The organism is Rhizobium hidalgonense, from assembly GCF_002914525.1.
Lineage (GTDB): Bacteria > Pseudomonadota > Alphaproteobacteria > Rhizobiales > Rhizobiaceae > Rhizobium > Rhizobium hidalgonense.
The window spans coordinates 1-57,177 of the sequence record NZ_LODW01000053.1 but is presented as its reverse complement, the minus strand read 5'-3'; the positions used below and the strand labels follow the sequence as shown (position 1 = coordinate 57,177).

General features: G+C 60.6%; 51 protein-coding genes and 1 pseudogene (1 of these 52 only partly in view). 26 read left to right on the top strand and 26 right to left on the bottom strand.

From position 1 onward, the window contains the following. The 4 genes from ATY29_RS14945 to ATY29_RS14930 all read right to left on the bottom strand — a co-directional run. Nucleotides 1–253, bottom strand: partial view of an amino acid ABC transporter permease gene (locus tag ATY29_RS14945; protein WP_097536781.1) — the beginning only. The gene continues 413 nt to the left of window position 1, outside the view; the window shows 253 of its 666 coding nt (coding positions 1–253); the start codon lies at nt 251–253; its stop codon lies beyond the left edge, outside the window. Between the two features lie 9 nt (nt 254–262). Then, entirely contained in the window at nt 263–925 is a 663-nt protein-coding gene (locus tag ATY29_RS14940) for an amino acid ABC transporter permease (protein ID WP_003568739.1), read from the bottom strand. 12 nt (nt 926–937) lie between these two features. Beyond that, complete coding sequence (locus ATY29_RS14935) at nt 938–1,720, bottom strand: amino acid ABC transporter ATP-binding protein (RefSeq protein WP_097536780.1); 783 nt, start codon at nt 1,718–1,720, stop codon at nt 938–940. 61 nt (nt 1,721–1,781) lie between these two features. Further along, entirely contained in the window at nt 1,782–2,612 is an 831-nt protein-coding gene (locus tag ATY29_RS14930; protein ID WP_097536779.1) for a substrate-binding periplasmic protein, read from the bottom strand. 201 nt (nt 2,613–2,813) lie between these two features. Here ATY29_RS14930 and ATY29_RS14925 point away from each other — a divergent pair, with 201 nt between their 5' ends. Together ATY29_RS14925 and ATY29_RS14920 are read left to right on the top strand one after the other, a co-directional pair. Continuing rightward, the gene (locus ATY29_RS14925; RefSeq protein ID WP_003568736.1) at nt 2,814–3,533 is read left to right on the top strand and encodes a GntR family transcriptional regulator; all 720 of its coding nucleotides are present in this window, start codon (nt 2,814–2,816) and stop codon (nt 3,531–3,533) included. Nucleotides 3,534–3,537: 4 nt separating this feature from the next. Beyond that, nucleotides 3,538–4,323, top strand: coding sequence for a pyrroline-5-carboxylate reductase (locus ATY29_RS14920; RefSeq protein ID WP_003568735.1), 786 nt, complete (start codon nt 3,538–3,540; stop codon nt 4,321–4,323). Here the strand turns inward: ATY29_RS14920 and relB are convergent. Beyond that, entirely contained in the window at nt 4,320–4,868 is a 549-nt protein-coding gene (relB, locus tag ATY29_RS14915; RefSeq protein WP_003568734.1) for a type II toxin-antitoxin system RelB family anti-toxin, read from the bottom strand. The two genes, ATY29_RS14920 and relB, sit on opposite strands and share 4 nt — an antisense overlap. A gap of 142 nt (nt 4,869–5,010) precedes the next feature. Between relB and aptA the strand changes: the two genes are divergently transcribed. Next, nucleotides 5,011–6,342: an omega-aminotransferase AptA gene (gene aptA / locus ATY29_RS14910; protein ID WP_097536778.1), complete on the top strand. Its 1,332-nt coding sequence runs from the start codon at nt 5,011–5,013 to the stop codon at nt 6,340–6,342. Nucleotides 6,343–6,411: 69 nt separating this feature from the next. On the opposite strand, the gene ATY29_RS14905 is transcribed toward aptA, so the two are convergent. The 3 genes from ATY29_RS14905 to alr all read right to left on the bottom strand — a co-directional run bounded on the left by ATY29_RS14905 (nt 6,412) and on the right by alr (nt 9,935). Next, entirely contained in the window at nt 6,412–7,413 is a 1,002-nt protein-coding gene (locus ATY29_RS14905) for a helix-turn-helix transcriptional regulator (protein WP_425299328.1), read from the bottom strand. Nucleotides 7,414–7,513: 100 nt separating this feature from the next. Continuing rightward, nucleotides 7,514–8,770, bottom strand: coding sequence for a D-amino acid dehydrogenase (locus ATY29_RS14900; RefSeq protein WP_025418604.1), 1,257 nt, complete (start codon nt 8,768–8,770; stop codon nt 7,514–7,516). Nucleotides 8,771–8,801: 31 nt separating this feature from the next. Next, the gene (gene alr / locus ATY29_RS14895; protein ID WP_097536803.1) at nt 8,802–9,935 is read right to left on the bottom strand and encodes an alanine racemase; all 1,134 of its coding nucleotides are present in this window, start codon (nt 9,933–9,935) and stop codon (nt 8,802–8,804) included. A 124-nt stretch (nt 9,936–10,059) separates the two neighbouring features. On the opposite strand from alr, the gene ATY29_RS14890 reads away from it, so the two are divergent. Next, nucleotides 10,060–10,524, top strand: coding sequence for an Lrp/AsnC family transcriptional regulator (locus ATY29_RS14890; protein WP_003568729.1), 465 nt, complete (start codon nt 10,060–10,062; stop codon nt 10,522–10,524). A 15-nt stretch (nt 10,525–10,539) separates the two neighbouring features. Here ATY29_RS14890 and ATY29_RS14885 read toward each other — a convergent pair whose 3' ends face one another. Together ATY29_RS14885 and ATY29_RS14880 are read right to left on the bottom strand one after the other, a co-directional pair. Further along, a complete protein-coding gene (locus ATY29_RS14885) occupies nt 10,540–11,262 on the bottom strand; it encodes a helix-turn-helix transcriptional regulator (RefSeq protein ID WP_097536776.1) in 723 nt (240 codons plus the stop codon). 191 nt (nt 11,263–11,453) lie between these two features. Further along, nucleotides 11,454–12,107 carry an acyl-homoserine-lactone synthase gene (locus ATY29_RS14880; protein WP_097536775.1) on the bottom strand — a complete coding sequence of 218 codons (654 nt, stop codon included), beginning with the start codon at nt 12,105–12,107 and terminating at the stop codon, nt 11,454–11,456. Nucleotides 12,108–12,285: 178 nt separating this feature from the next. Here ATY29_RS14880 and ATY29_RS14875 point away from each other — a divergent pair, with 178 nt between their 5' ends. The 10 genes from ATY29_RS14875 to ATY29_RS14830 all read left to right on the top strand — a co-directional run bounded on the left by ATY29_RS14875 (nt 12,286) and on the right by ATY29_RS14830 (nt 23,674). Next, complete coding sequence (locus ATY29_RS14875) at nt 12,286–12,630, top strand: helix-turn-helix domain-containing protein (RefSeq protein ID WP_025418600.1); 345 nt, start codon at nt 12,286–12,288, stop codon at nt 12,628–12,630. A gap of 264 nt (nt 12,631–12,894) precedes the next feature. Next, nucleotides 12,895–14,328 (top strand): glycoside hydrolase family 15 protein, encoded by a 1,434-nt coding sequence (locus tag ATY29_RS14870; protein ID WP_097536774.1) that lies wholly within the window; start codon nt 12,895–12,897, stop codon nt 14,326–14,328. Nucleotides 14,329–14,423: 95 nt separating this feature from the next. Then, complete coding sequence (locus ATY29_RS14865) at nt 14,424–16,295, top strand: GMC oxidoreductase (protein ID WP_097536773.1); 1,872 nt, start codon at nt 14,424–14,426, stop codon at nt 16,293–16,295. Nucleotides 16,296–16,394: 99 nt separating this feature from the next. Continuing rightward, nucleotides 16,395–17,513: a ferritin-like domain-containing protein gene (locus ATY29_RS14860; RefSeq protein ID WP_097536772.1), complete on the top strand. Its 1,119-nt coding sequence runs from the start codon at nt 16,395–16,397 to the stop codon at nt 17,511–17,513. Further along, nucleotides 17,510–18,001 (top strand): hypothetical protein, encoded by a 492-nt coding sequence (locus ATY29_RS14855; RefSeq protein ID WP_003568717.1) that lies wholly within the window; start codon nt 17,510–17,512, stop codon nt 17,999–18,001. Before ATY29_RS14860 ends, ATY29_RS14855 begins: the two co-directional genes overlap by 4 nt. A 39-nt stretch (nt 18,002–18,040) precedes the next feature. Beyond that, a complete protein-coding gene (iolE, locus tag ATY29_RS14850) occupies nt 18,041–18,979 on the top strand; it encodes a myo-inosose-2 dehydratase (protein ID WP_003568715.1) in 939 nt (312 codons plus the stop codon). A gap of 126 nt (nt 18,980–19,105) precedes the next feature. Continuing rightward, nucleotides 19,106–20,134, top strand: coding sequence for a sugar phosphate isomerase/epimerase family protein (locus ATY29_RS14845; RefSeq protein WP_193550356.1), 1,029 nt, complete (start codon nt 19,106–19,108; stop codon nt 20,132–20,134). A 117-nt stretch (nt 20,135–20,251) separates the two neighbouring features. After that, complete coding sequence (locus ATY29_RS14840; RefSeq protein WP_097536770.1) at nt 20,252–21,076, top strand: MBL fold metallo-hydrolase; 825 nt, start codon at nt 20,252–20,254, stop codon at nt 21,074–21,076. 30 nt (nt 21,077–21,106) lie between these two features. Continuing rightward, on the top strand, nt 21,107–22,762 hold the full coding sequence (locus tag ATY29_RS14835) for an alpha-keto acid decarboxylase family protein (RefSeq protein WP_003568710.1): 1,656 nt from the start codon (nt 21,107–21,109) through the stop codon (nt 22,760–22,762). 393 nt (nt 22,763–23,155) lie between these two features. Beyond that, nucleotides 23,156–23,674: a hypothetical protein gene (locus tag ATY29_RS14830; protein ID WP_003568708.1), complete on the top strand. Its 519-nt coding sequence runs from the start codon at nt 23,156–23,158 to the stop codon at nt 23,672–23,674. A 76-nt stretch (nt 23,675–23,750) separates the two neighbouring features. Here ATY29_RS14830 and ATY29_RS14825 read toward each other — a convergent pair whose 3' ends face one another. Then, nucleotides 23,751–25,421: a sensor histidine kinase gene (locus ATY29_RS14825; RefSeq protein WP_097536769.1), complete on the bottom strand. Its 1,671-nt coding sequence runs from the start codon at nt 25,419–25,421 to the stop codon at nt 23,751–23,753. 199 nt (nt 25,422–25,620) lie between these two features. Between ATY29_RS14825 and ATY29_RS14820 the strand changes: the two genes are divergently transcribed. Continuing rightward, a complete protein-coding gene (locus ATY29_RS14820) occupies nt 25,621–26,925 on the top strand; it encodes a GGDEF domain-containing protein (protein ID WP_097536768.1) in 1,305 nt (434 codons plus the stop codon). 422 nt (nt 26,926–27,347) lie between these two features. Here the strand turns inward: ATY29_RS14820 and ATY29_RS14810 are convergent, their stop codons facing one another. From ATY29_RS14810 to ATY29_RS14775, 8 genes are all read right to left on the bottom strand, one after another. Continuing rightward, nucleotides 27,348–28,382, bottom strand: coding sequence for an L-idonate 5-dehydrogenase (locus ATY29_RS14810; protein ID WP_097536766.1), 1,035 nt, complete (start codon nt 28,380–28,382; stop codon nt 27,348–27,350). Between the two features lie 10 nt (nt 28,383–28,392). Beyond that, nucleotides 28,393–29,799, bottom strand: coding sequence for a TRAP transporter large permease (locus ATY29_RS14805; RefSeq protein WP_097536765.1), 1,407 nt, complete (start codon nt 29,797–29,799; stop codon nt 28,393–28,395). 4 nt (nt 29,800–29,803) lie between these two features. Then, nucleotides 29,804–30,376, bottom strand: coding sequence for a TRAP transporter small permease (locus ATY29_RS14800; protein WP_003568700.1), 573 nt, complete (start codon nt 30,374–30,376; stop codon nt 29,804–29,806). 295 nt (nt 30,377–30,671) lie between these two features. Then, on the bottom strand, nt 30,672–31,646 hold the full coding sequence (locus tag ATY29_RS14795; RefSeq protein WP_003568699.1) for a sialic acid TRAP transporter substrate-binding protein SiaP: 975 nt from the start codon (nt 31,644–31,646) through the stop codon (nt 30,672–30,674). 23 nt (nt 31,647–31,669) lie between these two features. Beyond that, nucleotides 31,670–32,428, bottom strand: a complete 759-nt coding sequence (locus ATY29_RS14790; RefSeq protein WP_097536764.1) for a FadR/GntR family transcriptional regulator — start codon at nt 32,426–32,428, stop codon at nt 31,670–31,672. A gap of 162 nt (nt 32,429–32,590) precedes the next feature. Continuing rightward, the gene (locus tag ATY29_RS14785) at nt 32,591–33,367 is read right to left on the bottom strand and encodes a molybdopterin-binding protein (RefSeq protein WP_003568696.1); all 777 of its coding nucleotides are present in this window, start codon (nt 33,365–33,367) and stop codon (nt 32,591–32,593) included. Further along, nucleotides 33,364–34,206: a cytochrome b/b6 domain-containing protein gene (locus ATY29_RS14780; protein ID WP_003568694.1), complete on the bottom strand. Its 843-nt coding sequence runs from the start codon at nt 34,204–34,206 to the stop codon at nt 33,364–33,366. The genes ATY29_RS14785 and ATY29_RS14780 overlap by 4 nt, the downstream gene beginning before the upstream one ends. Before the next feature lie 88 nt (nt 34,207–34,294). After that, nucleotides 34,295–34,558, bottom strand: a complete 264-nt coding sequence (locus tag ATY29_RS14775) for a pentapeptide MXKDX repeat protein (RefSeq protein ID WP_003568693.1) — start codon at nt 34,556–34,558, stop codon at nt 34,295–34,297. Nucleotides 34,559–34,744: 186 nt separating this feature from the next. On the opposite strand from ATY29_RS14775, the gene ATY29_RS14770 reads away from it, so the two are divergent. Both ATY29_RS14770 and ATY29_RS14765 read left to right on the top strand, forming a co-directional pair. Continuing rightward, nucleotides 34,745–35,293 (top strand): sigma-70 family RNA polymerase sigma factor, encoded by a 549-nt coding sequence (locus ATY29_RS14770; protein WP_003568692.1) that lies wholly within the window; start codon nt 34,745–34,747, stop codon nt 35,291–35,293. Continuing rightward, nucleotides 35,290–35,934 (top strand): NrsF family protein, encoded by a 645-nt coding sequence (locus ATY29_RS14765; protein WP_003568691.1) that lies wholly within the window; start codon nt 35,290–35,292, stop codon nt 35,932–35,934. The genes ATY29_RS14770 and ATY29_RS14765 overlap by 4 nt, the downstream gene beginning before the upstream one ends. A gap of 89 nt (nt 35,935–36,023) precedes the next feature. Here the strand turns inward: ATY29_RS14765 and ATY29_RS14760 are convergent, their stop codons facing one another. Then, nucleotides 36,024–37,901, bottom strand: coding sequence for a HAMP domain-containing methyl-accepting chemotaxis protein (locus ATY29_RS14760; RefSeq protein WP_003568690.1), 1,878 nt, complete (start codon nt 37,899–37,901; stop codon nt 36,024–36,026). A 405-nt stretch (nt 37,902–38,306) separates the two neighbouring features. Here ATY29_RS14760 and ATY29_RS14755 point away from each other — a divergent pair, with 405 nt between their 5' ends. Further along, a complete protein-coding gene (locus ATY29_RS14755) occupies nt 38,307–39,017 on the top strand; it encodes a 4'-phosphopantetheinyl transferase family protein (protein WP_097536763.1) in 711 nt (236 codons plus the stop codon). Here the strand turns inward: ATY29_RS14755 and ATY29_RS14750 are convergent. Genes ATY29_RS14750 through ATY29_RS14740 form a run of 3 tightly spaced genes read right to left on the bottom strand, consistent with a single transcriptional unit; the run spans nt 38,990 to nt 44,573 of the window. Further along, on the bottom strand, nt 38,990–40,348 hold the full coding sequence (locus ATY29_RS14750) for a lysine N(6)-hydroxylase/L-ornithine N(5)-oxygenase family protein (RefSeq protein WP_097536762.1): 1,359 nt from the start codon (nt 40,346–40,348) through the stop codon (nt 38,990–38,992). The two genes, ATY29_RS14755 and ATY29_RS14750, sit on opposite strands and share 28 nt — an antisense overlap. Then, complete coding sequence (locus ATY29_RS14745) at nt 40,345–44,337, bottom strand: non-ribosomal peptide synthetase (RefSeq protein WP_097536761.1); 3,993 nt, start codon at nt 44,335–44,337, stop codon at nt 40,345–40,347. Before ATY29_RS14745 ends, ATY29_RS14750 begins: the two co-directional genes overlap by 4 nt. 17 nt (nt 44,338–44,354) lie before the next feature. Continuing rightward, a complete protein-coding gene (locus tag ATY29_RS14740; RefSeq protein ID WP_003568684.1) occupies nt 44,355–44,573 on the bottom strand; it encodes an MbtH family protein in 219 nt (72 codons plus the stop codon). 194 nt (nt 44,574–44,767) lie between these two features. On the opposite strand from ATY29_RS14740, the gene ATY29_RS14735 reads away from it, so the two are divergent. Genes ATY29_RS14735 through ATY29_RS14725 form a run of 3 tightly spaced genes read left to right on the top strand, consistent with a single transcriptional unit; the run spans nt 44,768 to nt 48,373 of the window. Beyond that, nucleotides 44,768–45,757: a GNAT family N-acetyltransferase gene (locus tag ATY29_RS14735; protein ID WP_193550357.1), complete on the top strand. Its 990-nt coding sequence runs from the start codon at nt 44,768–44,770 to the stop codon at nt 45,755–45,757. After that, on the top strand, nt 45,754–47,175 hold the full coding sequence (locus ATY29_RS14730) for an MATE family efflux transporter (RefSeq protein WP_097536759.1): 1,422 nt from the start codon (nt 45,754–45,756) through the stop codon (nt 47,173–47,175). The genes ATY29_RS14735 and ATY29_RS14730 overlap by 4 nt, the downstream gene beginning before the upstream one ends. Before the next feature lie 10 nt (nt 47,176–47,185). Further along, complete coding sequence (locus ATY29_RS14725; protein WP_097536758.1) at nt 47,186–48,373, top strand: PLP-dependent transferase; 1,188 nt, start codon at nt 47,186–47,188, stop codon at nt 48,371–48,373. On the opposite strand, the gene ATY29_RS14720 is transcribed toward ATY29_RS14725, so the two are convergent. Next, nucleotides 48,264–48,920, bottom strand: coding sequence for a sigma-70 family RNA polymerase sigma factor (locus ATY29_RS14720; RefSeq protein WP_097536757.1), 657 nt, complete (start codon nt 48,918–48,920; stop codon nt 48,264–48,266). The genes ATY29_RS14725 and ATY29_RS14720 overlap by 110 nt on opposite strands. Before the next feature lie 165 nt (nt 48,921–49,085). Between ATY29_RS14720 and ATY29_RS14715 the strand changes: the two genes are divergently transcribed. From ATY29_RS14715 to fhuB, 3 genes are read left to right on the top strand one after another with little or no spacing between them, the layout of a single operon-like run. Further along, on the top strand, nt 49,086–49,577 hold the full coding sequence (locus ATY29_RS14715; protein ID WP_003568675.1) for a GNAT family N-acetyltransferase: 492 nt from the start codon (nt 49,086–49,088) through the stop codon (nt 49,575–49,577). Between the two features lie 32 nt (nt 49,578–49,609). Beyond that, the gene (locus ATY29_RS14710; RefSeq protein ID WP_097536756.1) at nt 49,610–50,440 is read left to right on the top strand and encodes an iron-siderophore ABC transporter substrate-binding protein; all 831 of its coding nucleotides are present in this window, start codon (nt 49,610–49,612) and stop codon (nt 50,438–50,440) included. Then, entirely contained in the window at nt 50,440–52,404 is a 1,965-nt protein-coding gene (gene fhuB, locus ATY29_RS14705) for a Fe(3+)-hydroxamate ABC transporter permease FhuB (protein ID WP_097536755.1), read from the top strand. Before ATY29_RS14710 ends, fhuB begins: the two co-directional genes overlap by 1 nt. A 378-nt stretch (nt 52,405–52,782) precedes the next feature. On the opposite strand, the gene ATY29_RS14700 is transcribed toward fhuB, so the two are convergent. Next, nucleotides 52,783–54,954: a TonB-dependent siderophore receptor gene (locus ATY29_RS14700; protein ID WP_097536754.1), complete on the bottom strand. Its 2,172-nt coding sequence runs from the start codon at nt 54,952–54,954 to the stop codon at nt 52,783–52,785. A 418-nt stretch (nt 54,955–55,372) separates the two neighbouring features. Then, nucleotides 55,373–55,597, bottom strand: coding sequence for a type 2 periplasmic-binding domain-containing protein (locus tag ATY29_RS14695; protein WP_244597405.1), 225 nt, complete (start codon nt 55,595–55,597; stop codon nt 55,373–55,375). 108 nt (nt 55,598–55,705) lie between these two features. Between ATY29_RS14695 and ATY29_RS14690 the strand changes: the two genes are divergently transcribed. Next, nucleotides 55,706–56,314, top strand: a complete 609-nt coding sequence (locus ATY29_RS14690; RefSeq protein WP_003568669.1) for a J domain-containing protein — start codon at nt 55,706–55,708, stop codon at nt 56,312–56,314. 359 nt (nt 56,315–56,673) lie between these two features. Beyond that, nucleotides 56,674–57,101: pseudogene (locus ATY29_RS14685) on the top strand (VOC family protein). The last annotated feature ends 76 nt before the right edge of the window (nt 57,102–57,177 follow it).

The following is a 57,177-nucleotide window of genomic DNA, read 5'->3' as shown; positions in this document are numbered from 1 at the left end:
CGACGCCGAGCAGCAGCGGCAGGCAGAAGAATATCCAGAACAGCTGGATCAGGACCGGCGTGCCGCGGAAGAATTCGACATAGGCGCCGGAGACCGCGCGAAGCGCCGGATTGCCAGACGCGCGGGCGAGACCGACGAGGAAGCCGAGAGAGCATCCGAGCACGATGCAGATGACCGTAAGCTTGATCGTCATCCACAGACCGAGCAGCAGTGCATGCTCGAAGCGCAGCAGGATCGAGAAGTCGAGTGTCATTCTGGCCTCCTAGCTGACGAGGATCTGGCGGCGGCGTTCGAGCAGGCCGACGATCTGGGTTATCGGGAAGGACACGGCAAAATAGATGAGCGCCACGACGGTGAAGGTCTCGATCGGGCGGTAGGTCTCTGTCGCCAGCGTCTTGCCCTGGTACATCAGGTCCTGGATCGCCACGATCGCAACCAGCGCGCTCTGCTGGAAGATGACGATGCCGTTGGTTAGTAGCACCGGGATCGAAGCGCGGAACGCCGTCGGAAACACGATATAGAGCACCCGCTGCAGCGGATTGAGACCGAGTGCGATGCCGGCGTCGAGCTGCTCGCGCGGAACCGCCTGGATGGATGCTCTGTAGGCTTCGGCATTGAACGCCATCAGATTGAGCCCGAGCGCCATGATGCCCATCGTCATCGGGTCGAGAAAGACGTCGAACAGCATCGGCACGCAGTAGAATATCCAGACGATCTGGACGATCGCCGGCGTGCAGCGGAAGAATTCGACGAACAGCATGAACGGCAGCCGCACAATCTTGATCGGGCTCATGATGAGGAGGGCCAATCCGAAGCCCAGGATGATGCCGATGACGTTCGCAGCCGCCGTCAGCTGCAGAGAAACCCACAGCCCCTGGAGAAGCGGAGCGATAGAGACTGAATTGAAGTCGAACGTGTAGTTCACGGAATGCCCTCCCTACTGCTTGATGTGGAAGACCCGGTCGATGAATTCCTTGGTGCGCTCCTCGCGCGGGGCGCCGAGCACCTGCTCGGGAGGGCCGTCCTCGACGACCACGCCGCCGGCGCAGAAGATGACGCGCGACGCGATGTTCTTGGCGAACCACATGTCGTGGGTGACGATCATCATCGGCATGTCCTGGGCGGCGAGCTGCAGAATGACCTGCTCCACCTCACTGACGAGCTCCGGATCCAGAGCCGAGGTGACTTCGTCGAACATCATCAGCTTCGGATCGAGCATCAGCGCGCGGGCGATGGCGACGCGCTGCTTCTGGCCGCCGGAAAGCTGAGCCGGATAGGCCTTGGCCTTGGCGCCGAGCCCGAAGCGCTCGAGTAGCGCCTGAGCGCGATCCGTCGCCTTCGCCTTGGCTTCTCCACGCACCTTGCAGGGGGCGAGGATCAGGTTCTGGGTGACATTCAGATGCGGAAACAGGGTGTAGTGCTGAAAGACCATGCCGATCGACCGGCGGACATGGGTGTCGATCTGAGTTTTCCCCGCTGCACCAACGAAAGAAATATAGGGCTTGCCATCGAAACTGACCGAGCCGCTGTCGACCTGCTCCAGCCCCATCATCACCCTGAGCAGCGTGCTTTTGCCGCCGCCGCTGGGTCCGATGACGACGACGCGTTCGCCGGGTTTCATTTCAATGTCGATGCCTTTCAGCACCTGGATTGCTCCATTGCCATAGCTTTTGTGGAGCGCCTGCATTTTCACGAGGGGAAGGCTGAAGGACGTGGTCATGCCAATCTCCGATGATCGAAGCTGGGAGGGCCGGCGCGATCCCCGCACCGGCCCGGCGAGGTTACTTTGCGCCCTTGAGCACTTCGTCGACCGCCTTGCGGATCAGCTCGTCGACGTGACCGGTCGCGACCTTCTCTTCGAGGAAGATGTCGACCACTTCGACGTCGGCGGCCGAAAGCTGATGCGGCAGGCCGAAGGCGACGCCCTGCTTGGCGAGCGCCGGCGTCGGGTTGAGCGCCACCGCCCAGTCCGGGTTCGATTGGGTGAAGAGCTGGTTGGTGTCGGAAGCGTCAACCAGGATGTCGGCGCGCTTCGAGGTGACGGCCAGCCGGGTCTCGTCATTGCCAGGCAGCCGCATGATCGTGGCGTTCTTCACGACCGCGGAAATGGCCTTGTCCTGCGCCGTGCCGGACATGACGGCGAGCGTCACGCCTGCCTTGTCGATATCGGCAACCGAAGCGGCACCGGCCGCAATTTTCGGATTGTTTTTGTTATAGGCGAGCGAGATCTGGTACTCCATCGCCGGAACCGAGAACTGCACCGCCATGGCGCGCGCCGGCGTGCGGTTGAGCGCAAGCGACACGTCCCATTTACCGGCTTGCAGGCCGGCGACGATATTGTCCCAGGTCGTATCGACGAATTCGGGCTTCACCTTCAGGACTTCGGCAAATTCCTTGCAGAGATCGGCAAAGAAGCCGGAATATTCGCCCGTCGCCGGGTCGCGCATGACATAGGGCGGCGCGACGGCCGCGCCGCAGCGTAAGGTACCCGCCTTCTGCACGCCCTGCCAATATCCCTCTGTGGTCTGAGCCTGTGCGGCGGTTGCGGAAAGAGCCCCCATCAGGGCGAGCGCAGGCAGCGCCCGCAAGGCGGACGTTATCAAAGAAAGCATCGGGCATTCCTCTTTTGTTGTGCGCGGAAAGCGCGCGGTTCCACTCGTCGGCTCTAACCGTTTCTGTTATTTTTATGTCGGCTGCGTGTCGACTGGACAAAATATGTCAACAGCGTGTCGACAAAGTCAAGCGGAAAAATTACATTGCCGACACGCTGTTTTTCTGGCCCAATGGACTGGCGTCGACAGAAAGGGACTTAAGTGTCTGAAGAATCGGAAGTGAAACGCATCCGCGGCACCGGCTGGAAGAACGTCTATGAAACGCTCCGCAACGAGATCCTGTCGCTCGCTTTACCGCCCGGTCAGTTGCTCGACGAGATGACGCTCGCCGAACGCTTCGACATGTCGCGATCGCCGGTGCGCGAAGCCTTGATCCGGCTCGGCGCCGACGAGCTGGTGGTGACGCTTTCCAACCGCAGCACGATCGTCGCGCCGATCGAAGTGGCGACTTTTCCCAAATATGTCGAGGCGCTCGATATTGCGCAGCGCATGAATACCCGGCTTGCCGCAGCGCTGCGGACGGAGACCGACCTGAAGATCATCGCCAAGCGGCTGAAGTCGTTCGAGGCGGCGGTTAGAACCGGCAATCATCTCGCCATGTCGGAGGCCAACAAGGAATTCCACATGGCGATCGCTCATGCTGGAAAGAACCAGTATCTGGCCTCCTTCTACGACAAGCTGCTGTCGCAGGGTCAGCGCATGCTCCACCTGCATTTCGAGTATCTGGAGCGAACCCATGAGGGCTATCTGCTGACCGACGAGCATGCGCTCATGCTCAATGCCATCAGGGACAAGAATGTGGATCTGGCCGACGAACTCGCTCACGCCCATACGCGCCAGTTCCAGGACAATTTCATCAATTTCATGCGCGAGAACTATACGACGGATGTCGCGCTGGGACGGCTGCGAGCCGCGGAGTGATCACATGAACGCCAACAGCATCGGATTCGTCGGCACCGGCGCCATCACCGAAGCTATGGTTCGCGGGCTTCTGGCCGAACCGGCCTATGCCAGCGACATTCACGTTTCTCCGCGAAGCGCCCACATCGCCGAGACACTTGCGGCCGAGTTCGCCTCCGTGAGAATTGCTCGCGACAATCAGGAGGTCGTCCAGCGCAGCGAGATGGTGTTTCTGGCGATACGGCCGCAGATCGCCGAGGAGGTGGTGCGGGAGCTTTCATTCAGGAACGGCCAGATGGTCGTCAGCCTCGTTGCGGCGACCGAGCGCCGGGCCCTGCTGGAGTGGATCGGCGCCGATATCAATCTCGTGCAGGCCATCCCCCTGCCCTTTGTCGCAGACCGGCAGGGCGTGACCGCGGTCTATCCGGCGGATACTGCTGTCGCCGCACTGTTCGACACACTCGGAACGGCCGTGCAATGCCAGTCGAGGAAGGAATATGATCTTCTCGCAGCTGCAAGCGCTGTCATGTCTACCTATTTCGGCGTCATGGAGTCGGTTGCCGGCTGGCTGGAAAAAAGCGGGCTTGAAAGGGCGAAGGGACAGGCCTACATCGCCCCGCTCTTCGCTGGCCTTGCACAGAAGGCGAGCAGCGCGGGCGCCGCCGAGCCATTCAGCGCGTTGAGCCGCGAATTCGCCACCAAGGGCGGACTGAACGAGCAGGTCCTTTCGGACTTCGACAAGAAGGGCGGCATTGCCGCGCTGACCGCCGCCCTCGACCTTGTTCTCGCCCGCATCGAGGGCAAGGACTAAAACGTCGGCGGCGTGCAGGCGCTGATGACTTCGCAAGGCACCGGCCCGACGCAGCGGAACCGATGCGGTCGCCGGCTTTCGAAATAATAAGCGTCACCCGGCCCGAGGATGCGCCGCTCGTCGTCGACGGTCACCTCAAGCCTTCCCGAGAGCACGATTCCGCCCTCCTCTCCCTCGTGAACAAGCGGAATCTTTCCGGTGTCGGCGCCCGGCTGGTAACACTCCTTGAGCATTTGCAGGCTGCGCCCGAACAGGTTTTCTCCGACCTGCTTGTAGGAAATGGCGCCCTTGCCGATCTCCACCAGTTCTTCCGCCGCATAGAAGGCCTTCCTTGGGCGCTCTGGCTCAAAGGCGAAGAACTCCGCCAGCCCGATCGGGATGCCGTCGAGAATGCGCTTCAACGCCCCGACCGAGGGGTTGGAGGCATTCGATTCGATCAGTGAAATCGTCGAATTGGGCACGCCGGTACGCTTGGCCAGTTCACGCTGGGAAAGCTTATGGGCGATGCGGAGATGGCGAAGGCGGCTGCCGATATCGACTGACATGGTTTGGTCCGTTTGTGTTGTCCAGAATATCCAAAATTCTATATTCTGATTTGTTTAGATTCAATAGTTTGCAGCAGCAAAGAAAAGGACTTGTTTGACAAAGGGAAATTGCCATTCTCGGCGCCAACCACAGGAGGCCAGCATGGACCAGATCAGCAAAACGAACGCGCCCGTACTCGAAAATTTCTGGATGCCGTTCACCGCGAACCGGCAGTTCAAGGCGACGCCGCGGCTCCTGGCCGCCGCAGACGGCATGTATTACACCGATGTCGACGGAAACCAGGTGCTGGACGGCACCGCCGGCCTCTGGTGCTGCAATGCCGGCCATGGCCGCAAGAAGATCGCCCGGGCCGTCGAGCGGCAGCTTTCGACCCTCGACTATGCTCCGACCTTCCAGATGGGCCATCCGATCGCCTTCGATTTCGCCGCCAAGCTGGCCGCGAACGCGCCAGGCGGCACTGATTCCAAGCTCGACCGGGTCTTCTTCACCGGCTCGGGTTCTGAATCGGTCGATACGGCGCTGAAGATCGCCATCGCCTATCAGCGCGCGATCGGCCAGGGCACCCGCACGCGCATCATCGGCCGCGAGAAGGGATATCACGGCGTCGGCTTCGGCGGCATTTCCGTCGGCGGTCTCGTCAACAACCGGCGGGTCTTCCCGCAGATACCGGCCGATCATATGCGCCATACGCTCGACGTCGAGCGCAATGCCTTTTCGAAGGGCCTGCCGGCCCACGGCGTGGAATTGGCCGACGATCTGGAACGGCTGGTGCAGTTGCACGGTCCCGAAACCATTGCAGCCGTCATCGTCGAACCGATGTCGGGATCGGCAGGCGTGGTCCTGCCGCCGAAGGGCTATCTGGAAAAGCTGCGCGCAACCGCCGACAAGCACGGCATCCTGCTGATCTTCGACGAGGTCATCACCGGCTTCGGCCGCCTCGGCACGCCTTTCGCGGTCGATTATTTCGGCGTCGTGCCCGACCTCGTCACCACGGCAAAGGGCCTGACCAACGGCGCGATCCCAATGGGCGCGGTCTTTGCCAGCCGCAAGGTCTATGACGGCCTGATGGTCGGCCCGGAAAACGCGATCGAGCTTTTCCACGGCTATACCTATTCCGGGCATCCGGTCGCCTGCGCCGCCGGCCTTGCCACCCTCGAAATCTACGAGGAAGAAGGGCTGCTGACCCGCGCAGCCGAGCTTGCCGAATACTGGCAAGAGGGCCTCCATTCGCTGAAGGGCCTGCCTCACGTCGTCGACATCCGCAATCTCGGCCTGGTCGGCGCGATAGAACTGGCGCCCCGAGCGGCGGCCGGAACCCGCGCCTACGACATCTTCGTCGACTGCTTCAACAAGGGACTGCTGATCCGCGTGACCGGCGACATCATCGCGCTCTCGCCGCCGCTCATCATCGAGAAGAGCCAGATCGACACGATCGTCTCGACGATCGGCGATGCTCTGAAGCGCGCGGCATAGACCTGCATTCGGCGCGTATCGTCGGCGATTTGAATCACCGACGGAACCACCCGGCCGCCGGCATGGCGTTCAGCGCTTCAAGGCCTGTGACGGCAGTTGACCGAAACGCTTCCGGTACTCGGCTGAAAATCGCCCGAGATGGGTAAATCCCCATCTGAGCGCGATGTCGGCGACGGCTTGGCGCGTGCCGGATTCGCGCAAATCGCGATGGGCGGCAAGCATCCGGAGTTCATGCAGGTAGGCGATCGGCGTGGTATTCCTGAACTGCCGGAAACCCTGTTGCAAGGTTCGGACGCTGACCTTGGCTGCGGTCGCAATGTCGCTCAGCGAAATCGGCTCGGCCATGTGTTCCCGCATGAAGTCGATCGCCCATTTCACGTGGCGAGGAGCCGGCGCCGAAGCGGGGGCCGCAAGTGCCTCCGAATAGCGATGGGGACATGTTTCCAGAAGCAGGTAGATCATCGCGTCGCAAAGCGCGTTCAGAGCGAGAGGCGACTGCTGCAGCGGCCCATCGCCGCTAAGCCCGCGATAGAGATTCACCGCGAGTTGCTCCAACACAAGCCCCGAACCGGTCGTCAGATCGATCGTCGGATGGAAATCGGTGTCACCGCCGATCGTCCGCTCGAACATATGCCCCAGCTGTCTGTTGATCCTCGCCTGGTCGACGAACAGGCCGAGATGCCGGCGCCGGCCGAACAGGCGGGCACCGGATGCGCGCCCTGCCCCGAGAATGGTGCCGCAGCCCGGAACCGAATGGAACTGCTCCTTGCCCGCATCGAAGACGGCGTTCCCCTCCAGCGGCAGGAATATGATCAGCTTGCCATTGGGTGCCTCCCGCCTGATCGAGATCGTGCCATCGTAGGCGCAGTCGGCGATGGCCAGCTCTTCGGTCGAGACGAAATTGCAGCGGTAGGCGATCGGCGCGTCGGCTTGCGCCGCGGCCTTGATCGGGGAATTCGGCGTCGACCATATTTCCGAGAGTGCGTCCGGATCGCTGCCGCTGAAGGCCGTCTCCCAAAACAACGGGCGTTTCCTCGCGGGATCGTGGAGGGAGCTGCCATTGGCGGGCATTTGGGAAAGACCGGACATTCATGACCTCGAAAACAACACCCATCGGCGATAAGCGATTGTCGCAAAACATTTTTTGCATTTTGCGTCGTCTGACGAGGTTTCAGCGGTATCGATTGATTGCGAGATCCCGCGCGTCGATTTCAGGCGTGCGACCACCGACCAGATCGCTGATCAACCGCGCCGAACCGGTGCTCATCGTCCAGCCGAGCGTGCCGTGGCCGGTGTTGAGGAAGAGGCCGGTGATCTTCGTCGGACCGATCACCGGCGTACCGTCCGGCGTCATCGGGCGCAGGCCGGACCAGAAGGACGCCTTAGAAACGTCGCCGCCGGGGAAGAGATCGGTGACCGAATGTTCCAGCGTGCTGCGGCGGGCGAACCCCAGATCGTTGGTATAGCCCGAGATTTCAGCCATGCCGCCGACGCGGATGCGGTCGCCGAGCCGGGTGATTGCGATCTTGTAGGTTTCGTCCATGACGGTCGATTCCGGTGCGCGCGACGCATCAGTGATCGGGATGGTGAGCGAATAGCCCTTTACAGGATAGACCGGCAATTTGATCCCGAACGGCCTGAGCAGCAGCGGCGAATAGCTGCCGAGCGCAACAACCACAGCCTCCGCGCTCATCCGCTCGCGCTCGCGATCGGTGATGACGCCGCGCACGCGGCCGGCCTCGACATCCAGCGCCTTGATCGTCGTGCCATAGGCGAAGCGGACGCCGAGCGCCTCGGCTTTGGCGGCCAGCGCATTGGTGAACTTGAAGCAGTCGCCGGTTTCGTCCTTCGGCGTCAGCAAACCGCCGACGATCTTGTCGCGCACGTGCTTCAATGCCGGCTCGAAGCGGATGCAGCCGTCCCGATCCAGCACCTCATAGGGAATACCGTCGGCCGCCAGCGCCTTGACGTCCTTGGCAGAGGCCTCGAGCTGCTGCTGCGTGCGGAACAGCTGCAGCGTTCCCTGCATGCGTTCGTCATAGGCGATGCCGGTCTCGGCGCGAAGATCGGCCAGCGCGATGCGGCTGTAATCGGCAAGACGCAGCATGCGGCTCTTGTTGATCGCATAACGCTCGGAGGTGCAGTTCGACAACATCCTCGTCATCCAGGAGAGCATAGCCATGTCGAGCTTCGGGCGGAGGATGAGCGGCGCATGTTTCATGAACAGCCACTTCATCGCCTTGGCAGGGATGCCGGGCGCTGCCCATGGCGAGCAATAGCCGAAGGAGACTTCGCCCGCATTGGCAAAGCTCGTTTCCAGCGCCGGGCCTTTCTGCCGGTCGACGACCGTGACCTCATGACCTGATTTGGCCAACTGATAGGCGGATGTGACGCCGACGATACCGGCCCCCAGAACAATGACTTTCATGATCTTCCCAATGATGGAGCCGCGGGGCTTCTCAGCGATATTGCCTGTCGTAACGATCGCCCAGACCGGTTAGGATTTCGTAAGATATGGTGCCGGCATCGCGGGCGATGTCCTCGAGCGTCTGGCTGGGGCCGAGCACTTCGACCAGACTACCCAGCGTCAGGGCGCCTTCGGGTAGCGCCGACACGTCGACGGTCACGCTGTCCATCGAGACGCGGCCGACGATCGGCAGCCGGGTGCCGTTGAAATAGACGGCGCCACGGTCGCCGAGCGATCTGGGCAGACCGTCGGCATAGCCTGCGGCGATCGTCGCGAGACGCATTTCTCGCTGCGTGACATACGCGCCGCCATAGCCGACTTTCGTGCCTGCCGGCACGGTGCGGGTCTGCACGACGGCGACGGTGAGGCTGACGACCGGCTCCATCGGGTTGTTCGCGCCGGCGTTCGGCGCACCGCCGTAAAGCGCGATGCCGGGGCGGGCAAGCACGCCGTGATAGGCGTCGCCGAGAAAGACCGCTCCGGAATTGGCGAAGGACAGGTCGAAGCCCGGGAACTCGTCGGCGATGCAGGACATTTCGGCACATTGCTCGCCGTTCTGGTCGCTCTCCATATCGTCGGCCGAGGCCAGATGGCTCATGATGAACAGTATTTCGACATTGCTGCCGTCGCCAAGCGCTGCCGCCAGTTCGGCTCGTTCTTCCCGGGGAAAGCCGAGCCGCGACATGCCGGTGTCGAATTGCAGGACGGCAGGCAGGCAGCGCTTCAGCATGCGCGCCGTCGCCGACCACTGCCGCCACTGGGCCAGCGAGTTGAGAACCGGGACGATGCCCCTCTCGGCGCAGGCGATCTCATTGCCCGGCTGCAAGCCGTTCAGCACGAAAATCTGGGCGTCGTTCGCAAGGGTCGGCCGCAGCCTGACGGCCTCGACGAACTGGGCGACGAAGAAATGCCGGCAGCCTTCACCGTAGAGCGTTGAGGCGACCCGCTCGGCGCCGAGGCCGTAGGCGTCTGCCTTGACGACGGCCCCCGCGCGGACCGGCGTCAGCATCGATACGAGCTTGCGGTAGTTGCGGCCGAGCGCGGCAAGATCGATTCTCAGATAGCCGGTGGCGCCCTGCGCGGTCGTGATGGTGCGTGTCCGGGAAACCAAAATATCGCTGTCCATATCCATCCCTCGATCTCGAGAAAGTTTATGAAACAACGAGCGAAATTGCCTATCATTCAGCAGCTAATTATTGCATGATTTACCTAATATCCGCACAATAATTGAAGATTTAGAATGATCCATCATGACCGCTCTCGATACGATCGATCGCAATATACTGAGGCTGCTGCGCCTCGATGCGCGCATGAGCAATGCCAAGCTCGCCGCCGAGATCGGCCTGTCGCCCTCCGCCTGCCTCAGGCGCATCAAGATCATGGAAAAATCGGGAGTGATCCGCGGCTATACGGCGCTGGTGGACGCCGGCAATGCGGACGAGATGATCGCCGTGATCATCAACATCACGCTCGAGCGACAGACGGAGGACCATCTCGATCGCTTCGAAGCGGCGGTCCGCCGGCATCCCGAGCTCCGCGAATGTTTTCTGATGACGGGCGGTTCCGACTATCTCCTGCGCGTGGAGGTGGCCAGTCCGGGCGAGTTCGAGCGCATCCACAAGGAAATATTATCGACCCTGCCGGGCGTCCTCAGGATTCATTCCAGCTTCTCGATCCGCAATGTTCTGGCGACGCGCACCCGAGGCAGGCGGTGAAACGCGACCACAAACTTATATCAACTCCAGCGCCGTCGCCTTGGCGACCGCTTCACTCGTCGTGGCGACGGTCAGCTTGCGGCGCGCCGAGGCGAGATAGAGCTGCACCGCGCTCACCGAAATGCACAACCGGGCGCAAATCTGCTTTGCCAGGAGGCCATTGGCGGTCATCTGCAAACACTGCAGCTCGCGCCGCGACAATTGCGGAAAATCCGCAATCTCCCTCAGTCCCGACAGAACCATGGCCCGGTCATGAAGATGATGGGCGAGAAACTGCAGGTCGCGCATGCTGTCCATGCGGAACTGTCGCCAGTAGGAATCCGGGTGAGTGGATGTGACCGTAAACAGCGAGCGCTCGCCTTGAGGTCCTCGTACCGGCAGTGTAACGCCCTGTCGGCCGATGCCGAAGGCCATCGCCTCCTTGAAGAAGCCGCATGCCCGGCCTGAATCCCATTTTGATGCGGACCATTCCACCGGCAGAAAGCCGCACCGGCCGAGCCGCACGACGGGGTCGATGCTGAAGTAATCCCGGGCAATATATTGTTTCACCCATTCGGGCGGATAGGTCAGCATCAGCAAGGGATTGTTGGCTGCCGTTGCCGAACGGGTCACATGCAGAACCATATGCGATATCGCATAAATATGGCGGACTTCATCCAGTGTTGTTTCCAGTTCCTGCAATGTCGGCGATGCGGAGATCCGGTCCAGACAGTCGAAAAAACGAGAACTGCTCAGCATGAGATGGACTCGCGGTTGCACGGTTCATTTACTGCTCTCATTGGTATCATTTAGCGACTGCTGATAATAGCCTGTTCCGGGCATGACGTGAAAAAAACGTTAAGGCTCGGCGCGGCATAGCCGACCGCCGAGGGATAACCGCTTTCATGCTCAGACTGCCGGGATGGTGGTCAGGCGGGCTGCTGCTGCGTTCACCGCATGCCGCCATCTCCTTCGCCGATGACCGTTGCCGCGGCAGAGGGGGACGCCTTCTCCAGAAGTCGGGACAGGTTGGCCTGAAGCGTCCTGCTGTTGTCTGCCGTCACGTCCCATAAACCGACATACAGATTGCCGATCTCGGGCCTCGATCGGGCGAGCGGCGTCGGTCTCCAGCCGATCCGGCGATAGACGCCGATCATCGCGGCGTCATAAACGCCGACGACGCTTTCGATACCGGTGTCGAGCGCCAGGTCGCAAAGCCCCGAGAGCAGTTCGGTCGCGACCGTGCGCGACGAATATTGATCGGCGTCTTGGACAAGCGGATGAAGGCAAAAGCGGGTACATTCCCAGCATGTCGGGCTATCGACGTCGATCGGCTGATCAAAGAAATTCCGGAACTCGCTTTTAAGCATCGTCGCCCCCGTGGTCGGCAGCAGGCGCAGCGAGCCCGTCAGTGTGCCGGAAGGCCGTTGCGTGACGAGGTAGACGGGGTCTTCCGTCTCGTCGTACCGGTCCCTTTCGCACTGGTCCCTGACATCGACCTGCCATCCCAGCCGATCGCGAAAAACAGTGGCGCGTGCTCGAAACATCTCGTCGAAAGCCCGTCGATCGGTCTCGAGCATGTCTTTGGTGAGTATCCGCAACATATCCGTTCCTCCTGACGCGCTGACGTTTCAACAGGAGGCCGATCCCCAGCAATCTGGATATTTCACTAGGTTGACTGGTGCTTGGCTTTGCCATCCCTTGCATAAGAAGTTTCTGATATTCGGCGATCGAAAGCTCTTGGTAATTGCCAATTTGAACGCAACGACGGGAGGATTCTTGATGACCCACGACATGGCACGCGGCAAACGCATTCGAGAGGCGATATCCCGCGGCAAGTTCCGGAAAGTTCACGCCCTGGCGGCCGAACTGGACGTGTCCGTCGCCGCCGTCTCACGCTGGCAGAATGGCGGTCATACCTCGCTGGAAAGCGCCTGCGCGCTCGCCGACCTGCTGGATGTCTCCCTCGACTGGCTGCTGCTCGGGCGAGGTACGATGGACTGGCATCGGAACAGCGCGATCTCCGCCGCGGAATTGCAAATGGTACTGGCGTTGCGCAACCGGTCTGCGGCAACACGGTCCAATCTCGTCGGGCTGGTCGAAGCCATCCCGCCGGAGCACCCGTAACGCCAGGCGCAATTCTCTGAGATTTTTTGACCTGAGATAAACACGTTTAGATTGATAAAAAGCAGATAGTCGACGATCTTTCTAGTTAAACGTTCAGCGACAGCGAAGGCAGGGCGCGGCGGGTGGCCAGCCACCTTACCCCTCGTCGCCGCAGAGCTTGTGTTCACTCTCAACGCCCATTCGGCCGCAATATTTCTCCCATCCAGGCCCGGAATATTTCTCGATCTGGTCCCGGCAAGTCTCAATCTATCTTGGAGTCAGTCAATGACCGTTGCGCTTTGGAGTCAGTCAATGTCGGGTGCGAACCCGACCCATATCGGCGCCAATGCGCCGACAGTCAAACCGCGGCCTGCCTTCGCGCAGACCGATCTGGTCGCATTGTCGCGCTATTTTTCTCTTCTGATGATGCGCAACATCACCAGCGATGGCTATGTCATTGAGAATCCGGCATCGCCCGGCGTCTTCTCCGCCCCCGGCTGCGTCATCGCTGCACCCTCCTATCCAGCGAACACGCCAGGTGTCGACCAGGACTATGTTTTCAACTGGGTCCGCGACGGGGCGATTACGGCCATCGAGATCGCGCTTGCCGGCTTGCTGCCGGTTCCGGGCGGGGTTTTGCCGAGCCTGGTCGACTATGTGAACTTCGCCGCGCTCTGCCAGGCGAATGCGAAGAATTCCCCGACCGTCACACTTGGCCACGCCTGCTTCACCATAAGCGGCGAGGTTCGTCCGTGGTCGGAGCAGAATGACGGGCCGGCCATTCAGTCGATTGCGATCATGACCTTGTTCGATCAGCTGGATGACGCCACGCAGACGATCGCCAAACAATTGGTCGAGACCAACCTCTCTTACCTTCTCGACGTTTACCAGAACAAGACCACAAATCTCTGGGAGGAATATGAAGGCTATTCGTTTTTTGCAAGAGCCGTACAGCTGCGCTTTTTCCGGGAAATTTCCACGAACACGATCGGTATTGCGGTGCCTGCCGGGGTGGCCGATGCCATATCCTGGCTGGAAAGCCAACTGGCCACCCACTGGAACGGGCAGCTCTATGTTAGCATTCTGGATGCCGCCGCGGAGCAAGCCGGTTATGACGCGAACATCGATATCGTCTCCTCGGTCTGCTATGGCGGGATCGAAGCGGCCGATACCAAGCTTCTGGCAACGGCGGCCATCCTGCGGCGCCAGTGGGCCGATCCTTCGTCTTCGAACTATTTCCCGGTCAATGGCGCCGACGCGGCCAAGGGGCTCGGACCGCTCTTCGGGCGCTATCCAGGCGATCACTACGATGGCGATGTGGCGGCTCCGGTGGTCGGCGGGCATCCCTGGGCTCTGTGCACCGCCAACTTCGCCGAGTTTCAATATCGGCTTGCCAATGCCATCGATGCCAGCGGCGCCATCCCCCTCGATCAGTTCTCCGAACCCTTCTTCGCGGAACTGGGACTTGGCGCATCCAACAGCACCGCCGAAGCGTCGGCTGCCCTGCGGGCTTCATCTGACGTCATGCTGCGCGCCATCGTCTATCACAGCGATCACTACGAGCTGAGCGAACAGTTCGATGGTACCGTCGGCTACGAGAAAAGCGTCCGGAATCTGACCTGGAGCTATGCCGCCTTTCTCTCCGCAGTCAGAGCCCGCTCTGCCGCCGCCCCGGCCGCAAAGCCCAAACCCCGAAGCTCCCGCAGCCGGAGATCATGACGATTTCAGGCTGTCCGGCCTGAAAATCTCGATTGAGTTCAGAACGCATGTTGCGCAAAACCTGATGCGGCTCCCGGGAATAATGGAGGACCAAAGTGCTTTTTCCCCTCGAATCGGCGATAAGAGCCGATGCCAAGACGGTCGCAGAGTCTGATGACTACGATATCGTGATCGTCGGCAGCGGCGTTTCCGGAGCAATCATTGCCAAGCAGGCTGCGGAAGCGGGCAAGCGGGTCCTTATCCTGGAAGCCGGAACCGGTGCCAATAGCACTCTGGCGGGCTATGACCATCTGCTGACGACTTTTTATTCGGCAGCCTCCAAGGACAACCAGTCGCCCTTTCCGCTGAATGCGAACGCGGCAATACCCCGCAGCCCGCAGCTTCGCAAGCTGCAGGCTGGGGAAACCGATAGCTCGAACTATATCGTTCAATCCGGCCCTTATGTCAGCGATACGACATATACCCGAATTTTCGGCGGAACGACCATGCACTGGGAGGCGAAAACGCCCCGTCTGCTTCGCTCGGATTTCAAGACGCGCACGCTTTTCGGCCAGGGGCTGGACTGGCCGCTCAGCTTTGAGGAAGTCGAAGAGGATTACCGCCTGGCGGAGCGGGAAATCGGCGTATCGGCGAATGTCGAAGATCAGCAGTATCTCGGGCAGACCTTCCCAGAAGACTATGTCTTTCCCATGCGCGGCCTGCCGCTTTCCTATCTGGATCAGCAGGTCAACAAGGGCATCGAGGGTACCAGCGTCGAACTTTACGACAAGACGTATCCCCTGAAGGTCAGGCCCTATCCGCAAGGTCGCAATAGCATACCGAACCCGGCCTATGACGGTGGGAAGGGCTACCGTCCAATCGGCGCAGTCGATACGCATCAGGTCGAAGAGGGCGGTCGCTGCCAGGGCAACACCAACTGCGTACCGCTCTGTCCCGTGCAAGCGCGCTACCACTCCGGCAAAACGCTTGCCAAGGCGTTCGCGGTAAGCGGAGAAAGGGGCGAGCGGCTTGTCGAACTTTTGCCGCAGGCGGTCGCGTCGAAGGTCAACATCGATCCGGATAGCGGGAAAGTCCGCTCTCTCGAGGTCAAGATTTACAAAGACCCGGCCTCACCGGCCCACGAGACCATCACCGTGAAGGGCAAGATTTTCGTGCTTGCGGCAGGCGCGATCGAAACGGCGCGTCTAATGCTGGCCTCCGGCCTGCGCAGCACCAGCGGTCTTGTCGGACGCAATCTGATGGACCACGCCTATCTGCTGAACTGGGCGCTGATGCCGGAAATCTGCGGCACGATGCGCGGAACCAGTTCAACGGGCGGTATCGTCGACCTGCGGGACGGCCCTTTCCGGGAAAGGCAAGCCGCCTTCGCCATCGATATCCATAATGACGGCTGGGGTTGGGCCACCGGTGCACCGACCTCCGACCTTCTCAAACTGGTGGATGATCGCAACCTCTACGGGGCCGATCTTCGGCGCGGCATGATCGACCAGATTTCGCGGCAGTTGCTGCTGGCATTCATGATCGAGGTCATGCCCGTCGAAAGCAACCGCATCGCGGTGGATCCGCAATATACCGATGCTTTGGGCAACATGCGGCCCATCCTATCCTTCACGGTTCCGGAATATACCATGAAGGGTGCGGCCTATGGCCGCCAGTTTGCACGCACCGTCTTTACCCGCCTGGGCGCGCAGGATCATACCCAGTACGATCCCAGCGATTTCGGCTATGTGGCCTATGAGGGACAAGGCTATGCGATCCGCGGCGGCAATCATCTGGCCGGCACCCATATCATGGGAACGACGAAGAGCAATTCCGTCGTGGACAAGAACCAGCGCAGTTGGGACCACGAAAATCTCTATCTCGTGGGCGGCGGCAGCATGCCGACGATCGGCACGGCCAATGTCACCTTGACGCTAGCCGCCATGTGCTTCCGAAGCGGTCGCAACATTCTGAAGTCTCTGCATTGAACGAAGGCCGGCCTCCACCGCGCTAACGAACCGCTGGGTTCGATGCAAGCCACACGAAGCCGGCCGGTGCACCCAACTTATCTTTCATGGAGCATGAGCATGGATTCCTACAGTATCAAGACGCTCGATGAGCTGAAAGAGTTTCTCTACCGGGCGATGCAGCTCGAACATGCGACGATTCCGCCGTATCTGACGGCGCTTTACTCGATCAAGCCCGGCGTCAACCAGGATGCAACCCAGGTTCTGCGCGTGATCGTCGTGGAAGAAATGCTGCATCTGACGATCGCGGCCAATATTCTCAATGCCATCGGCGGCAAGCCGGATCTTGTCAGGCCGGACTTCGTAGCCAGCTATCCCGCCGCCCTGCCGGACGGTGAGACCGATTTCAAGGTCGACATCCAGGCTTTCGGCCGTGAGGCGCTGGCGACTTTCCTCAAAATCGAGCGGCCGGCCCAGCGTCCTGAACATCTCGTCGGCAAGGGCCTCATATACCGCAAAACTCCACCTGATATCACCGCGCTTGCCAGCCACCCGAGGCATGAGGACCTCCATTTCTACAGTATCGGCGAGTTCTACTCGGCCATCGCGGAGGGCATCAAATACCTGGAAACCGAAGCGCGTGAGGCGGGCACAACCATCTTTACCGGCGACAGGTCGCGCCAGATCACCTCGGAATATTATTACTCCGGCGGCGGCGAGCTGTTTCCCGTGACCGATCTGAAAAGCGCCATGGAAGCCATCGAGCTCATCATCGAACAGGGCGAGGGCGACGGTGGCGGTATCTATGACGATGACGACCACGAACTGGCCCATTACTATCGTTTCGAGGAACTGGTCAAGGGCCGCTACTACCAGAAGGGCGACCAGCCCGGGCACCCCACGGGTCCGCACTTGCAGGTCGATTGGGAGGGCGCCTATCCCATAAAAGAGAACCTCAAAGTGGGGGACATATTCGAAGGTTCGGAACTGCGTGAGGCGGCGATCGCCTTCAACACCCGCTATGGTGAATTTCTCCAGCTTTTGACGCGTGCCTATAACGGCCAGCCCAACCTGCTGCTGGAGGCCGTTCCGATGATGTTCGAATTTCGCAACATGATCCTCGAACTCATCCGCAATCCGCTGCCGAAATATCCCGGTAAGAACGGCAGCCCCACCTATGAGATCCCCGGCGGCATCAAACAGCCAGCCGCCACCCGGCAGGCGGAGGTGAACGCATGACCAGCCGTTTCGAGCCATTTCTGGGTCTTTCCGCCGAATTGACGGCCTTCTCCCACTTCGATCTTCTGGGAACCGGCCTGGCGGAAAGCTATCTCGCCACGCTCGACAAGGTGGTCGGCGGCGAGATCACCGACGCGCTGCTGGCGGCTTTCACCGCCCTGCCACCGCCGGAAAGTGAGGCCCGTATCCAGGCAGTGCGCACAACCATTCTGGGCAATGAATTGCTGGGAGACGTGGCCCGCGCGCTGATCAAGCTCTGGTATTCCGGCACATGGTTCGAGCTGTCCTCCGCCTGGACGGAGCGCTTTGGCCCCAGGCCTGCGAATATCACCTTCGTCGTTTCGCCCGATGCCTATATCGAGGGTCTGCTCTGGAAGGCGATCGGAGCCCACCCTGCAGGCGCCAAGGGGCAAGGTTTCGGCTCCTGGGCCTTTCCGCCGAAGATTCCGGCTTTTTCTTCGGCTCTCGATTTCCAAAACCTGACCTGACGTCACCTCCGCTCGTCTCCAAAGAACTGGATCATTGCCATGACGACATATCTGCATCGACTGACGCCCGCCAAGGTCTGGCTCGGTGTCATCCCCACGCTCTGGTGGAATGACGATTTTATCAACATCGACATCGGCATCCCCTACGAGCAGGCACTGAGTGAAATGGCGCTCGCCGGCTATGTCGGATGCGGCGTCGGCCATAAATATCCGACGGATCCGAAAATCTTGCGGCCTGCCCTCGAACTCAGGGGATTACGGATTTCCGAGCCTTGGGTGAGCACTTACTTCACCATCAAGGCGATGAATCGTCATACGCTTGAAAGCGTCGATGCTCAACTCGACTTCCTCGAAGCGATGGAAGGTGGCAGCGACGATCCGCGCAGGGCCGATCTCGTCGTCGCTGAATTTGGTGGAGCGGTCAATCCGCTTCCGGTCGCCCTGTTTCCGAATTGCCCCGAATTTTCCGAGGACCAGTGGAAACAACTGATCGAAGGCCTGCACGCGGCAGGAGAGAAAGCCAGGGCCCGTAACCGCCGGCTCTGCTATCACCCGCATCTCGGAACGGGGGTGATGAAGACGGAAGCGATCCACCGGCTCATGGACGAGACGGATCCTCGCCTGGTCAACATGCTTCTCGACACCGCGCACCAGGCGGCTGCCGGTGTCAATCCGCTGTCGCTGGCCAGAAAATACGGCCATCGCATCAAGCATGTTCACCTGAAAGACATTCGTGCCGAGGTGGTCACGAGAATTCACAACCGCGAATTGTCCTTCCAGCAAGGGATCGAGGCGGGGATCTTCACCGTGCCGGGTGACGGCTCCATAGAGACCTTTCCGGAAATTCTCGATGCGTTGGCCGAGGCGGATTTCGCCGGATGGATCTGCGTCGAGGCAGAGCAGGACCCGGCCAAGGCCAATCCGCTGCAATACGCGAAAATGGGCCGCGAATATCTGCGCAAGCTGCTTGGATGGTAGCCCGGCGCGGACCGTTTGTTTCAGCCCAATGACACTGTGAAGGAGGCGGGACGACCTCGCCTCATCACAATGCCGGGCGAGACATCATCCTGAACCACGCATTACTGAATAGCCACAGCTGGAGCGATGACGATGGAAGAGGCACGCGGGCGAGATATATATTTCAGCTTCTTTATGTTTACAGCCGATCTGAGGCCGGATGACGCGGGCTACACCCAGGTTCTCGTCAGACATCTGAAAGCTCTTACCGAGATCGGCTACACCGGCTTCGATGTGCATATCGCCCCAGGACCGGCCCATGTCGGTCATCATGGTGAGATCGAAAGCTATATCAGCCTTAAGAGGGCGTTCGATCAGGCCGGCTTCCGGGATGTGAAGTTCACAACCAATGTGGGGACCACGCGAACCTTCGATCCGACCTCGCCCTACGAAGAACAGCGCAAGCAGGCTTTGTCCTATCTCAAATCCCGCGTCGACATCACCTCGGTGCTGGGCGGAGATAATACGATCATGTCGGGGCCGTTCCTGTACCCCTATGGCATTTTTCCGCTGACGGATGACGGTGAAGAGATCTGGAGCGACGCGCTCCAGGATTGGATGAAGCCACGATATGCGGCGGCAGCCCCCATCTTCCGGGAATTGGCGCAATATTCTGCCGAGAAGAGGGTGAAGCTCGCCATCGAACCCGTCAAGAATTGGGAAACGCCCGGGCCGACCATGGTCTCGGAAGCGCTGGATTTTCTCGAAAGCGCCGACATTCCGGTCTGTGGCGTCACGATCGATACAGCCCAGGTCGTGATGGAAAGCCAGGGGCCGGCAACCTTCAGGAAAAATGTTGCCCGCGCCGCACAGCAGAGCCGGCTGAATTACGTTCATATCTCAGCGCCGGACCGGGGCGCTGTTAAAGACAGCTGGATTCCCTGGGAGATCATGCTGGACGAAATCGAGCCGGTCTATTCCGGCCCTTATCTCGTCGAAGTCTTTAACGCGATTCCCCCCTTCGAGAGCTCGATGAGAATGACGCGCAGACGCTTCTGGCGGCCCGGCGAGGACGCGCCGGAGGCGGGCGTCGACAGCGCCTACGACGTTGCGCGCGCCGCCCTGAGGACATTGGAGGAAAAGATCGCGTCCCACAGGCGTCGATCTCATCCGTGATGGCGGTCTGGCGCGCACATGTTGGAAACAGCCCGGGAATGCTGGGGAACCACGTCTCCGCCATGCCCGGGTGAACGTCAAACCTCAGTAAACGACCTTTCACTCAGGGAGATACCTATGGTGGCGCAATTGCCGGATCCCATTAAAATCGTCAGGCGAGCAGGCGATATCCGTATTCATACTTTCATTTCAGCTTTCACGGATGATAATATCGCCAATGCAACGCACATCATCGAAAGCAGGAACAAGCTTGTTCTTGTCGATGGGCAATTCCTCGTTCCCTATGCGCTGCAATTCAGGGCGTATGCCGACAGTATCGGCAAGGAAATCGACCGGATTTACCTGTCGCACAGGCACCCCGACCATTGGTTCGGCATGGGAGCCGCATTCAGTGACATCCCGATTCATGCATTGCCGGAAACGAAGGAATTCCTGAGGCAGCATGGCCAGGATTCCCTGAATGACCATTGGAAACTGGGCAACCTCGCTCCGCAGAGCTTGGTAATTCCCGAAAATACCGTCCGCGCCGGCCACGAGATCATCGACGGAGTCAAATACGTATTTGATGAAGTCGTTGATACGGAGATCGATTTTCTCCTCACCATAGGTCTTCCGGACGTGGGCGTTTTTATTGCGCAAGACCTGATCTACAGCGGCACGCACCTCTATCTGACGAAATATATGGAGCATTGGATCCGGATTTTGCAGGGCATGCTGCTGTCTGACTATGAGGTGTTCCTTCCCGGCCACGGCTTTCCGGCTGACAAAAACGAGATTGCCAAAAATATAGAGTATTTGTCCGTCGCCATGGAGGCCGTCGGCAACGGACTCACCAATGATGCTTTCAAGCGCTTCCTGCTGGAAAGATTTCCGGAGCGAAAATGCCCCGGAATATTCGACATATACATACCGCGCTTATTCGATAACGCGAGCGAGTTCTAATTTTCTCGTCAACAGGGGAGCCGCTGGAACATGGGCGATACATACACGGTTGGGCAATATCTGGTCGACAGACTTCGCGAACTGGGCCTGGGACACCTGTTTTCCGTGGCGGGCGATTATTCGATCGAATGGGTAAACAGCTATGTCGAGAAAAGCGGTATTCAGGTCATCGAAGAGGTGAATGAACTGAATGCCGGTTATGCGGCCGACGGCTATGCAAGATTGAAAGGAATTGGGGCGCTGTGCGTCACCTATTCCGCAGGCTCGCTTTGCGCAACAAATGCGATCGCCGGATCTTACGTCGAGAAAGTGCCGGTCGTTCTGATCAACGGTGCGCCAAGCATCCAGAAAACGCTGACATTCGAACAAACCGGCTACAGTTCGCATCACTTCATCAGCGGACGGGAAACGGATCGTCAGGTGTTCGAATACATAACCGCCGCTACCGTCCGCATCGACAGCCCTCATCTTGCGCCAATGCTCATAGATTATGCGCTGACGCAGTGCATCACGGAGAGGCGTCCGGTCTATATCGAGTTGCTGGAGGATATGGTCGACCTGGAATGCACGCGTCCGTCGACTGCATTGAAAGCGGCGCCTGACATATCCGACCAGGACAGCCTCAATCAGTCGATCGCACAAATCAGCGAAAGATTGCAGAATGCCACCAAACCGCTGATCTGGATCGGTGTCGAGATCGACCGGTTTGGCCTTCACGACCAGGCGGAGCGGCTCATTCGGGACCTCAAAATTCCCTACGTGACCGAGCTTTTGAGCAAGGCCATCCTGTCGGAAGACGATGTCCAATTTGCCGGGGTGTTCGATGGCAAATCATCGTCACCCTATGTCCAGTCTTTGGTCAAAGACTCCGACTTCGTATTGGCGCTGGGCGTCTGGTTGACTGATATCAATGACTTGGGCTGGCCCATTGATCTCGCTAAAACCGCATTTGCCTCCTGGGATACAGTGAAATACAGCACGATCTTCAACGCACAGGTTTCGCTGGCGGATCTCGTCAACGGCTTGATTGACAGTAGGCTCACGTGCAAAGCCCAAAGTCTTCCGGCGAAACCGGTCCGGCAAGCGCCGGTCGTGGCGCCGGCAGGCGAAATCACCTATCAGGGCTTCTATGATTTCATTCAGCAGCAGATTGACGGAAATACCATCGTTGGTGCCGACGCCAGTTTGAATTATTTCGGGAGCCTGCTTCTTGAAGTGGGTTCTCGCCGCGGTTTCATCGTCCAATCATCCTATTCGGCGATCGGTTATATCGGCCCGGCCGCGACCGGGGTTTCTCTGGCGAAGCAAGATAAACAGAGGCTGCTGGTCTTTGCGGGGGATGGCGGGTTTCAGATGACCGCTCAATGCCTCTCGACACAAACCCGTTTCAATCTCAACCCGATCATCTTCGTGATGGACAACGGCATCTATGGCGTGGAGCAATGGCTTGCCGATGCATCGGTCTTCCATGGCAACAAGCCCTTCTATAATTCCTGCATCCTGCACCGATGGAATTACAGCAAGCTGGCAGAGGTCTTTGGCTGCCGGGGCTGGAAAGTTGACACCTATGGCGAACTGGAGGATGCCATAAGCGGCGCCAAAGACAACCTGAACAGTCCGTCCATCATCCAGGTCGTCGTGCCTCAGCGATCGATCCCCAACAATGCGAACTGGAAAGCAAGCTAGAGCGGTTGAGCTGTTAACGAAGCCGCAGAACCGTTCTATCCAACATCTGCCGCTAAAGGTCGATCCGCAATGCTCTGGCGACGCGGACGAGGGAAAGGCGGTGAATCGCACCGGGCTTGTCGAAATGCACAACGCACCACCCTCTTCTTATTACTTAACGGTTTCAGCGCGAGAGAATAGCGGCCACCTTGCCTTTCCCGCTACGCGTGCTCTCGACAGCCGGCATGACCCAATTTATCGTATGCCATAGCAGGTGACACGATTGACGCCGCAGTTCGGCAAGGGCACCGACCTTTACCACAAACGTGGCACGCCCATTCAACGGCAGGAGGCTTGTCGGAACAATCTGTCGCGTTCATCGGTTCGGGAGAGTGTTTAACCGGGGAGGCTTTCATGCGTGCTGCTCTGATTGCTGCTATATTCTCGCTGTCCTGCCTGCCTCACACTGCAAAGGCGTCGGAGGCGGGATTTTTACGATCCCTGGCCGGCGATTGGCGCGGGACCGGCATGGTCCTCACCAAGATCGGCGGCACAAACTTCAATGTCTCCTGCACCCTCAAATCAGACGCGAGTGACTCTGCGGTCTCGATGAACGGGAAATGTCGTGGCCTTGCGGTTTTCACGAGAGCTTTCTCGGCCAATGTCAAGGCATTGGGACAACGATACACCGGTAACTACATCGGGCCATCCGGACAGCCGTCCAAACTGGTCGGCAGCAGGCAGGGCGACGCGCTCAATCTTCGCGTGACCTGGGCTCGCGTGATCAATGGCGACCGAAACGCGACGTTGATGATCGAGAAACTCGGACGGGACAGGCTTCGCCTGCAGACGGTCGATCAAGACCCGACTTCAGGCAAATCCGTAGTGACGAGCCGCATCGATTTGCAGCGTCCCCTTGCAGCGGAAAAGTAGGGAGGTCCGCCGGAGCGCGCATCGCCGTCCCGGCTGGTTTAAACCCCACGCTTACAGGCACGTCTGCTCGAAGCCACTATATCCCCATCGGGAGTTCGTCTTCCGTCTTCGCTGCAGGTTTGCCGGTTAAGAAGACAAGTTCGAAGACGAGGCCCTCCGGCCGATAGTCCGATCTCGATTGCGCCTGTGCCTTGGAAGAAAATGCCCGCTCTATCAGGACGGAGCCGAAGCCTCTTTTCGTCGGCGTAGGCACCGGCGGCCCACCGGCTTCCGTCCAGACGAGAAACACGCGCCCGTCATCGTGCTTCCACTCGATGGTGACGGTACCCTGCTCGCTTCCGAGGCTTCCGTACTTCGTCGCATTGGTCGCCAGCTCGTGGAGCACGAGGGAAAGCGGCAGGGCGATATCGGCAGGAAGAACCACGTCGGGGCCATCAAGACGAATGCGTTCCTCCGAGGCGATGTGCGCCCGCAAGGCGGCGGAGATGATCTCCCGGATGGGCGCGGCCGACCCCTCCCGTGACAAGATGAGATCATATGTGCCGGCAAGCGCCGTGAGCCTTTCGGCAAAGGCGTTGTAGCTTTCCGGATTGGAACGCGAGAAGGTCTGCCGGGCGATCGCCTGAACGAGGGCGAAGCCATTCTTGACCCGGTGCGCCATTTCGCGGACGAGCAGGGTCCGCTCCTCCTCCGCCTGCTCGTTCCGGCGTCTGCGCTCATCGAGTTCGTCGAGCAGTCGATCGAAGGTCGCGCCGACGACTTCCAACTCGTCCGCTCCCTTCATGCCGGTTCTGGCTGTCGTCTGGCCGCTGCGCCACTTCTCCATCACATCGGCGATCCGCCAGATCGGCACGAGGATGAAACGGTTGCCGATGAAGATCGCCGCAGCAAATGAAAACAGCGCGCCGCCGATGATCGCGAGCGTGTTCATCAGCGTTGCCCGGTTGATCGGCGCGAAGGCCTCCGATTTCGAGAAGCCGGCGCTGACATAGAGAGGGCTGGACGGCAGGACGATCGGGCGATAGCCGAGGACGTGCGCTGTTCCGTCCCGGCTCGTGACCTCGACGACGTCGGGCTGTTCGGCATGGATCAGGCGCTGGTATTCTTCGGGTATCACAGTGCCGACGAGCTGTTCGGCAAGTGGTACGTGCGCGACGATGGTTCCCTTTCCATCGGCGATCGTTACCGCATTGCCGGGCGCGACGCCGCGTTCGGTGATGCGGTTCTGCAGCCAGTCCATCCGGATGCCGCTGACGATGACGGCCTGGAGAATATCGCCCTCCTTCAACGGCATTGCGAGTGGCAGCACGTGCTTGTCGGAAAGGCGGCTTTGCGTGTAGGTGCCGACGGTGAAGTCCTTGGTCTTCAATATCTGCTGGAAATAGTCGCGGTCGGAAAACACCACGCCCTCGGGAAACACCGTGCTGCCGCAGACCGGCCGCCCGTTGAGCCCAACGACGAAGATGGTGCTGATGTTCGGAATGCTTTCGGCAACCGATTTGAGTGCCTCATTGCAGGCATTGACATCGAGATGCCGGACGGAGGGCATGGCGGAGACGGATACGAGAAGGCCATGCAGGCCCTCGACAATCCTTTCGACCTCGGATGATGCCTGGCGCGCCGCCTGTGCTGCGGATGCGCGCACTTCTTCGTTACGCTGATGGCGGAGCGCGACTTCGTTATAGGCGAGCATCGCCACCACCGGCGCCAGCGCCGCGACCGCAACTGCAACCAGCTTGAGTCTCATCCCGTACCCCCTCGCAAAAGGGTTGGTAGCATGTCCGGGACGGCCTCGCCCAGACTATGTCCGCGATCTTGCCCGCAAATTTCCGAATGTGCGAATTCGGACATGCGAACGGCCCACGAGAACCGGAAGCTAACCACGCCAACGCGGCCTCTCTCCCCAAACCTTGCCGAGCTTTCGATTGCGGCTAGATTATCCAGGGATGACAGATGGCAAAAGCGCTTCCCCTGAAAATTCTTCAGCCGGGCTCCTCCCGCCCCGGCCGCTGACGGGCGCGATGGCGGGTGAGGTCGAGCGTCTTTTGTCGGGCCGAACCCGCGATATCCGCCTTACGGGCGAACTGCACCGCCGGTTTGAGGAACGGTCATGGCGGCAGACCGCAAAAATCATCCGTTCCTGGATGATATGGGTGGCATTCGTCGATGTGTTGACGCTAGCGCTGAACGCGCTTCTGCTTCCCCGTCAGGTCGCGCTGGCAATGGTCGCCCCCGCCTGCCTTTTGCCGCCAGCGGCAATTTTGACGGCGATCATCTGGAGCAAGCCGCGCGCCGCAACGCTTCAGCACGTGTCGCTGCTGGCAGGAATGTGCCTTATTCTTCTGTCGGTGGCACTTGTCGGCGTCTTTGCCGGCGGCGAATTTTACGAGCGGCATTTGAGCATCATGCTGTTCGTCGCCACGAGCGCGATCACCATCTTCAGCGTGCCGCTGGCGTGGACGGTTGCCATCGCCTGTTATGCGCTTTGTCTCTATTTCGTCCTCCAATGGCACAACCCGATCCTGGATGCCGGCAGCGTCGTCGCCGCGACCCTGTTCTTTTCCTGCGGGATCATCGCCATCGTGGTTGCCAGGCGCACGATGAACATCCTGGCGCAGAAGACATTCCTCCTGGACTGCCGAGACCAGCGCCGGGTTGCGGAACTGGCCGATGCGAACGCCCGGTTGGAGCGGCTGGCCAGAACCGATCCGCTGACGGGGATTGCCAACCGCCGCTGGATGATGGAAACGCTCGAAGGCCTGTGGCGCAACGGCCGTGAAAGCGGCGTCGTCGCCATGCTGATGTGCGATATCGATCACTTCAAGGCGCTGAACGATAAGCTCGGTCATGGCGAGGGCGACCGCTGCCTCGTCAAGGTTGCCGGTATCATCCAGAGCTGCGTACGCGCCGATCGCGACCTCGTCTCGCGCCATGGCGGCGAGGAATTCTTGATCGTGCTTCCGGATGTCGACGAAGACGACGCCATCGCGGTGGCAAAGCGCATACGCGAGAGCGTGGAAGCCGCCGCCCTTCCCAATCCTTCCTCCGGTGTTGGCCCGTCAGTAACGCTGAGCGTCGGCGTCGCCCTGAAATCGGCACTCGACACCGACATTTCACTGGCCAATCTCCAGCACGAGGCCGACATGGCGCTCTATCGTGCCAAGGAAGCGGGCCGCAACCAGGTCTGCGTCTTTCACCGGCCGAACCAGGCAGCGCCGTCCGCCGCGGAGCAGATCGCCGCCCGACGCTAGAACGAGATACCCGTCGATCGCGGGAATTCCAGATCTGCCACCCGGCGGATCGACATCATCAGATCACCAGGATCGCAACCATGGCGACCGCCAAGGCGAGGCCGGCGGCGTTGAGTACGAAGATCAGATATTCTGCCGGCTTTTGCCGGGGTTGACCGGGCTCCACGTTTCCGAAGACGGCCGTCAGCCCGCCTGCGATCCAGCTCGCCAGCGTCAGAGCACCGAGAAGAAGGGCCCACTGCGTTGCTGCATCAATGTCCTGCTCCCATGCTGATGCACATCCGGCGAGGAAGTCCTGTGCGGGTTTACCGGTAACATGCCAAGTCCTCTTTTGTTTCCGTCCGTGTCGCGTTCTGACGTGAACAACCCTTGGCCTGCAGGCCCGTGGGCCTGGTCGATAGGCCGGGACGGAATGAGCCCTTCTAAAACGTAAGCTGCACCTTACAGGCGGCCATGCGGTTGCCGGCGAGTGCGAAGGCGGCGTTGGCGTCCTCCAGCGGCAGGCTATGGCTGATGATCGGCCGCACGTCGATCGTGCGGCTGGAGATCAGCTCGACGGCGGTGGCGAATTCCTCATGGAAGCGCTGCGTACCGTGGATATGAAGTTCCTTGCCGACGATGGCGTTGAGGGGGATCGGGATCTCTCCCGTGACGCCGACCTGCACAATCGTGCCGCGGGGCCGGATGGCGGCAATTGCGCTGCGGATGGCAGGTGCTGCGGCTGAGCATTCGAAAACGAGATTGAAATAACCTTTTCCTGCCTCGAATTCCGCAAGTGCGGCGGCCCCTTGAGAAACCTTGATCGCGCGGCTGGCGCCCATCGCCATCGCCCTCTCAAGCGCTGCGTCCGCGAGATCGGTCACCACGATTTCGGCTGCACCATGATAAGCAGCAACGGCAACCATTAGCGCCCCGATCGGGCCGGCGCCGGTGATGAGGACGCGTTTGCCCGTGATATCGCCGGCGCGCGATGCAGCATGCAGGCAGACGGATAAGGGCTCGCTGCAAGCCGCCTCCGTGGCCGTCGTCGCAGGTCCGACTTCGAAGCACTGGCTGGCCGGCACCACCAGCCATTCCCGGAACATGCCCTGCTCATGCGGCAGGCGCATTGCGCTGCCCATGAAGCGCATGTCGAGGCAGTGGATCGGCAGCCCCTTCGCGCAATATTCGCATTGGCCGCAGGGCTGGCTCGGATTGACCGCCACCAGCACGCCGGCCTTGAGGTCGACGCCCTCGCCTGCCTGGCTCACGCTTCCCGAGGCTTCGTGGCCGGGGATGATCGGCTCGCGAACCCGGACCGGCCCGAAGCCGCCGTCCTGGTAATAATGCAGGTCGGAGCCGCAGATGCCCGCGGCGGCCATTTTGAGTAGCACCTCGCCTGGACCGGGCACCGGAACGGTGTCGGTCTCGATCCTGAGATCGCCCTTTTGGTAAAGCCGGGCCAGACGTGTGTGCATCCTATCCCTCCTATCTCAGCAGCCCGAGCTGCTGCGGCAGCCAGAGCGATACGGCGGGAATGAAGGTGATCAGGATCAGCGCCAGGAAAAGCGGCACCAGCCAGGGCAGGATCGCCATGGTGGTGCGTTCGACCGACAGTTTCGCGACCCTCGACAGCACGAAAAGCACCATACCGAGCGGCGGATGCAACAGTCCGATCATCAGGTTCAGCGTCATGATCAGACCGAACTGAACTGGATCGATGTCGAACTTGGCGACGATCGGCAGCAGGATCGGCACGAGGATGGTGATCGCCGCGATCGTATCCAGGAAGCAGCCGACGAAGAGCATCAAGAGGTTCACCAGGATCAGGAAAACCCATTTGTTGTCGGTGACCGAAAGGATCGCATCCGACAACAGCTGGGCGGCCTGACTCACCGTCAAGAGCCATGCAAAGACCGAGGCTGCGGTGACGATGAAGAGCACCGACGCCGTCGTCTCGATCGTATCGAAGCTTGCCTTGGCGAGCGTTGAGAGCGTCATCGTCCGGTAGCGCACCAGGCCGAGGAACAGTGACCAGAGCACGGCGGCGACGGCGGCCTCCGTCGGCGTAAACCAGCCCATCGTCATGCCGCCGATCAGGATGACCGGGGTCATCAGCGCCATGACGGCGGAAAAGCCGAAATACCAGTCGAGCGCCAGAAGCACCAGAAGGGCGATGCCGGCCGCAACGTTCATCGACATGCCGGTCTGCATCATCAGATAGATCGCCGCAGGCACCATCAGGACAACGACGATTTCCATGCCCGCCGACAGGAGCTGCCTGATATCGAAGGGCGCGTCGGAGCCCCAGCGCTTCTTGTAGGCGAAGGCGGCGACGGTGATCATCATCAACAGCGTCATGACGATGCCGGGCAGGATGCCGGCCATGAAAAGCGCTCCGATCGAAACATTCGCCATCATGCCGTAGATCACGAAGGGCAGCGACGGCGGGAAGATCGGCCCGAGCGTGGCCGAGGCCGCCGTCACGCCGACGGCAGCCTCGACGGGATAGCCGTGATCCTTCATCGCCTTGATTTCGATCGTGCCGATGCCGGCCGCATCGGCAAGTGCGGTGCCGGACATGCCGGAGAAGATGACGGAACCGATGATGTTAACTTGCGCCAGCCCGCCCTTCATCCAGCCGACGAGGGCCACCGCAAAGGAATAGATGCGGCCCGTCACACCGGCCGAGTTCATCAGGTTGCCCGCCAGGATGAAGAAGGGCACCGCGAGCAGCGGAAAGCTTTCGACGCCGGCGATCATGCGCTGGGCGACGATGATGTCGGGCGCGATGCCGAAAAGCACGATATAAAGCACGGATGCGACGGCCATCGAGATGGCAACAGGCACGCCGATCAGCATCAGCACCAGAAACGAACCAAGAAGCAGCAGCATCGTGTCAACCCTCGACAGTCTGGAATTCTTCAGGGCGCTCCAGAACGGAGTAGCCGCGGCGCATATTGGCGATGAAGACGATAACCGCGCGGATCAGCATCAGCACGAAGGCGACGAGCACGGAGTAAAAGACGATGTTGCGCGGCAATTCGACGGTGACCATCTGCTCGTCGGCGACGATATCGACGTAGCGCCACATCAGGTGGCAGCCATAGGCGAAAAAGCCGATGCGGACGATATCGACGAAGGTTGCGAGCACGCGCGCAAGCCCTGCCGGCATATAGTGATAGAACACATCGACCTGAATATGCCGTGACATGCGCACGCACATGGCGGAACCGAGAAAGACCACGCCGATCAGGCAGTTGATCGCGATTTCCTCGGTCCATGCATAGCTGTCGTTCAGCACATAGCGGGTGAAAAACTGCAGGAAGACGCAGCCCGCCATCAGCCAGAAGACGATCAGCGTGATCCAGTCCTCGATGGCGTAGTCCGATACGTTTGCGGTCGGCGCATGGCCTTCGAATTCGTGACCGATCTCCTCGGCCGTGATTGGCGTGTGAATTTCTTGCGACATGATCGGCCTTGTTTCGGGTGGAGAAGGAGGCGCGCGGCGCTGAGCGGCGCGACCTTCAGTTCGACAAATCTCGTTCTTTGCTCGGCGGCGCTGCCCCTCAATCCGGCTGCCGCGACCTTCTCCCCGTAAAACGGGGCGAAGCGGATGTGCCGCGATCTCTTCGTTCCTCACTCACGCCTCGCTAGGGAACGTCCCCTCTCCCCGTCAGAACGCAAAGAGGGTTAATTGGAGGGGCAGCCATCGGCGCAAACGGGGCAGTCGTGGCGTGCGCCGAGCGAAGGTCGTGAGCGAGCTCCTACTGGATCGCGCGGATGGCTTCCCAATCGGCCTTCTCGTACCCAAAGTCCTCGAACTTGACCTTTTCCATCACGGTCTTTTCGAAGTCAGCCTTATCAACCTCGGCAACGTTCAGGCCCTTCTCCTTGAAGGTGGCAACCAGGCTGGCCTCCTTGCCGGCGATCGTCTTGCTCGTGCGCTCGGCGGCCTCCTGCATGACCTCACCGAAGATCTTCTTGTCTTCGTCGGACAGGCTCGCCCACCGGGTCTTCGAAATCACCGTGTTGAGATGATCGACGATGTGGCCGGTCAGGATGATGTTCTTCTGGACTTCGTAGAACTTCTTCGCCTCGATCGTCGTCAGCGGGTTTTCCTGCGCCTCGACCGTGCCGTTCTGCAAAGCGAGATAGACTTCGGCAAAGGCGATCGGCGTGGTGTTGGCGCCGCAGGCGCGCGGCATAGCGAGATAGGCCGGGACGTCGGGCACGCGGATCTTCAGGCCCTGCATATCGGCACATTTGGCAATCGGCTTGTTCGATGTGGTATGGCGCGTGCCGTAATAGCTGACGGCGGCGATATGATTGCCGGTCTTGTCTTCGTAACCTTTGGCAAGGCGCTTGAAGACATCGCTCTTGGTATAGGCGATCAGATGATCGGGACTGCGGAAGATGTAAGGAAAATAAGTCACGCCGATCGGCTTGTAGTCGCGTGCGGCAAAACTCGATCCCGAGATGATGATGTCCACGGTGCCGAGCTTGAGACCCTGATTGATGTCGGCTTCCTTGCCGAGCTGCGAGGCGGGATAGACCTCGATCTTGTAACGCCCGTCGGTGCGCTTGGCGATCTCTTCCGCGGCCCAGACGGAATCCGTGTGGAAGGGCTCCGAGGTTTCATAGACATGCGCCCATTTCAATACGGTCTGGGCATGCGCGACGGCGGTCGTCGCCATCATCGCGGTCGCGGCGCAAAGTATCGTTGCCAGTCTGCTCTTCATCGCTCTCTCCTCCCGAGCTCGGGTTAAGTCTTGGTCGTTCCTTTCGCAGGCCCCTTGTTGCGGCCGTGCTCCTCCTCTCCCGAGAACTCCTCCCCGAAGCTCTCGGAAAACCTCTTCTGCGATAGGGTGAGATGGGCGCGCATGGCAGCCTTGGCGCCTGCCCCATCGCCGGCGGCAATCGCATCGCGAATGGTCCGATGCTCGTCGACGGCGCGACGCCATGTTCCCGGCCCCTCGAAGTGGCTCGCGAGCTTGGCGAAATAAGGGGTCATGCGCATGTCGAACATTTCGCCGGTCACCCGGATCAGGGTCGCATTGCCGACGATCGCGGCAATGCCGGTGTGGAAGGCGCGATCGGCGGCAAGCACCGTACTCGCATCGTTGACGCCGCCGCTCATCCGCATCAGCGCCTCATCGAGCAGCGCGATGCCTTCCGGCCGGGCGCAGCCTGCTGCTTCTTCGGCAATGGCGCATTCGATGATGGCGCGGGCCTGCAGCAGCTCGAAAGGCCCCTCCACCGGCTCGCGCTCGGCCCCGGCCACAGTCGCGGCATGCTGGCGCACCACATAGATGCCGGATCCCATGCGGATGTTGACGAGGCCTTCAACCTCCAGCACGATCAGCGCTTCGCGCACCGTCGGGCGCGACACCGACAATTGTTCCGCCAGGTCGCGCTCGGCCGGCAGCCGTTGGCCAACGGCAAGCTCGCCGCTGACGATCATCAAACGGATCTGGTCCGCCACCTGCCTGTAGAGGCGGCGTGATTCAACAGGCGAAAACATTGGGCCTCCCGCGGCTTCTCCTCAAGCACGCATCTGGTCAACTGGCCTGACCAATTAGCGTACAGGTATCATCGCCGAGGTTGTGCGTCAATCCGCCGCATAAAACTTAAACAGGAGAGGCTGAGTCAATCGGTCCGTGGTGTGCACCGGCCTGCCCGCGACCTATATGCCGGCATACCATTCATAACCGCGATCTTCCCAGAAGCCGCCGCTGCCGCCGTAAAGCCGGCCTAGATCGGCGACGGCTTCCATGCGAGTCAGATATTTCGCCTGCTTGTAACCGAGCTGCCGCTCGACCCGAAGCCTCAGCGGCGCTCCATGCGCCACTTCCAGATCGCGCCCGTTCATCGAATATGCCAGGATGGTCTGCGGATGAAAGGCATCGACCAGATCGAGACTCTCATAGTACCAGCCGGTACCGTCAAGCGTCTTTTCGTATTCGTCGGCGCAGTGGAACACGATATAACGCGCCTCGGGCTTCAGCCCGACCGATTGCAACAGGGCGCCGAGGGGCAAGCCCGTCCATTTCCCGATCGCGCTCCAGCCTTCGACGCAGTCGTGGCGGGTGATCTGGGTGCGCGACGGCATCGCCTTCAGCTGCGCGAGCGAGAGCTGAGTGGGGTTTTCCACAAGTCCGCCGACATCTAGTCTCCAGGTCGAGAACTGCTCGCTCATCCAGTCGAGATATTGCGGATTGTCAGGCATGCTGGTGCCGTTCGAGCGAAAGATCGGCGACAGATCGGCCTCGCTGAATTCGCGGGCGAGCGAATCGTCGCCGAGCAGCAAGCGCTGCGTCTTCATGCTGAAGCCCTCGGCGATCTTCAGGACCGATTGCGTCCGCTCACTTTCGACCAATGCGTCGCAGCCGCTCAATCCGAGTGCGGAGGCGGTCAGGGTCGAGCCGATCAGGAAACGGCGGCGGGTGATCAGGCGGCTCATTGTCCGTCTCCCTGTTCGATGGCGTAGTAGCCGGTGATCATCGAGCGCAGATTGTTGAAGACACCCGACAGGATCACCATGGCGACATGCACCACGACGAAGGCGACGAGCGAAAAGGCGGTGAGGAAATGCAGAGTGCGGGCCGATTGCCGTCCACCGAATATATCGAGCAGCCAGGGCGCCACGGCATTGAAGCCGGGCGACATGGTGAGCCCCGTGGCAATCATCAACGGCAGCAACAGGAAGATCACCGCGAGATAGGTCAGTTTCTGCAGGGTGTTGTAATGGCGCGCCTCGGCTCCCTTGGGAAAACGCAGCCTGGCATGGTTGGCGACCTCATGGCCGAGATGAGCGAGCGTCAGTTCCTTGCCGGCGGGGGCGAGATCCCGGCGGAAATGCCGGCTGATCAGCCCGTAGGCGAGATAGACAAGACCGTTGAGGACGAAGAGCCAGGCAAAGAAGAAATGCCAGCGCCGGCCGGCCGACAGGTCTTGATAGCTTGGGAGGGTGAGCCAGCTTGGAAAACCCCTGGCTGCCGCTTCGCCATTGACATTCGAGAGCCCGAATACACCTGTCGTATCCAAGGTGAACGAACCGACATGCGTCACCCCCTTCGCCTGATTGCCGTCGTCGACGGCTTCCATCGAGATGAAGGACGGATCGTTGTCGGCGCCATACTGGCCCCAATAGAGCGCCGGATGAGCATTGAATATCTGCAGGCCGCTCATCAGCAGCACAGTGAGGCAAAGCACGTTCAGCCAATGCGATAGGCGAACGGCAAGGCTGTGGCGGTAGATGAGCGTGCGGCCGGTTTTCGTGCCGGTATCGATCGTCGCCATGTTGGTTCTCCAGATCGATGAAAGTTTCAGGAGGAAAAGACGCGGCCGCTGCGAAAAAAGTTTCAGCGGCCGCGCAGATGCGGCCCTCTTACTTCATCGCATCGCAGGCCTTCATCATGTCGGTCTTCTTCATTGCATCCTTTTCCATGCCGGCCTTGTGCATGCAGTCCTTCTTCGTGCCCGCCATCTTCATGGCGTCCTTCGACATGGCGTCCTTCGACATGGTGTCCTTCTGCATCGTGTCCTTCTTCATCGTGTCGGACTTCATGGCGTCCTCGGCCGACACCGCACCGGCGAGCGAAAGGCCGGCGACGAAGATGCAGGCTGCAAGGCTGGAAACAAGTTTGGTCATGGAACTCTCCTGGAATGGGATTGTCGTGTCCGCCGACTGTTTGCCGATGGCTCACATCAGCCCATTCGAGCAAACGCCAGGATGCGTTACAGCCTCACGCGCATGTGATAGGACTGTGATGCCGATATTGTTTTTGATCCTCTCTGTAACCGATTGGCTGTTTTTCCGAATGAACTCTCCGACAGCATGACAACCGCCCGTTCGGAAGAAGCCCTGAAAGCCTTGATGCTTCTCTCCCTTGACGGGGACGAGGCGGCCTATCGGCGTTTGCTGACGACTTTGCGCGCGCTGCTGGTCGGTTATTACAGCCGCCGGATGGCTGCGGCGACGAAGGCGGATATGGAAGACCTGGTGCAGGAGACATTGCTGGCACTGCATTCTCGCCGATCCACCTATGACCGAGAGCGACCTTTCACCGCCTGGTTCTTCTCGATCGCCCGCTACAAGCTGATCGACCATCATCGCGGCCACGGTGGACGCAGGCTGGCCGAGACCGAGCTTGGCGAGGAGATCGAAGACGACTTCAGCGAGGACACGCTGACGGCCCGCATGGATGTCGAGCGGTTGCTCGATGGCTTATCACCGAGACAGCAGGAACTGATCCGGCAGGTAAAACTCGAGGGCCAGTCGGTCGCCGACACCGCAACCCGCACCGGCCAGTCCGAATCGGCGGTGAAAGTCGGCATCCACCGGGCGCTCAAGGCGCTCGGAGAGAGATTGCGAGGCGCATCGTGACAAAGACGGACGACATCATCGAAAGCCTGGTAGGCGACCTGAAGCCGGTGCCGCGCAATGCGCTGTGGCGCCGCTTCGCGCTTGGCCTAGTGCCGGCACTCGGGCTCGCGCTGCTGCTGATGCTGGCCATTCTCGGCCTCAGGGTCGATATGCCCGATGTGCTGATGCTGCCGGTCTTCTGGATCAAATCGGCCTATAATGCACTGATTGCCGTGGCGGCTCTCCTCGCCGTCTTTCGGCTTTCCCGCCCCGACGGTTCCGAGGGACGCTTCTTCGGTTTGCTCGCCCTAGTCTTTGCCGCCATGACGGCGATCGCAGCCATCCAACTCATGATGGCTCCCGCCGGGTCTTCCCGGGTGCTGATCCTCGGCTCGTCGGCGCTTCATTGCCCGTTGCTGATCTTCGGCTTCGCCATGCCGGTCTATGCCGGCGTCGTCTGGGCACTGCGTCGCGCCGCACCCTCCGATCTCCGGCTAACCGGCTTCGTCGCCGGCATTGCCGCCGGCGCTGCCGGCGCCTGGGTCTATTCCTGGTTCTGCACCGAAAACGGCATGCCCTTCGTGCTGATCTGGTATTCCCTCGGCATCCTGCTCACCGGCGCCCTCGGCGTCCTCACCGGTCCTCGCTTGCTCCGCTGGTAGAACCTTTCTCAGCCGAGACACTTCGCGATTTAAAGAGATCAATTTTGGGCGCTGACATCAGACCCCTTCCTCCTGACCTCAGTCGCGCGTCACCTTTGCATCACCCGGCGCGGAGCGACCAACCGGATCGGCATGTTGCCTTCGAAGGACCTGCCGCCGCGCTGCGTGTCTGCCGCGCCTCTGTCGCCGTCCAATTGAAACTGATTAACCAGATCCCGCAGACGGCCTGCCTCGGACGACAACGATGCGGCGGCAGCCGTCGACTGCTCGACCATTGCCGCATTTTGCTGGGTCGTCTGGTCCATTTGATTGACGGCGGTATTGATCTCGGCAAGTCCAGTTGACTGCTCGCGCGCCGAAGTGGCAATCGCATCCATGAGCTGGTTGATCTGTACGACGTACTCGCCGATCGACTTGAGCGACGTTCCGGTTTCGAGAACCAGTTTCACGCCATTTTGCACTTCGGTTGACGACTTTTGAATAAAGCCCTTGATTTCCTTGGCTGCTTGAGCGGCGCGCTGGGCAAGCTCACGGACTTCCTGTGCGACCACGGCAAAACCTTTCCCCGCCTCACCCGCACGGGCAGCCTCAACGCCGGCGTTCAGCGCCAAGAGATTTGTCTGAAAGGCGATTTCATCGATTGCACCAATGATGTTCGAAATCTGTTCTGAACTGTCCTCGATGCGTCGCATGGCTTGTTCAGCCTCCGAGACGACGGTTGCCGACCGCTGAGCGCTGATATTGGCTTCCACCGCCACATGGCGCGCCTCATCGGTGCGTTTGCTGGCCATCGTCACATTCGACGTGATCTCGTCCAAGGCTGCGGCCGTCTCCTCAAGAGAAGCTGCCTGTTGCTCGGTACGCTTGGAAAGGTCCTGTGCGGCAGATGCAATTTCACCGGTACCATTGTCTATGCTGTGTACGGTCTGCAGCACCGCGCCGATCGTCGCGCCCAATTGCCGGAGCGAAGCGTTGAAGTCTTCGCGCAAGGTTTCGTACTCGGCTGCAAATTGCTCCGAGAGCTGGAAGGATATATCGCCTGCCGCAAGCCGCCGGAGGCCTCCGCCCAATGTCGTGGTTGCGAAGCGCAATTGTTCAGCCTCGCGTTCGGCGCGCTGCTGGGCGGCAGCGCGCGCCGCCTCACTCTCACTGCGGGAGTCGGCGGCCTCCTTCTCAAGCCTGACGACATTAAGGGCGTTTTGACGAAAGATTTCGACGGCGCCGGCCATTTCACCGACTTCGTCGGCGCGGCCGGCATAGGGAATATCACTGTCGAGGTCGCCATCCGACAAACGCTTCATGGCGGATGCGGTTCGTCGGATCGGGTTGGCGATTCCTGATATTGCAAACACGATGCCCGCCACGGCAACGAGCACGGCGATTGCTGCAATTGCTGCCGTCAGAATGAAAGCGGAATCGGCAGAGACACCACTTGCGGTTACGAAACCTTCGGCCTGGCTGAGAATGAAAGCAACCAGATCCCCCACCGCCTTGTTCATCAGCGCAGCCTGTGGCTCCATATTTTCCTTGAAGAAACGAACTGCTTCCGGCGTCTTCCCGCTGGTTTCGAGGGCGATCATGTGATCCGCCAGTTCGCGATATTTGCTGAGCTCGGGTTTGATCTGATTGATCAGTTCGCGCCCACGCGCCGTGCGGACGCCGTTTTCATATTCGGCGACAACCTTGTCGAGCGCAGCGCCGGCAGCGTCGATCTCTTGCTTTCCAACCTTCTGCTCCTCCGCCGTGTCTTCCAGAAGATACTGAGCATAGGTTAGTTTCAGGTCGAGGAAGTTGTCCTTGATCTCGCGAGCCGTCACCAGCCGCTGCATCCAGAAGGTCCCGATCTGTTCGGCATTGGCCCTCAGTGTCGACATCGTGGTCAGCGAGACATAGGATAGTCCAACCATGAACAGGCTGATGATTGTCAGCTTTAAGATCAGGGCCTGCTTGATACTCGGGCGCTTCATGCGGGTCTCCTCGAAGGTTTGCTGGGACGACCGGCTTGCCGGTTGATGCAAAATCTCACACCGGATTCGATAATTTAGTATTAACTAAACCGGGCCCCCGGTGTCGTTTTTGGGAAACTTTTGCGCCGACACAAACTTCCGCGATTAGTCCGAATGCAGCACGACTCAAAGTTCCTGGAAACCGCGGAAAAAAGCAGCCATGGCGAGTGAAAATCTCTCCTCGCTCAGATCTCGAGACACGAAAATGGCTCGGCCGAGATTGGTGCCGCGCCGATCGTCGGCTGCGGACGGGAGCTAAAAGGGGACCTGAAAATTAATTTCTGTGGCGCCCGCCAGGGAGCCGTCCACCACGTCGGCAAGCAGCTGCGCGCTTGCCAAGCGGCCTCGGGAACACATACTGGACCCATGCAGCGATCAGAAAGCCCACCTGCCGGCATCGAAATCTCCCTCTGGCAGTATTCCGGGAGCGAATGCGACTGGAGCCGCTGGTTGCAGTCGCTTTCACAAGATGAACGGGACCGGGCGGCGACCTATCGGTTTGAACGAGATCGGGCCTCGTTCATTGCCGGCCGCTATCTGTTGCGGCAACTGTTGAGCGACTATGTCGCGACAGCGCCAAGCAAGGTCGTATTGTCTCCGGACCAGTACGGCAAGCTGAGGCTTGCGGGTCGTGACACGCCGCAATTCAGCCTCGCCAATGCCGACGGGCTTGTGACGGTCGCTGTCGCGTCGGGATGTGATCACCTCGGAATAGATTGCGAACCGGTCGACATCGAGATCGAAGAGGCGGCGGTGGCGAGCTATTGCAGCGTAGACGAACGGCGCCGGCTTGCAGAATTGCCTGACCACGAACGTGCGCGGGCGGCTGTCGCACTCTGGACGCTCAAGGAGAGCCATTTGAAGGCACTTGGCGTGGGCTTGCGCGACGATCCCAGCAATATCGCCTTTTCCTGGAAGGATGGCATCCCTGTCATGGTCGGCGGCGATCGACGATGGCATCACCGCCTGATCGAAAGTGGCAGCCAGCACATAGTCGCCCTGGCTGCCTGCTCGGCAGTCGGACTGCCCAGCATTTCTACACATCTATTTCAGGACGATAGCAGGCCATCCGAATAACCGGTGCGAAGCTGATGCGGCATTGCAGAAGCGGTCTCGGTCGCCCAGGCCAGTTGCGCATTGTCCGGTTCCGCATCGAAATGCTGCCGGCCGAGCAGCGTATTGACGATCGTCGCGCTGCGCCAGGCCATCAGGCTGAGCTGAGAGTCGGCGATCCCATGCGAGTATCGACCTGCATTCTGCGCCAGCAGCCGATTTGCCCTGGGACCCGTCCATTGCATCGTGTAGTCGTCGTTGAGGATGGGATAGCCGTTTCTGTCGAGCGTGATCCGTTCACCCAGCGAGCCGAGAGCGTCCGGCAATCGGAACCGGTAACCGGTTGCCAGAACCACCGCATCGGCGTGAAGTACCTCGATGCCCCCGTCGAATTGATTCCTGACGATGAGCCGATATGCACTGCCATTCCGCTCCATCTGGATCACGTCACGATTCGGCGCCAGAGATGCATTGAGCATCCTCGGCTCGAGATAACGCAAGGCATAGAGGCGACGGTAGATCGAGTGGATAGTCGAAATCGACAGTCCGTCGCTGGTCAGGATCGAGTTCTTCAAAGCTGCCTGCTTCTGCTCGCCGCCGAGCTTCAGATAGGCCTGCACATATTCCGGCGAGAAGACCTGGTTTGAAAACGGCGTGTCGTTGATCGGTTCGAAATTATGACGCCTGCTGATCCAGGTCAGCTCCGTCATCGAACCGGGATCCCCAAGCAGCGCCTCGACGACCTCGCCACCGCTCTGGCCGCCGCCGACCACGACGATGCGGCCGGCTCCGAGATCGGCGAGACGCGACTTCGCCTCACTGTTGTGAAAGCAATCCGCACCCAGAAACGGTTTTGCCCAGTCTGGCACGAAGGGTGAAGATCCCGTACCGACCACCAGGTTGCGTGCTTCTTCCTGGCCGTTGTCGAAGCGCAGGACGAAGCGGTCGTCGCGGTGCTCGACGTCGCGAATGTCAGTTCCAAAACGCAGACCGTCCACGCCCTTGGCGACCCAGGCGAGATAACGTGCAAACTCCTGCCGGGGAACGGCGTCATAATTGGCGTTGAGGAATGCATAGAGCCTCTTATGAGCAACCAGATAGGAGACGAACGACCAGCGGCTTGTGGGCAGGACGGGGGTGACGAGGTCTTTCAGAAAGGACGATTGCAGCTCGACGCCGGGCATCATCATGCCCGGATGCCAGTCGAAGGCGTCGCGCCGCTCGAAGAAGCGGCTGCGGACCTCGGGCACCGATTCCAGCAGGGAGGCAAGGCTCAGATTGGAGGGACCGATGCCGATGCCGGCAAGATCAAGCGGCTCGTTGAGGGCGTCCCTGCGGGTAAAAGCGACGGTCATGCGTTATCCTTCTCTGTTTCCTTGAGGCGCAGGGCAAGCCTTGAGTGGAAGGCGGGGGAGCCGATCATGTGCAGGTGGTTGGTGCCGGTGATGATCTCGGCCGCATGCGCGCGCGGCGACAAGCGGCGCCAATCGATCAGGTTGAGGCCGCGGTTGAGGCTGTCGTCGGCCGCCCAGGGATAAATCGGCACGTCGTGAGGGACGAGCCGGTGCTTGCGGAAGATCAGGGCATTGTCGACCAGCACCCAGAACGTATGTTCGCGGCTGCTGATGTCAGGCCCATCGGTCGGAAGCGGGTCCTTCTCGTCGCCGACAAAACGCAGGAACTGCTCATAAGTATCGGCGTCCATCGTCGACAGCAGCCGGTCCCATTCCGGGCGCATCACCGTTTTCTGCAGCCATGCCTGCACGTCCCGATGCAGCGCGTCGCGTTCGCCCGGCCGGAAGCGCGGCCTGGCGCCGATCGCGAATTCCGATCCGAGGTCGCAAACATCGACCATCGCCATCATCCTGACGTCGACCTCATTGGCAAGCGTGCGAGCGGCCTCGTAGGCCAGGAGCCCGCCCCAGGACCAGCCGAGGAAAGTGCAGGGCGCGCCGCTGCTCTGCTTCCTGATATAGTCGACATAGCTCTCGATGATCTCTTCGACCGGCGCGCCGACTTCCTTATTTTCGGATAGCGAGTGGCAAATGAAACCGGTCGCCGGCTGATCGGCGCCGAGATAATCGACGAGCTTCACATATTCGCGGGTGCTGACGAGAAGGCCGGGGAAGCAATAGAGCCGCGGCTTGGCACCGGAAGCGCGCAGCACGATCACCTCGGAGAGATCCCGCTCCTCCCCCTGCTCCATTACACCCGCAAAGGCGCGAATGGTGGGGTTGTTGAAGATATCGGCGACGGTGAGCGGGATTTTCGGCCTGCGTTGGCGCAGCAGGGAAAGAATGCGGATCGCGCCCAGCGAATTGCCGCCGATCGTGAAGAAATTATCCTCGACGCTGATCGCCTCCAGCTTGAGAACCTGGCGCCAGACATCCAGCACCTCTTCTTCGAGCGCGGTCGCCGGCTCGACGATCTCGCGCTTGACCGGCTGCGGCGCGGGCAGCGCGAAGCGGTCGAGCTTGCTGTTCGGATTGGTCGGCATCTTTTCCAGTTCGACCACAGCCGCCGGCACCATATAGGAGGGCAGGCTGCGTTCGAGGCCGGACCGAACCGTCTCGACGTCGAGCCTTTCGTCCTTTTTCGGAACGACATAGGCAACCAGCGCATTTTCGCCACCACCGTCGTCGTCGCGCAGCACGACCAGGGCTTCGCCGACGCCGGGCTGCTGGAGCAGCACCGCTTCGATCTCGCCGAGTTCAATGCGGTAGCCGCGCAGCTTCACCTGATGGTCGACGCGACCGACGAATTCGACGGTTCCGTCCTCGCACCAGCGCGTCAGGTCGCCGGAGCGATAAAGCCGGCCGCCTTCTTTCGAGAACGGATCGGGGATGAAGCGGTCCGCCGTCGTATCTGGCTTGCCGAGATAGCCGCGAGCTACGCCCTCGCCGCCGATATAAAGCTCGCCGGTCACGCCGATCGGGCACGGATTGAGGTCGGGATCGAGCACATAGACGCGCCTCAGTCCGACGGCGCGGCCAAGCGGAGCATAGACGCCCTGGAATTTCGTGCCCGCCCTCACCTTCCAGACCATCGGCGTCATGATGGTTTCTGTCGGACCGTAGCCGTTGATCAGCCATTCCGATTTCAGCGCCCGCGACAGAAGATCGAAGGTCGATTGCGCCAGCCCCTCGCCGCCGAACGAATAAAGTCGCATCGGCGGCGCGGCATCGGTAATGTCTGCCCATTCCGCCAGCTGCTGCAGATAAGTTGTCGGAATACTTGCATTGTTGGCGCCATGCTTGCGCATTGCCGTCAATGTCTCCTCCGGCGTCCACAGCGGCTGGTCGGGCAGAATGATGCTGCCGCCTTCCATCAGCGGGTTCATCCACCGCTCGTGACCACCGTCCGAACTGAAGGGCAGGAACGGCAGTTCGCGGGACTCCGAACTCATGCCGTAGACACGCGAGGTATTCTGCAGATGGTGCGTCAGCGGACCGTGCTCGACGGCGACACCCTTCGGCAATCCGGTCGATCCCGAGGTGTACATGACATAGGCGAGCTGATCCTTATGCGTGGGAACATAGAGCGGCGTATCCGGCTCGCCGTCGAGATCGAGCTTGTCGAGTTCGAGGATAATGGTGTCGAGCTCGTCCGGCAGCCGATGGCGCAGCCAGCTGTGGGTCAAGACGATCTTGACGCCGCCATCGCGCAGGATGTGATGGTTGCGCACCGGCGGATGATCGGGCTCGACCGGAATATAGGCGCCGCCGGCCTTCAGCGTCGCGAGGATGCCGACAATCGCCTCCGGTGAGCGCTTGATGAAGATGGCGACCGTGACCTCGGCACGCACGCCGAGCTGCCGCAGCCGATGGCCGAGGCGGTTGGTGCTCGCCTCCAGCCAGCTATGGCTCCACTCCTCTTCGCCGTAGACGATCGCCGTCTTCTCTGGCGTCCGGCGCGAATGGGCTGAGATCAGTTCATGCACCGGCCGGTCGTCGTTGACGACATCATCCTCGTAGGGGGCGGACAACCAGTCGAGCTCGTCGCTACCCATGAGTTCGATGTCCTTGATCCTGAGATCCGGCTGCGCGACGATCTGCTCGAGCACCAGGCAGAAATGCCTGGCGACACGGGCGATCAAGGCGCCGTCGTAGAGATCCTCAGCATAGTCGATCAGCCCAAATGCGCCGCCCTCCAAACGCGCCTCGACCACCAGGGAAAGCTCGCTGTCGGCACGCGCGCCGGACGGTTCCAGGTTCGTCGCATCTCTCGCGACCGGATAGGGTTCGCGGTATTCGAACATTGCCTTGACCACCGCTTCCTGGGCGGCCGCCTCGTCGACCACCAGCTCCTGGGTGATGCGCTCCAGCGGCACGAGGCGGGCAAGCCCCTCCTCCGTCACCGAAGCGATCGCCGCGACGACGTCGTCGAGGGAATGCCGGGAGGCGAGCGGCAGGACGAGAGGAAGCACCTGTTCGGCGCGGCCGCGGCTGGCGAAATGTTCCGTTTGTGGCCGCGCGACCAGAAGGCCGGTCAGCAAAGCATAGTTGCCGCTATAGCGCGCCAGCAGCGCGCAGAAGGCGGCGTGAAACACGCGCTCGACCTGAAATCCCTTTTCGCCCGCATGCCGTTCGAGATTGCGCCACAGCTCGGGCTCGATCGCAAACCGATGCTCAGCGCGCGCCACGCCTGCAAGCCCGCCGCTGTTGAAGCGGGTGGGGAAGGTCGAAGCCGTGTAGTCGAGACCGATCGTGTTCTTCCAATAGGAGAGCGCATCTCGCGCCTCATCCGTCTCCAGCCATTCTTCCTCCCTCGTCCCGGCTGAAATTTCCGCCGGCTGTATGCCGCTGGCCGGCGCGCCGTCGAGAATGCGCGCCAGCGAGCCGGCAAGAACGGATTTTTCGCGGTCGTCTGAGATAATCGGATGCAGCACGATCGTCAGCAGCGACTGTCTGTCGGCAAGCGGGATGATCTGGATGCGCGCACCCGGGCCTTCCAGGAGGTCGAAGCGCTTGTCGCGGAAGGCTTTTCGCGTGGCCAAGGCTTCAGCCTCGGAAAGAGCAACGCCCTCTTTGCAGGGGATTTCGACCGGCACCGCGTTCGATGCGCCGCGATATTGCTCGATGCGCCCGCCCGCCAGCCGGCGGAAGCGGGTGGCGAGCGACGGATTCTCAGCGACCAGCGCCCGGCAGGCGCCGGCAATCGTCTCGACGTCGAGCGCTGCACTCAACCGCAGCCCGATGACCTGATCGGGAAAGACTGTGTAATTGCCGATCTGCTCTAGCGACCAGATGCGCTTCTGCGCGATCGTCAACGGAAAGCTTTCGAAGACGGTATCCTCAGCATCGGTCGGGCGGGCATCGGCGAAATTGGTGATCTGCTTGTTCATCTTGCCATCCAGACCTTTCAGAGACGCGCGTCGCCGGCCATGGCCGAGCGCAGGGAAAGCGGGCGCGGGTCGGCCCAGACGTCGCGGATATGGGCGAGGCACTCCTGGCGCGAACCGGTAAAACCGGCGGGCTGCCAGCTCAGCGGAATCCGCTTGTCCTGCGGCCAGACCGAGTAATGATGCTCGGTGTCGATGACGACGATCCAGAGATCGTCGCGGGGCTCAAGATTGTCCATTCGAAGCTCCTGCAGAGATTGATGTCATGCGCAAATGACGGATCTCATCAGCCGGAGTTTAGAAAATTGCTGAGAATTTTTTTCTTCTCTTACCCCTAAATTCAGCTGGTGATGGATCGTCATTCTACCAAATCGGCACAAGAGCACGCTTCATGCTCACAGCATCAAAAGCCCTGCCGATCAAGGAGAACATCATGGATTTCGACGCCGCCAAACAAAGGCGGGTTCTGCAGGCGCGCAGCTATGTCAGGCTAGCCCCCAATATTGTCCATCTCAACACCGTGCACGGGAATCACCAAGTCGCCCTCGAAGTCGAAGCCGGCATCGCCTCGCTAACCTTCTACGAGGGGAATCCTGTGCAATCGGCGGAGCTTCTGATGGCAGCCGCCGAAGCGGTGACGGCGCAGGACCGCTCGATCAAATCGGTCATTTTCGAAGGGCATCAGGCAAGCCTTCCCCGGCACATTTCAGGCATCGACGGAAGGCTCGATTCCGCGATCCTCTGGCAGTGGCCCTCATTGTGGCTGCCGCAGCTTTCCTATCCGCTGCCGCCGGTGCAGGAGATGACTGCGGGCCGCTACCATCCGCGCCGGCCGGCAAAACCGAAAGGCACGGTCTACCAACGCTTCATCCCCTGGCTGGAACGGGAGATCACCTTCAGGGTCGCCGACCACGAGACCGATCTTGCCGCCTTTCATCGCTGGATGAACGACGACCAGGTCAACACGATCTGGGAAGATGCGGGCTCAATCGACAAGCACCGCGAGATCCTGCAGGAGCGGATCGCCGATCCGCATGTGCTGCCGCTGATCGGCAGTTTCGCCGAGATTCCCTTCGGCTATTTCGAGGTCTACTGGGCCAAGGAGGACCGGCTCGGCCCCTTCTACGACGCCGACGATTACGATCGCGGCTGGCATGTCGCGATCGGCGAGCCCGCCTATCGCGGCAAGAAATGGATCAGCGCATGGCTCCCCTCGCTGATGCATTTCATCTTCCTCGACGATCCGCGCACCAGGCGCATCGTCGGTGAGCCGCGTGCCAGTCACGAGCAGCAGATCCGCAATCTCGACCGCTCGGGCTTTGCCAAGGTCAAGCATTTCGATTTTCCGCATAAGCGGGCGCTGCTGGTGATGTTGACCCGCGAGCGTTTCTTCGGCGACCATCTCTGGGTGCCGGCATCATGAACGACATGAGCGAGATGAACGGCAGCCCTCAGAAACGGCGGCGCCTTGCACCGGAAGACCTCGCCAGTCCCCAGCTTTTCAGGCTGCTGCTGCGGCTTGGACTGCCTGCCATGTTCGGCCTGTCGATCAATGCCGCGCATCACACGATCAACATGATCTTCGTCGGCATGATCGGTGAAGACCAGATCGCCGCGATCATGATCGTCCTGCCGATCCTCATGCTGATCGCCGCCTTCGGCGAAGGCATCGGCGTCGGTGTGGCGACGGAAGTCGGGCGGGCGCTCGGCGCTGGCAATCGATCGCGGGCGAGCACGCTCGCCTCGATCAGCCTTGCGGCCGGCGTCGTCTTCGGCGCAGCCAGTGCGGTCGCAATCGTCGCATTTCCATCTTTCCTGCTGTTTGGCGCCACGCCCGCGATCGAGCCGCTCGCGCAGCATTACCTCCTCATCATCGTGGTCTCGATCCCGCTGACGATGGCGCAGATCATTCTCGATTTCCTGGCGATCGCCGAGGGCAATGCCCGCTTCAGCATGTGGACGCTGGTCGCCTGCTTCGCGCTGAACATCATCCTCGACCCGATCATGATCTTCGGCTTCGGCCTCGGACTGCAGGGCGTGGCAATCGCCACCATCCTCTCCCAGCTCGTGGCGCTCTCAATCTACGGCGCCTATCATGCCAGGCGGCTCGGGACGGTCCGGCTGACGTTCGGCTGGCGGTTCGGCGACATCAGGCATCTCAAGCCGGTCCTTGCCGTGGGCGCGCCGACGACGCTGACGAGCCTCGCAACGGCGGGTGCAATCGCCATGATACTGTCGGTCGCCGGCACCTATTACGGTGAAGACGGCATTGCCGGGATCGGGATCGCCTTGCGGCTGCTTGCGGTCGGCGCACTGCCCGTCATCGGCATTTCGCTCGGAGCCCAGTCCATCCTGAGCTTCGCCTGGGGCCGCGGGGATATATCGCGGGTGCTGTCTGCGGCCCGCATGCTCTCCGCCGTCACGAGCGCGGTCGGCGGCGCCTTTGGACTGACGGCGATCGTCTTTTCCGAACATCTTGCCTCGTTCTTCACCGACGATGCATCCGTGATTTCGATCGCAGGACAGGCGATCGTCGCGACCCATCTTCCCTTCCTGCTGTTCGGCCTCAGGCAAACCGTTCTGATCCTCTTCCAGGCGCAGGGCAGACCGAAAGCCGCCGTTGCCGTGGGCCTGGCGCAGAATGGTTATCTGCTGTTTCCGCTGCTTGCGCTCTTGCCGCCCTTCTTCGGTTTTTCGGGCCTGCTCGGAGCAATGTTCCTCGCCTCTGCCCTGACCGGCCTGCTGTCGGCCGTCTGCCTGATGAGGACACTCAGCGCACTCCGGCAGCGCTCTGCCGACCATGTTGCTTCCATCCGTCCCTATCCCAGCTTTTGTCCATGAGAGGATGACCATGAACAAGTCGATCAACCCGCACGACCTTGGCGCCCATGCGATCGCCGACGATCTCTTTACACCTGTCGATCCGGCGGCATTCAACGCCGTCTCACCGCCGATCTTCCAGACGTCGCTCTTCACCTATGACAGTTACGAGGCGATGGAGGATGTCTTCGCCGGCCGCTCGCGCAACTACATCTATTCGCGCGGCGACAATCCGACCGTTCGCGAATTCGAACTGCTGATCGCCCGCCTCGAGGGCGCGGAGGACGGACGCGCCTTCTCCAGCGGAACGGCCGCCATCACCTCGACCATCCTCAGCCTCGTGGAAGCAGGCGACCGGGTCGTGGCGGTCCGCCACCTCTATAATGACGTCTATCGCCTTTTGGTGAAGCTGCTGGGCCGGCTTGGCGTCACGGTGGATTTCGTCGATCCCTCCGACCATGACGAGGTGCGCAAGGCGCTGCCGGGCGCCAAGCTGCTCTATCTCGAAAACCCTTCCTCCTTCGTCTTCGAGCTTCAGGACATCGTGGCGCTGTCGGCCATGGCGAAGGAGGCCGTTGTTACCACCGTCATCGACAATTCATGGGCGACGCCGCTCTTTCAGAAGCCGATCCAGCACGGCGTCGACATCGTCATTCACGCCGCCTCGAAATATCTTGGCGGCCACAGCGATACGGTCGCCGGCGTCGTCGTCGGCTCGAAGGAGGCGATGGCCAGGATTAATGCAACCTCCTACCCCTATGTCGGCGCCAAGCTTTCGCCCTTCGAGGCCTGGCTCCTGCTGCGCGGCATGCGCACGCTGCGCGTCCGGCTCAAGGAGCACGAGCGCAGCGGACTTCTGCTCGCCGACCGACTGAAACAGCATGCCGCCATCGCCCGCGTCCGCCACCCGGCCTTTCAGGATCACCCAGGCCGGGCGACGCTGTCGGGTTATGCCGGGCTCTTCGCCTTCGACCTCACGCCCGATATCGATGTCGCGCGCTTCGTCAACGCGCTTCGCGAGATCCGCCTCGGCGTCAGCTGGGGCGGACCGGAAACCCTCGTGGTCCCCGCCAAGGTCGCGCTGCAGATCCCCGACCGGATGACCACATTCATCCGGTTCGGCGTGAGCGAGCAGACGGTTCGTTTCGCCGTTGGGCTGGAAGAACCGGAACTGCTTTGGAGCGACCTGCAACAGGCGCTGCACGCCGCGCGGCGGTAAGATCCTGCCGATGTTCATGATCGGGGCGGTCGGGCTCGGTGATTGCCGAGTGGCAATGCTGCTCCGCCGCCTTGATCATGAAGTTGACGAGGGTCCTCGATACGCCGAGTTCGGCGGCAATATCCTTCTGCGGCACGCCGTTGAGGCGGTGGCGGATGAAGGCATCATTGGTCCGCTTCGGGAGCGCTTCCAGCGAGGCGAGCACATTGCGCAGGGTCTCGGCAGCGAGAAGCTGGTCGAGCACGGTGGGGATGGGAGCAGTGATCTCTTGAACTTGGTCTATCGACCTATAGTTGTTCATCTGCTGGCGCCGCCGGCGGCTCTCGTCGAGTGCGAGATTATAAACCATGCGAAAGGCATAACCGATCGGGCAACGAATGTCGTCGGTTTTGACCCCATAGGCTTTGATGACTCCGTCTTGAAAGATGTCCTCGGAATATGATCTTGATTTGACAACGCTTTCAATCGTCTTGAGGAGTTTCTCCTTATTCTCGATCATAGCGTTGACCACGGCATTACCGTTCACATCACGATGCGATGGTCGCATTGTCCTGTACCCTTTTTACAAATGGAAAATCAGGCTCTGTCGTTGCTGGTCGGTTCGGTTCTGGCGCTCCTTTTTTGAGCGGAAGTGCACGATTTGATTGCAGTGTCTATTTTAAGGTGATAATAGGAGTCAAGTTTAAATCGACCGGCTGAAGGCGAGAAAAGAATGGGAAGAACAGTTGAGATCCTGACAGGCAAGGCGGAGCTCTGCCGCTCGATCTTGGGGGCGTTGCCCGACTGGTTTTCAGAACCGGAGGTCATCGAAGCGAGTGCCGCTACGGTCGAAGATCTGCCGTTGTTCGGCTATATCGAAGCGGACGTCGTGACAGCGTTGATGGCCTTGAAACCGCACCTGCCCGGGGCCGTCGAAATCGTGCTGATTGCGACGCGCCCCGAATATCACGGCCGCGGTGCCGGACGCCATCTTCTCGACGAGGCCGAACGCTTCGGCCATCAAGCGGGCGCCCGGCTGCTGACGGCCAAGACGCTCGCCCCGCGCGGCCTCGACGAACCGCAATTCGAGGCGACGCGGCGGTTTTATGACCGGAACGGCTTCGTCAGGGCGGAGGTCTTTGCCACGCTGTGGGAGGAGGATCATCCGTGTCTGTTCATGGTCAAGCCGCTCGCTGCGGTCCAGGCAGGCGAGACCGCGTTTTGAGACGACGAGACTTTCTTCTTGGCGCGCTGGCAATGACAGGCGCGCCCACTATTACGCGCGCCGGCGATAGCGGCGTCGTTTCGCTCGATTACGGACTGGCATCGACGATGCTGGCGCTCGGCAGCGTGCCGCGTGCGATCGCCGCGCTCAGGAACTGGCCGGAATGGGTCGTCGAGCCGGCCATGCCGCCAGATGTCGTCGAAATCGGCACCACCTCCGAGATCAATCTCGAAGTCCTCACCAGCCTCCGGCCATCGCTCATTCTCAGCACGCCGTTCCTGGCAGCACTGGACGACAAACTGGCCCGCATCGCGCCGGTTGAAACCTTCACCGTCTATGCCGAGAACGGCGAGGCGCTCGATCGCTCCTATGCCGAAACGCGGCGTCTCGGCAGCTTGATCGGGCGGCAGCAGGAAGCGGAGGCATTTCTCGCCCACGCAGACGCCACGTTCGACCGGCTGCGCGAGCGGGCGGGGAGCCTGTCAGCGCCTCCGGTCGCCGTCATCAACTTCATCGACCAGAGGCATGCGCGCATCTATGGCGGTCCCGGGCTTTACGGCGGCGCCATGAGACGCATTGGCCTTGGGAACGCCTGGAAAGGCGAGGCCAGCTATTGGGGATTTCAAACGATCGGCCTGGAACAGCTCGCCGAGCTCGATGAAGAGGCCCACCTCGTCGTCGTGTCGCCGCTGTTTCCGCCCGATGTCCTCACCCGGCTTTCCGAAAGCCCGCTCTGGACCAGCCTTCCTTTCGTCCGGCGGCAGCGGATATCAGTCGTTCCAGGCGTGCTGATGTTTGGAATGGTCCAGGAGGCGCTGCGCTTTGCGACCTTGATGGTCGATGTTCTGGAGACTGCCGCCTGATGAAAGTCGAGTTTTCCCGCTTCGGCGCGCCCGCACTTGCGGCGCTGCTGCTGCTTTCAGGCCTGGGCCTGGCTCTCCTCGAGATCCTGCCGGCGCTGCCGCATCTGGAGGCGAGTGGCGGTTACGACGCTGAGCACCTGCTGCTCCTCTATTCGACGCTCCCGCGCATGGCAACCGCGCTGATCACGGGAGCCGCCCTCGCACTCTCGGGCACGATCCTGCAGCAGGTGTTGCGCAATCCGCTGGCCTCGCCGACGACGCTCGGCGTATCGGCCGGCGCCAATCTGGCACCGGTCTCCGTCATGCTCGCCTTTCCGTCGCTGACGGGATGGGGGCGCGACGCAGTCGCGCTCAGCGGAAGTGCGCTTGCTGCCTTGGCCATCTTTTCGATCAGCGCCCGGCATGGGTTTTCACCTTTTTCGCTCATATTGTCGGGCATGATCGTCGGCCTCTGGTGCGGCGCGGCAGCGGCCATCCTGGTGCTGATGAACGATCAATATCTCTCGGGGATCTTCATCTGGGGCGCCGGATCGTTGTCGCAGCAAAGCTGGGCGATCCCGGCATCGCTGCTGCCGAAGGTTGCGCTGCTGGCGGCACTTGCCCTTATCGCCACAAGGCCTCTCACTCTCAGCCAGATCGGCGATGCCGGCGCAACAAGCCTCGGCCTGCCGATCAAATGGGCGCGGGGCTTCATCCTGGCGATCGCGATTGCGCTGAGCGCCCTTGTCACCAGCGCCGTCGGCATCATCGGCTTCATCGGACTGGTCGCCCCGCAGATCGTTCGGCTGGCCGGCGCCAGACGGATCCTCAGCCAGTTGATCTGGTCGCCCATCGCCGGCGCCGGCCTTCTCCTGATGACGGATCAGGCCATCAAGCTTCTTGCTCCCGGCGACTTCGTGCCGACGGGGGCGGTGACGGCACTGCTCGGCGGCCCGATTCTGATCGCTCTTCTGCCACGCCTTGCCACCGCCTCGCGCGCGCTGCCCGGCGTGGCGTCGCCAGGGCCTGCGATCCACAGCAGAGCGGCATCATTCGCCATCCTGCTCACCGGCATCATCGCATTGGCGATTGCCGCGATCTTCTTCGGTCGCACACCCGACGGAGCCTGGGCTTGGCTGCCGGCCCGCTCATGGGATGAAATTCTTCCCCTGCGGCTGCCGCGGGTCGCCGCCGCATTCGGCGCCGGAACCGTGCTCGGCGTGACAGGACTGATCCTGCAGCGGCTGACCGGAAACGAAATGGCAAGCCCTGAAGTGATTGGCGTATCGGCAGGAGCAACGCTCGGTGTTGCCGCCGCCATGTTTGCTTTTGCCGGACCGAGCCTGACAATCCAGCTTGCGTTCGCGGGCGGCGGCGCCCTTGCCGTGCTGACCGTGATTTTCCTGTTGAGCGCTCGTTCCGGTTTCGGCCCGAACCGCGTGCTGCTCGCCGGCATCGCCTTCGGCGCGATCCTCGACGCCGGGATCGGCGTCCTTGCCGCGAGCGGCGATCCGCGCGGCTTGGCGCTGATACGCTGGATGGCGGGCTCGACCTATTTTGTCGACAATGCGGTGGCGGCAAGCGCGCTGCTGATTGCGCTCGCCTGCCTCATCGCCGCATTTCTCGCCAGCCGCTGGCTTGCCCTGCTGCAACTTGGAACCGAGACGGCAAGCGAACTCGGCCTCAGGATCCTTCCCGCACGCGTAGTGCTGTTCGGGCTCTCCGCCATCATGACGGCGGCGGCGACACTCGTCGTCGGCCCCTTGAGCTTCGTCGGGTTGATGGCACCGCACCTTGCCCATGGTCTCGGTCTTCGCCGGCCCGCCGCCCAGCTTCTGGCCGCCGCCATCATCGGAGCGGCCCTACTGGTCATCGCCGACTGGACGGGGCGTATGATCGCTTTTCCCTATCAGATCCCCGCCGGATTGATCTCGGCTCTTGTGGGAGCCCCAATGCTGCTGATCGTTTTACGAAGGCGGGCGTGAAGGCGTTCGTCTTTGATTGGGGGGCCCGGGACAACGCAGGCCCCATCACCGGCGCACGGCGGGACACCACCGAATGGCGCCCGTCCGGCAGCGGGCTGGCTTCGCTGCAGTGACGCCACGCTACGGAATTCATGCCGAACATCGGGATTTGCGTCCGCAGCGCGGGAACGTCTTCAAGGGAGCGATGATCCGGCCAGAATTTCACGGCACAAATATCCCTGCCGCGGTACGAAGATGCCCGTCTGCAAGGCGAACCGAACAACTCGCTGCGGTGACAACGAACGACTGTCGCCCACCAAGCCATGGAGGCCTGGTGGGCGACAGGATGATCGGTAATCAAGGTCGGGCCTAACCGCCCGTTCATCTCAACCGCAAAGCTTACCACCGATACTTCAGGGTGCCGGTCATGTTCCTGCCCTGGCCGAGATAGCAGAAGCCCTCTTCGCAGACTGTCTCGCGCTCATCGCCGATGTTGCGGATGTTGAAGGCTGCCGTCATGCCCTCGTATTTCTTGTCGACCGCGCCAAAATCATAGGAGGCCGATGCATCGACATAGAAAGTCGCGGGATTTTTCGAGGTGTTGGCAACATCCGTCCAGGTCTCGCCGATGTAGCGCACGCCGGCGCCAACCGACAGACCGTTGAAGGGATTGCTTTCCTGGAAAGTGTAGTTCGCCCACAGGCTCGCAATGTGGGTCGGGGTGACGGCCGGAGTCTTTCCGACGTTGTCGCCGCCGGTCACTTCGGAGTCGTTGTAGGTGTAAGCTGCAATGATATCGAGACCGTCGGCGATTGCCGCCCGGGCTTCGAGCTCGATACCCTTTCCGGTCACTTCCCCTTGCGAGTCGTAGGCAAAGGTCAGCGGGTCGGCGAGCCTCGGCTTATTTTGCTCGACGATGTGATAGGCGACGGCCGATAGCAGGATGTCGGAGCCGGGAGGCTGGTACTTCACGCCGACTTCGTATTGCTCGCCCTTCGTCGGCGGAAGAATTGTGTTGGCTGCCGATCGGTTGGTGACCGGATCAAAGGAGGTCGCGTAGGAGACGAACGGCGCGATGCCGTTGTCGAATAGGTAGAGTGCGCCGGCCTGTACGGAGAAGGCATTCTTGTCGACATCCTCCGAGCTGACCGTAGGCAAGGTCGAATCGCGTGTCTGGTTCACCCAGGTCTGCCGGCCGCCGAGGTTGAAGCGCCAGTTCCCGACCTCGATCTGGTCCATGGCGTAGATGCCAACCTGCCGCATATCGGCATCGGAAGCCAAGACATTATCGTCCGGCGTAGCGCCCGAGACTCCATAGGTCGGATTGGCGATATCGAAGTCAAATGCCGGATCGGCCGCTCCGGCGCCATAGCCAAAGCTCGACTTGAGATTGGTGTAGTCGAGCCCGAACAGCATCGTATGCGCAAGCGGGCCCGTATCGAATTTCGCCTCGAGCTGATTGTCGACCTGGAAAACGTTCATCTCGTCCCGGATCGCATTTGTGCCGCGATGCGCGACGGTGCCGGTCCAGCCGGTAACCTCGAGATAACGGGCCTTCAGATCGAGATGCGAATAGCGCAGGTTCTGCCGGAAGGTCAGGCCGTTGTCGAATTCATGCTCGAACTGATAGCCGACCTGCTGCTGCTTGACCTTCTGGTAGTCGTAGTCGGGATCGCTCTGCCTGATGTCGCGGATCCTGCCGTCCAAGGTCGTGATCGCGCCGACATTGGAGTCGGTCTCATCCGCCTGCGCCAGGCCGTATACCGTCAAGGACGTGCCCTCGTCGGGCTTCCAAGTAAAGGATGGCGCCAGCAGATAACGATCGTCGGTAATATCGAAATTGGTGTCGCCGCGGCGGGCGACGCCGACGATGCGATAGAGGAAATCGTCGTTGTCTTCGCTGATCGGCCCGCCGAAATCAAACATCCCCTGCACCCGGTCCTTGGTGCCGTAACTCATGCCGACTTCGCGTATCGGCTCCTCAGTCGGAAGCTTCGAGATCTTGTTGACGAGGCCACCCGGCGATCCCGAGCCGTAGAGAACGGATACCGGTCCCTTGATCACCTCGACGCGCTGCAGCTGATACGGATCGGTGCGGAACATGCCGTAATTGATGTAGGGTTGGCGCAATCCGTCACGATAGTCGCCGACCGTCGTGGCGTTGTAGCCGCGAATGTAGATCTGGTCGAAACGTGGATCGAAGCCGCTCGTTCCTGTAGTCACGCCGGCCGTATAGCGCACCGCCTCGATGACCGTCTGGGCGCCGCGCTGCTCGATTTCCTTCTCCGTAGTGACCGAGACCGAACGCGGCGTCTCGACGAGCGGCGTGCTGATCTTGGTCGCGCCGGCGCTGTTCTTGGCGGTCACCGATGTCCGATCAGTCTTGCTATCAGAGGCTGCACCCTGAATAACGATCGGTTCCAGCGTCGTCGCGGTATCGCTTGTGGCGGCACTCTGCGCAACGGCCGGCGACGCTGCCATGCCGATCAGAATGACCGCCGTCGTAGCAAACAGGCCCTCTCGATAAATTCGCGGTAGATTATTAGAAACATTCAAAAAAACAAGCGCCATCACTTGGTCCCTACGTCACAGATGCGCGCGGAACCTATGGAGCGAATTTGGCCTTGTCAACATAAGATGATTATTTTAGTCATCTTTAAGCGATGGGCCTGCGCGTGCGACCCTCGCGAATAGGTTGCAGGCAGTATCACGCTCAGCGACGGATGGCCCGCCGCCGAGACGGCGAGGGAATAGACAGCGCTTCAGCCGGACGGCGAACGTCATTTATGAATCCAATGGGTCGACTGATGGAGAGAGATGCGTGTCGGAGCTTTGAGTATTAGCGACAGCACCGAGCGCCCTGCAAAGCGGGAAATTGCGTCACACGATGGCCTGGGCACCGCGGGACCGACTGCCCCACGACCGAGTGTTCCGCTTTCCGACCGATGCGACTGGCGGCGCTCGTAACCGACGACCGGCCTGCACTCCCTCACCTGCCCGGCCGCACAAGCAACGGCGCGATATCGATGGTGTCGTCAAGCGGGGCGGTCGGATCCTCGCGGTTCCGGGCGACACCGAGGCCAATCTTGAAATTATTACTGGGTACCTTCGTCAACTTGAAACCGGGGTTCGGCAGATCCTGCGTCCATTCCGGCACCAAGTTGATGCCAAGCCCACCAGATTGTAAATAGACACCCGCAAAGATAACATTCAAGATCTCGGTCGTTTAGGGTGCGGTACCGTTGATCTAACGACAGCCAAGCAATCCGCGTCTGCCAAGAGCGATCTTGCCGTGGCCGGCAGCATGGCCATATAAGGCGCGATGACGTCTGATTCAAAGATTTTCGTTGGCCTGAGACCAACGCGAAATAAGCCGGCCGAACATCGGGACACAAACGGCCCGAGATGCCAATGGGATGGATGCGACAAACAAGGCGTCCATCGCGCCCCAGTGGGAGCGGATGCCGAGGGGCTATTCCTGCTGTTTTGTCGTAACCACGCAAAAGAATACGGCGAAGGCTACAATTATGTGACGAAACTGTCGAACCCCGTCACGGCCCGCTATCAGAGGGAAGCGGCAAGTGGCAGCCGCCCCAGCTGGGGCGTTAGAGTCGATCACTCTTCAGAAACTCCCCTTCCCTCCTCAATTCGCTCCGGGACCGCGAAGACGCTCAATGCGCGAAAAAGCGCTGCACAAAGCCAAGCAGCCAAAGCTGCCTTTCAATCCCGCAAACTTAAAGTGCTGGAAGCAAAAGCATTCGAAACGCTTGATCTTTCGCCAAACGCTACGCCGGACGAAATCAGAAGCCGTTACAAGCAGAGACTCAAGATGCACCATCCCGACGCAAACGATGGAGACCGCACGGCCGAGTCGGCTCTTCGGGCGACGATTGACGCTCATAAAATCCTAAAGCTCAACGGCTTCTGCTAGTTGCGATACGCGCTGGAAGCCTTAGTGGGAATGGAACCCACGGCCCCGCGGTCATGACAGTCAACTAGCACCGCAAATTCAGCGAAAATTGCGGCTCTTGATCTTCGAGGTATCGATATGAAGGTCCGGCACCTATCCCGAACTCGAATTTATGCGGAGGCAGTTTAGACCTTCAAACGAGTCGCTGTCGATGGCGACTGTTCGAAAATAGCTGCGGTACGCTCAAGAGGCGTCGTGGAAAACGCAATAGCGAAAAAATAAGCTGCTGTGTCGATCAGGTTGTCGGATCGTCGACGGTTGGTGCGTCATATGTTCATTAGGTCACTCTCGATCTGAAGAATAACCACCAGGAGGACGCGATGTCTAAGAACAACATTTGTCTGTGGTACAACAAGGACGCCGAGGAAGCGGCCCGCTTCTACGCCAACACCTTCCCAGACAGCAACGTCGGAGCCATCATCCGGGCGCCGGGAAATTATCCCAGTGGAGAAGAGGGGGACGTCCTCGTCGTCGAGTTCACCGTGGCAGGTGTTTCCTGCATCGGATTGAACGGCGGCCCGATATTCAAGCACAGCGAAGCGTTCTCATTCCAGATCAGCACCGCGGCGAATGCGGTTGGTGCAAGGATAAATGGGGTCTGTCCTGGCAAATCACACCTCGCACCCTCACCGACGCGCTCGCAGCAGGCGGCGCAGAAGCCAAGCGTGCGTTCGACGCAATGATGACCATGAGGAAAATCGACGTTGCGGTGATCGATGCAGCACGCCGAGGGAATACCGCACCATGATCAAAGGGTAAGCGCGATTTTCGATGCGCATTGACGGCTGCGGCACCGCTGAACCGCCCTCGTATCGGCAGTGATA

Bases quoted from the DNA above. Each gene is read 5' to 3' on its own strand.
- ATY29_RS14935 (WP_097536780.1), bottom strand. From the start codon at position 1,720: ATGACCACGTCCTTCAGCCTTCCCCTCGTGAAAATGCAGGCGCTCCAC.
- ATY29_RS14930 (WP_097536779.1), bottom strand. From the start codon at position 2,612: ATGCTTTCTTTGATAACGTCCGCCTTGCGGGCGCTGCCTGCGCTCGCC.
- ATY29_RS14920 (WP_003568735.1), top strand. From the start codon at position 3,538: ATGAACGCCAACAGCATCGGATTCGTCGGCACCGGCGCCATCACCGAA.
- relB (WP_003568734.1), bottom strand. From the start codon at position 4,868: ATGTCAGTCGATATCGGCAGCCGCCTTCGCCATCTCCGCATCGCCCAT.
- aptA (WP_097536778.1), top strand. From the start codon at position 5,011: ATGGACCAGATCAGCAAAACGAACGCGCCCGTACTCGAAAATTTCTGG.
- ATY29_RS14905 (WP_425299328.1), bottom strand. From the start codon at position 7,413: ATGCCCGCCAATGGCAGCTCCCTCCACGATCCCGCGAGGAAACGCCCG.
- ATY29_RS14900 (WP_025418604.1), bottom strand. From the start codon at position 8,770: ATGAAAGTCATTGTTCTGGGGGCCGGTATCGTCGGCGTCACATCCGCC.
- alr (WP_097536803.1), bottom strand. From the start codon at position 9,935: ATGGACAGCGATATTTTGGTTTCCCGGACACGCACCATCACGACCGCG.
- ATY29_RS14890 (WP_003568729.1), top strand. From the start codon at position 10,060: ATGACCGCTCTCGATACGATCGATCGCAATATACTGAGGCTGCTGCGC.
- ATY29_RS14885 (WP_097536776.1), bottom strand. From the start codon at position 11,262: ATGCTGAGCAGTTCTCGTTTTTTCGACTGTCTGGACCGGATCTCCGCA.
- ATY29_RS14880 (WP_097536775.1), bottom strand. From the start codon at position 12,107: ATGTTGCGGATACTCACCAAAGACATGCTCGAGACCGATCGACGGGCT.
- ATY29_RS14875 (WP_025418600.1), top strand. From the start codon at position 12,286: ATGACCCACGACATGGCACGCGGCAAACGCATTCGAGAGGCGATATCC.
- ATY29_RS14870 (WP_097536774.1), top strand. From the start codon at position 12,895: ATGACCGTTGCGCTTTGGAGTCAGTCAATGTCGGGTGCGAACCCGACC.
- ATY29_RS14860 (WP_097536772.1), top strand. From the start codon at position 16,395: ATGGATTCCTACAGTATCAAGACGCTCGATGAGCTGAAAGAGTTTCTC.
- ATY29_RS14855 (WP_003568717.1), top strand. From the start codon at position 17,510: ATGACCAGCCGTTTCGAGCCATTTCTGGGTCTTTCCGCCGAATTGACG.
- iolE (WP_003568715.1), top strand. From the start codon at position 18,041: ATGACGACATATCTGCATCGACTGACGCCCGCCAAGGTCTGGCTCGGT.
- ATY29_RS14845 (WP_193550356.1), top strand. From the start codon at position 19,106: ATGACGATGGAAGAGGCACGCGGGCGAGATATATATTTCAGCTTCTTT.
- ATY29_RS14840 (WP_097536770.1), top strand. From the start codon at position 20,252: ATGGTGGCGCAATTGCCGGATCCCATTAAAATCGTCAGGCGAGCAGGC.
- ATY29_RS14835 (WP_003568710.1), top strand. From the start codon at position 21,107: ATGGGCGATACATACACGGTTGGGCAATATCTGGTCGACAGACTTCGC.
- ATY29_RS14830 (WP_003568708.1), top strand. From the start codon at position 23,156: ATGCGTGCTGCTCTGATTGCTGCTATATTCTCGCTGTCCTGCCTGCCT.
- ATY29_RS14825 (WP_097536769.1), bottom strand. From the start codon at position 25,421: ATGAGACTCAAGCTGGTTGCAGTTGCGGTCGCGGCGCTGGCGCCGGTG.
- ATY29_RS14820 (WP_097536768.1), top strand. From the start codon at position 25,621: ATGACAGATGGCAAAAGCGCTTCCCCTGAAAATTCTTCAGCCGGGCTC.
- ATY29_RS14810 (WP_097536766.1), bottom strand. From the start codon at position 28,382: ATGCACACACGTCTGGCCCGGCTTTACCAAAAGGGCGATCTCAGGATC.
- ATY29_RS14805 (WP_097536765.1), bottom strand. From the start codon at position 29,799: ATGCTGCTGCTTCTTGGTTCGTTTCTGGTGCTGATGCTGATCGGCGTG.
- ATY29_RS14800 (WP_003568700.1), bottom strand. From the start codon at position 30,376: ATGTCGCAAGAAATTCACACGCCAATCACGGCCGAGGAGATCGGTCAC.
- ATY29_RS14795 (WP_003568699.1), bottom strand. From the start codon at position 31,646: ATGAAGAGCAGACTGGCAACGATACTTTGCGCCGCGACCGCGATGATG.
- ATY29_RS14790 (WP_097536764.1), bottom strand. From the start codon at position 32,428: ATGTTTTCGCCTGTTGAATCACGCCGCCTCTACAGGCAGGTGGCGGAC.
- ATY29_RS14785 (WP_003568696.1), bottom strand. From the start codon at position 33,367: ATGAGCCGCCTGATCACCCGCCGCCGTTTCCTGATCGGCTCGACCCTG.
- ATY29_RS14780 (WP_003568694.1), bottom strand. From the start codon at position 34,206: ATGGCGACGATCGATACCGGCACGAAAACCGGCCGCACGCTCATCTAC.
- ATY29_RS14775 (WP_003568693.1), bottom strand. From the start codon at position 34,558: ATGACCAAACTTGTTTCCAGCCTTGCAGCCTGCATCTTCGTCGCCGGC.
- ATY29_RS14770 (WP_003568692.1), top strand. From the start codon at position 34,745: ATGACAACCGCCCGTTCGGAAGAAGCCCTGAAAGCCTTGATGCTTCTC.
- ATY29_RS14760 (WP_003568690.1), bottom strand. From the start codon at position 37,901: ATGAAGCGCCCGAGTATCAAGCAGGCCCTGATCTTAAAGCTGACAATC.
- ATY29_RS14755 (WP_097536763.1), top strand. From the start codon at position 38,307: ATGCAGCGATCAGAAAGCCCACCTGCCGGCATCGAAATCTCCCTCTGG.
- ATY29_RS14750 (WP_097536762.1), bottom strand. From the start codon at position 40,348: ATGACCGTCGCTTTTACCCGCAGGGACGCCCTCAACGAGCCGCTTGAT.
- ATY29_RS14745 (WP_097536761.1), bottom strand. From the start codon at position 44,337: ATGAACAAGCAGATCACCAATTTCGCCGATGCCCGCCCGACCGATGCT.
- ATY29_RS14740 (WP_003568684.1), bottom strand. From the start codon at position 44,573: ATGGACAATCTTGAGCCCCGCGACGATCTCTGGATCGTCGTCATCGAC.
- ATY29_RS14735 (WP_193550357.1), top strand. From the start codon at position 44,768: ATGGATTTCGACGCCGCCAAACAAAGGCGGGTTCTGCAGGCGCGCAGC.
- ATY29_RS14730 (WP_097536759.1), top strand. From the start codon at position 45,754: ATGAACGACATGAGCGAGATGAACGGCAGCCCTCAGAAACGGCGGCGC.
- ATY29_RS14725 (WP_097536758.1), top strand. From the start codon at position 47,186: ATGAACAAGTCGATCAACCCGCACGACCTTGGCGCCCATGCGATCGCC.
- ATY29_RS14720 (WP_097536757.1), bottom strand. From the start codon at position 48,920: ATGCGACCATCGCATCGTGATGTGAACGGTAATGCCGTGGTCAACGCT.
- ATY29_RS14715 (WP_003568675.1), top strand. From the start codon at position 49,086: ATGGGAAGAACAGTTGAGATCCTGACAGGCAAGGCGGAGCTCTGCCGC.
- ATY29_RS14710 (WP_097536756.1), top strand. From the start codon at position 49,610: ATGACAGGCGCGCCCACTATTACGCGCGCCGGCGATAGCGGCGTCGTT.
- fhuB (WP_097536755.1), top strand. From the start codon at position 50,440: ATGAAAGTCGAGTTTTCCCGCTTCGGCGCGCCCGCACTTGCGGCGCTG.
- ATY29_RS14700 (WP_097536754.1), bottom strand. From the start codon at position 54,954: ATGGCGCTTGTTTTTTTGAATGTTTCTAATAATCTACCGCGAATTTAT.
- ATY29_RS14690 (WP_003568669.1), top strand. From the start codon at position 55,706: ATGACGTCTGATTCAAAGATTTTCGTTGGCCTGAGACCAACGCGAAAT.